Source organism: Polaromonas sp. YR568 (assembly GCF_900116715.1).
GTDB lineage: Bacteria > Pseudomonadota > Gammaproteobacteria > Burkholderiales > Burkholderiaceae_C > Polaromonas.
Genome location: NZ_FPBM01000006.1, coordinates 166148 through 221667 on the forward strand (window position 1 = coordinate 166148; position 55520 = coordinate 221667).

56 protein-coding genes (2 of these 56 running past the window's edge) are annotated in these 55520 nt (G+C 62.9%); 18 read left to right on the plus strand and 38 right to left on the minus strand.

The window, feature by feature from the left end; genetic code table 11:
- Positions 1-606: the 5' portion of a DNA-3-methyladenine glycosylase 2 family protein gene (locus tag BM408_RS14425; RefSeq protein ID WP_092130695.1), read on the minus strand. Its footprint begins 903 nt before the window's first position; the window shows 606 of its 1509 coding nt (coding positions 1-606); the start codon lies at positions 604-606; its stop codon lies off the left edge, out of view.
- Positions 607-836: 230 nt separating this feature from the next.
- On the opposite strand from BM408_RS14425, the gene BM408_RS14430 reads away from it, so the two are divergent.
- From BM408_RS14430 to BM408_RS14440, 3 genes are all read left to right on the plus strand, one after another.
- A complete protein-coding gene (locus tag BM408_RS14430) occupies positions 837-2222 on the plus strand; it encodes a phosphomannomutase/phosphoglucomutase (protein WP_092130558.1) in 1386 nt (461 codons plus the stop codon).
- Between the two features lie 79 nt (positions 2223-2301).
- Positions 2302-3336, plus strand: coding sequence for a lipopolysaccharide heptosyltransferase I (gene waaC, locus BM408_RS14435; RefSeq protein ID WP_092130559.1), 1035 nt, complete (start codon positions 2302-2304; stop codon positions 3334-3336).
- Positions 3333-4718 (plus strand): 3-deoxy-D-manno-octulosonic acid transferase, encoded by a 1386-nt coding sequence (locus tag BM408_RS14440; RefSeq protein ID WP_092130560.1) that lies wholly within the window; start codon positions 3333-3335, stop codon positions 4716-4718. The genes waaC and BM408_RS14440 overlap by 4 nt, the downstream gene beginning before the upstream one ends.
- 94 nt (positions 4719-4812) lie before the next feature.
- Here BM408_RS14440 and BM408_RS14445 read toward each other — a convergent pair whose 3' ends face one another.
- The 15 genes from BM408_RS14445 to BM408_RS14515 form a co-directional block, all read right to left on the minus strand.
- Positions 4813-5829, minus strand: coding sequence for a cupin-like domain-containing protein (locus tag BM408_RS14445; RefSeq protein ID WP_254774821.1), 1017 nt, complete (start codon positions 5827-5829; stop codon positions 4813-4815).
- A 55-nt stretch (positions 5830-5884) separates the two neighbouring features.
- Positions 5885-7243 carry a TolC family outer membrane protein gene (locus BM408_RS14450; protein WP_092130562.1) on the minus strand — a complete coding sequence of 453 codons (1359 nt, stop codon included), beginning with the start codon at positions 7241-7243 and terminating at the stop codon, positions 5885-5887.
- Between the two features lie 85 nt (positions 7244-7328).
- Complete coding sequence (locus tag BM408_RS14455) at positions 7329-7676, minus strand: rhodanese-like domain-containing protein (RefSeq protein ID WP_092130563.1); 348 nt, start codon at positions 7674-7676, stop codon at positions 7329-7331.
- Between the two features lie 47 nt (positions 7677-7723).
- Positions 7724-8413, minus strand: a complete 690-nt coding sequence (locus BM408_RS14460; protein WP_092130564.1) for a protein-L-isoaspartate O-methyltransferase family protein — start codon at positions 8411-8413, stop codon at positions 7724-7726.
- Positions 8414-8486: 73 nt separating this feature from the next.
- Positions 8487-11738, minus strand: a complete 3252-nt coding sequence (locus tag BM408_RS14465; RefSeq protein ID WP_092130565.1) for an efflux RND transporter permease subunit — start codon at positions 11736-11738, stop codon at positions 8487-8489.
- Positions 11739-11751: 13 nt separating this feature from the next.
- Positions 11752-12975: an efflux RND transporter periplasmic adaptor subunit gene (locus BM408_RS14470; RefSeq protein WP_092130566.1), complete on the minus strand. Its 1224-nt coding sequence runs from the start codon at positions 12973-12975 to the stop codon at positions 11752-11754.
- Positions 12972-13673, minus strand: coding sequence for a TetR/AcrR family transcriptional regulator (locus BM408_RS14475; protein ID WP_092130567.1), 702 nt, complete (start codon positions 13671-13673; stop codon positions 12972-12974). The genes BM408_RS14470 and BM408_RS14475 overlap by 4 nt, the downstream gene beginning before the upstream one ends.
- Positions 13674-13858: 185 nt before the next feature.
- Complete coding sequence (locus BM408_RS14480; RefSeq protein ID WP_092130568.1) at positions 13859-14182, minus strand: hypothetical protein; 324 nt, start codon at positions 14180-14182, stop codon at positions 13859-13861.
- A gap of 125 nt (positions 14183-14307) precedes the next feature.
- Positions 14308-14916: a cupredoxin domain-containing protein gene (locus tag BM408_RS14485; protein ID WP_254774822.1), complete on the minus strand. Its 609-nt coding sequence runs from the start codon at positions 14914-14916 to the stop codon at positions 14308-14310.
- A gap of 115 nt (positions 14917-15031) precedes the next feature.
- Positions 15032-15409, minus strand: a complete 378-nt coding sequence (locus BM408_RS14490; RefSeq protein WP_092130569.1) for a DUF6632 domain-containing protein — start codon at positions 15407-15409, stop codon at positions 15032-15034.
- A gap of 142 nt (positions 15410-15551) precedes the next feature.
- Positions 15552-16022 (minus strand): tetratricopeptide repeat protein, encoded by a 471-nt coding sequence (locus BM408_RS14495; RefSeq protein WP_092130570.1) that lies wholly within the window; start codon positions 16020-16022, stop codon positions 15552-15554.
- Positions 16023-16169: 147 nt separating this feature from the next.
- Positions 16170-16844 (minus strand): phytanoyl-CoA dioxygenase family protein, encoded by a 675-nt coding sequence (locus BM408_RS14500; RefSeq protein ID WP_092130571.1) that lies wholly within the window; start codon positions 16842-16844, stop codon positions 16170-16172.
- Between the two features lie 23 nt (positions 16845-16867).
- Entirely contained in the window at positions 16868-17641 is a 774-nt protein-coding gene (locus tag BM408_RS14505; protein ID WP_217649431.1) for an alpha/beta hydrolase, read from the minus strand.
- Positions 17638-18372, minus strand: a complete 735-nt coding sequence (locus BM408_RS14510; RefSeq protein WP_092130572.1) for an anti-sigma factor — start codon at positions 18370-18372, stop codon at positions 17638-17640. Before BM408_RS14510 ends, BM408_RS14505 begins: the two co-directional genes overlap by 4 nt.
- On the minus strand, positions 18369-18980 hold the full coding sequence (locus BM408_RS14515; protein ID WP_092130698.1) for an RNA polymerase sigma factor: 612 nt from the start codon (positions 18978-18980) through the stop codon (positions 18369-18371). Before BM408_RS14515 ends, BM408_RS14510 begins: the two co-directional genes overlap by 4 nt.
- A gap of 243 nt (positions 18981-19223) precedes the next feature.
- Here BM408_RS14515 and BM408_RS14520 point away from each other — a divergent pair, with 243 nt between their 5' ends.
- From BM408_RS14520 to BM408_RS14535, 4 genes are all read left to right on the plus strand, one after another.
- A complete protein-coding gene (locus tag BM408_RS14520; protein ID WP_092130573.1) occupies positions 19224-19790 on the plus strand; it encodes a DUF3455 domain-containing protein in 567 nt (188 codons plus the stop codon).
- Between the two features lie 16 nt (positions 19791-19806).
- Positions 19807-20397, plus strand: coding sequence for a hypothetical protein (locus tag BM408_RS14525; protein WP_092130574.1), 591 nt, complete (start codon positions 19807-19809; stop codon positions 20395-20397).
- A 363-nt stretch (positions 20398-20760) separates the two neighbouring features.
- Complete coding sequence (locus BM408_RS14530; protein ID WP_092130575.1) at positions 20761-21918, plus strand: ABC transporter substrate-binding protein; 1158 nt, start codon at positions 20761-20763, stop codon at positions 21916-21918.
- Between the two features lie 32 nt (positions 21919-21950).
- Entirely contained in the window at positions 21951-22229 is a 279-nt protein-coding gene (locus tag BM408_RS14535) for a hypothetical protein (protein WP_139237353.1), read from the plus strand.
- 4 nt (positions 22230-22233) lie between these two features.
- Here the strand turns inward: BM408_RS14535 and BM408_RS14540 are convergent, their stop codons facing one another.
- From BM408_RS14540 to BM408_RS14550, 3 genes are read right to left on the minus strand one after another with little or no spacing between them, the layout of a single operon-like run.
- Positions 22234-22902 carry a cupredoxin domain-containing protein gene (locus tag BM408_RS14540; RefSeq protein ID WP_092130577.1) on the minus strand — a complete coding sequence of 223 codons (669 nt, stop codon included), beginning with the start codon at positions 22900-22902 and terminating at the stop codon, positions 22234-22236.
- Positions 22899-23357 carry a group I truncated hemoglobin gene (locus BM408_RS14545; RefSeq protein ID WP_092130578.1) on the minus strand — a complete coding sequence of 153 codons (459 nt, stop codon included), beginning with the start codon at positions 23355-23357 and terminating at the stop codon, positions 22899-22901. Before BM408_RS14545 ends, BM408_RS14540 begins: the two co-directional genes overlap by 4 nt.
- A gap of 30 nt (positions 23358-23387) precedes the next feature.
- Positions 23388-24308 carry a DUF3034 family protein gene (locus BM408_RS14550; RefSeq protein WP_092130579.1) on the minus strand — a complete coding sequence of 307 codons (921 nt, stop codon included), beginning with the start codon at positions 24306-24308 and terminating at the stop codon, positions 23388-23390.
- Positions 24309-25101: 793 nt separating this feature from the next.
- Here BM408_RS14550 and BM408_RS23160 point away from each other — a divergent pair.
- Entirely contained in the window at positions 25102-25539 is a 438-nt protein-coding gene (locus tag BM408_RS23160; protein ID WP_254774823.1) for a c-type cytochrome, read from the plus strand.
- 26 nt (positions 25540-25565) lie between these two features.
- A complete protein-coding gene (locus BM408_RS14560; RefSeq protein WP_092130581.1) occupies positions 25566-26084 on the plus strand; it encodes a DUF1569 domain-containing protein in 519 nt (172 codons plus the stop codon).
- Positions 26085-26102: 18 nt separating this feature from the next.
- Here BM408_RS14560 and BM408_RS14565 read toward each other — a convergent pair whose 3' ends face one another.
- The gene (locus BM408_RS14565; protein WP_092130582.1) at positions 26103-27302 is read right to left on the minus strand and encodes a Y-family DNA polymerase; all 1200 of its coding nucleotides are present in this window, start codon (positions 27300-27302) and stop codon (positions 26103-26105) included.
- Positions 27303-27474: 172 nt separating this feature from the next.
- Here BM408_RS14565 and BM408_RS14570 point away from each other — a divergent pair, with 172 nt between their 5' ends.
- From BM408_RS14570 to BM408_RS14585, 4 genes are all read left to right on the plus strand, one after another.
- Positions 27475-27861, plus strand: a complete 387-nt coding sequence (locus BM408_RS14570) for a hypothetical protein (RefSeq protein ID WP_092130583.1) — start codon at positions 27475-27477, stop codon at positions 27859-27861.
- 186 nt (positions 27862-28047) lie between these two features.
- The gene (locus tag BM408_RS14575) at positions 28048-28947 is read left to right on the plus strand and encodes a c-type cytochrome (RefSeq protein ID WP_092130584.1); all 900 of its coding nucleotides are present in this window, start codon (positions 28048-28050) and stop codon (positions 28945-28947) included.
- Positions 28948-28977: 30 nt separating this feature from the next.
- Positions 28978-29400 carry a DUF7684 family protein gene (locus tag BM408_RS14580; RefSeq protein ID WP_092130585.1) on the plus strand — a complete coding sequence of 141 codons (423 nt, stop codon included), beginning with the start codon at positions 28978-28980 and terminating at the stop codon, positions 29398-29400.
- Between the two features lie 93 nt (positions 29401-29493).
- Entirely contained in the window at positions 29494-29895 is a 402-nt protein-coding gene (locus BM408_RS14585) for a DUF3224 domain-containing protein (RefSeq protein ID WP_092130699.1), read from the plus strand.
- 26 nt (positions 29896-29921) lie between these two features.
- Here the strand turns inward: BM408_RS14585 and BM408_RS14590 are convergent, their stop codons facing one another.
- Complete coding sequence (locus BM408_RS14590) at positions 29922-30533, minus strand: NAD(P)H-dependent oxidoreductase (protein ID WP_092130586.1); 612 nt, start codon at positions 30531-30533, stop codon at positions 29922-29924.
- A 91-nt stretch (positions 30534-30624) separates the two neighbouring features.
- On the opposite strand from BM408_RS14590, the gene BM408_RS14595 reads away from it, so the two are divergent.
- Positions 30625-31287: a TetR/AcrR family transcriptional regulator gene (locus BM408_RS14595; RefSeq protein WP_092130587.1), complete on the plus strand. Its 663-nt coding sequence runs from the start codon at positions 30625-30627 to the stop codon at positions 31285-31287.
- 68 nt (positions 31288-31355) lie between these two features.
- On the opposite strand, the gene BM408_RS14600 is transcribed toward BM408_RS14595, so the two are convergent.
- Positions 31356-31919: a DUF3455 domain-containing protein gene (locus BM408_RS14600; RefSeq protein ID WP_092130700.1), complete on the minus strand. Its 564-nt coding sequence runs from the start codon at positions 31917-31919 to the stop codon at positions 31356-31358.
- Positions 31920-31934: 15 nt separating this feature from the next.
- Positions 31935-32777 carry a class I SAM-dependent methyltransferase gene (locus BM408_RS14605; protein WP_092130588.1) on the minus strand — a complete coding sequence of 281 codons (843 nt, stop codon included), beginning with the start codon at positions 32775-32777 and terminating at the stop codon, positions 31935-31937.
- A 149-nt stretch (positions 32778-32926) separates the two neighbouring features.
- Here BM408_RS14605 and BM408_RS14610 point away from each other — a divergent pair, with 149 nt between their 5' ends.
- Both BM408_RS14610 and BM408_RS14615 read left to right on the plus strand, forming a co-directional pair.
- Positions 32927-33934, plus strand: coding sequence for an AraC family transcriptional regulator (locus BM408_RS14610; RefSeq protein WP_092130701.1), 1008 nt, complete (start codon positions 32927-32929; stop codon positions 33932-33934).
- Between the two features lie 66 nt (positions 33935-34000).
- On the plus strand, positions 34001-34240 hold the full coding sequence (locus BM408_RS14615) for a hypothetical protein (RefSeq protein ID WP_092130589.1): 240 nt from the start codon (positions 34001-34003) through the stop codon (positions 34238-34240).
- 113 nt (positions 34241-34353) lie between these two features.
- Here BM408_RS14615 and BM408_RS14620 read toward each other — a convergent pair whose 3' ends face one another.
- The 9 genes from BM408_RS14620 to BM408_RS14660 all read right to left on the minus strand — a co-directional run bounded on the left by BM408_RS14620 (position 34354) and on the right by BM408_RS14660 (position 41896).
- On the minus strand, positions 34354-34944 hold the full coding sequence (locus BM408_RS14620; protein ID WP_092130590.1) for a DUF308 domain-containing protein: 591 nt from the start codon (positions 34942-34944) through the stop codon (positions 34354-34356).
- A gap of 110 nt (positions 34945-35054) precedes the next feature.
- Complete coding sequence (locus BM408_RS14625; RefSeq protein WP_092130591.1) at positions 35055-35642, minus strand: TetR/AcrR family transcriptional regulator; 588 nt, start codon at positions 35640-35642, stop codon at positions 35055-35057.
- Between the two features lie 92 nt (positions 35643-35734).
- Positions 35735-36697, minus strand: coding sequence for a tripartite tricarboxylate transporter substrate binding protein (locus BM408_RS14630; RefSeq protein ID WP_092130592.1), 963 nt, complete (start codon positions 36695-36697; stop codon positions 35735-35737).
- Between the two features lie 17 nt (positions 36698-36714).
- Complete coding sequence (locus BM408_RS14635; RefSeq protein WP_092130593.1) at positions 36715-37707, minus strand: succinylglutamate desuccinylase/aspartoacylase family protein; 993 nt, start codon at positions 37705-37707, stop codon at positions 36715-36717.
- A gap of 55 nt (positions 37708-37762) precedes the next feature.
- Entirely contained in the window at positions 37763-38686 is a 924-nt protein-coding gene (locus tag BM408_RS14640; RefSeq protein WP_092130594.1) for an amino acid ABC transporter substrate-binding protein, read from the minus strand.
- A 48-nt stretch (positions 38687-38734) separates the two neighbouring features.
- Positions 38735-39964, minus strand: a complete 1230-nt coding sequence (locus tag BM408_RS14645) for a pyridoxal phosphate-dependent aminotransferase (RefSeq protein WP_254774825.1) — start codon at positions 39962-39964, stop codon at positions 38735-38737.
- Complete coding sequence (locus BM408_RS14650; protein ID WP_092130596.1) at positions 39952-40569, minus strand: RraA family protein; 618 nt, start codon at positions 40567-40569, stop codon at positions 39952-39954. The genes BM408_RS14645 and BM408_RS14650 overlap by 13 nt, the downstream gene beginning before the upstream one ends.
- Positions 40569-41231, minus strand: coding sequence for an RraA family protein (locus BM408_RS14655; RefSeq protein WP_092130597.1), 663 nt, complete (start codon positions 41229-41231; stop codon positions 40569-40571). Before BM408_RS14655 ends, BM408_RS14650 begins: the two co-directional genes overlap by 1 nt.
- On the minus strand, positions 41228-41896 hold the full coding sequence (locus BM408_RS14660) for an RraA family protein (protein ID WP_092130598.1): 669 nt from the start codon (positions 41894-41896) through the stop codon (positions 41228-41230). The genes BM408_RS14655 and BM408_RS14660 overlap by 4 nt, the downstream gene beginning before the upstream one ends.
- A 153-nt stretch (positions 41897-42049) precedes the next feature.
- Between BM408_RS14660 and BM408_RS14665 the strand changes: the two genes are divergently transcribed.
- Positions 42050-42946 (plus strand): LysR family transcriptional regulator, encoded by an 897-nt coding sequence (locus BM408_RS14665; RefSeq protein WP_092130599.1) that lies wholly within the window; start codon positions 42050-42052, stop codon positions 42944-42946.
- 49 nt (positions 42947-42995) lie between these two features.
- Here the strand turns inward: BM408_RS14665 and BM408_RS14670 are convergent, their stop codons facing one another.
- From BM408_RS14670 to BM408_RS14685, 4 genes are all read right to left on the minus strand, one after another.
- Positions 42996-44144, minus strand: a complete 1149-nt coding sequence (locus tag BM408_RS14670) for an alpha-hydroxy acid oxidase (protein WP_092130600.1) — start codon at positions 44142-44144, stop codon at positions 42996-42998.
- A gap of 77 nt (positions 44145-44221) precedes the next feature.
- A complete protein-coding gene (locus tag BM408_RS14675) occupies positions 44222-46531 on the minus strand; it encodes a transglycosylase domain-containing protein (RefSeq protein ID WP_254774826.1) in 2310 nt (769 codons plus the stop codon).
- A 97-nt stretch (positions 46532-46628) separates the two neighbouring features.
- A complete protein-coding gene (locus BM408_RS14680; protein ID WP_139237355.1) occupies positions 46629-47408 on the minus strand; it encodes a hypothetical protein in 780 nt (259 codons plus the stop codon).
- Between the two features lie 33 nt (positions 47409-47441).
- Complete coding sequence (locus tag BM408_RS14685) at positions 47442-53420, minus strand: alpha-2-macroglobulin family protein (protein WP_092130603.1); 5979 nt, start codon at positions 53418-53420, stop codon at positions 47442-47444.
- A gap of 201 nt (positions 53421-53621) precedes the next feature.
- Here BM408_RS14685 and BM408_RS14690 point away from each other — a divergent pair, with 201 nt between their 5' ends.
- The gene (locus BM408_RS14690; protein WP_139237356.1) at positions 53622-54455 is read left to right on the plus strand and encodes a hypothetical protein; all 834 of its coding nucleotides are present in this window, start codon (positions 53622-53624) and stop codon (positions 54453-54455) included.
- Here BM408_RS14690 and BM408_RS14695 read toward each other — a convergent pair.
- Positions 54452-55381 carry a patatin-like phospholipase family protein gene (locus BM408_RS14695; protein WP_092130605.1) on the minus strand — a complete coding sequence of 310 codons (930 nt, stop codon included), beginning with the start codon at positions 55379-55381 and terminating at the stop codon, positions 54452-54454. The two genes, BM408_RS14690 and BM408_RS14695, sit on opposite strands and share 4 nt — an antisense overlap.
- 14 nt (positions 55382-55395) lie before the next feature.
- Positions 55396-55520 carry the 3' end of an SDR family oxidoreductase gene (locus tag BM408_RS14700; RefSeq protein WP_092130606.1) on the minus strand. The gene runs 619 nt beyond the window's last position, so only the last 125 of its 744 coding nucleotides appear in the window; its start codon lies off the right edge, out of view — the gene reads right to left on this strand; its stop codon occupies positions 55396-55398.

Consider the following 55520-nt stretch of genomic DNA (forward strand, 5'->3'; position numbering starts at 1 on the left):
GCCGACGCGGGCCGGGCCCTGGCGCCGCAACTGCGTGGGGTTGAGTTTGTAGTGCTCTACAAAAGCCGCGTTAAAGCGCCGCACGCTGGCAAAGCCGCTGATCAGTGCCACCTGCGTGATCGGCAGGTTGGTGTCGGCCAGCAATTGTTTGGCGGTATGCAGCCGGTGCGTTTGCAAATACTGCATGGGCGAGACGCCAAACTGCGCCTCAAATATCCGGCGCACATGGCGGTCACTCACGCCCAGCTTGGCGGCCAGCTTTTCGACTGAAGGGGCTTCTTCGGCCCAGACCTCGGGTTCGTCCAGCAGGCGGGCCGCCTGGTGGGCCAGGATGTAAGAGGCATCCTGGATGGACCAGACGACAGAATGCGGCGCCAGCTCGGGCCGGCAGCGCAGGCAGGGGCGAAAGCCCGCATTCTCGGCCTGCGCGGCATGGTGAAAGAAGCGGCAGTTCTCGCGCTTGGGCGTTTTCACGCTGCAGACCGGGCGGCAGTAGATGCCGGTGGAGGTCACGCCGGTGAAAAAGCTGCCGTCAAAACGGGCGTCCCGCGCCTTCAGGGCGAGGTAGCAGTCGTTGTCGGCAAGAGGGGTGGTTTCGCGGTTCATGGAAGAAATGATACGCCGCAGGGCGGCTTTCACTAGCCGTTTTCGGACATGTCCCTGAGGGCCTGAAAACCTCCGTTTTGGGGCTGGTCCGGCTGGTTTGTGAGGGGCTGCAATAGTCTGAACGGACCTGCCCGAAACGGCTGTGGCCTACAGCCGATGCGGGGGACGGCCCCTACAATGAAATCAGGCTTCGGCCTCCCGCCATTCAAGACTCCCAGGAACCCGCCTCAATGCAAATCAACCCGTCCATCTTCAAGGCCTATGACATCCGCGGCGTGGTGCCGTCCACCATCCATGAAGACATGGCCGAGGCGTTGGGCAAGGCATTTGGCATGGCGGCGCTGGCCGAAGGTGAAAAGGCCGTCGCCGTGGGTCGTGACGGCCGGCTCAGCGGGCCTGCGCTCAGCGCGGCGCTGATGCGCGGCCTGGCCGCTACCGGCATCGACGTTATTGATGTGGGCATGGTGACCACGCCCATGCTGTACTTCGCGGCCAGCACGCTGGCGGGCTCGGGCATTCAGGTCACCGGCAGCCACAACCCCAAGGACTACAACGGCTTCAAGATGGTGCTGGCCGGCCGGGCGATCTACGGTGAAGAAATCCAGGGTTTGCGCCGTGTGATTGAGGGCGAAAAATGGGTGTTGCCGTCACAGGCCGGCACGATTCGTCAGGTCGATGTGGGCACGGCTTACCGCGACCGCATCGTCTCCGGCATCAAGCTGGAGCGCCCCATGAAAATCGTCATCGACTCCGGCAACGGCATTGCCGGCGCATCGGCCCCCGCCATCTTCCGCGCGCTGGGCTGCGAGGTGACTGAGCTGTTCAGCGAAGTGGACGGCAACTTTCCCAACCATCACCCCGACCCCAGCAAGCCCGAAAACCTGCAAGACCTCATCAAGGCCCTGCAAAGCGGCGACGCCGAGCTGGGCCTGGCCTTTGATGGCGATGGTGACCGCCTTGGCATCGTCACCAAAGACGGCCAGAACATCTACCCCGACCGGCAGATGATGCTGTTTGCCCGCGACGTGCTGTCACGTGTGCCGGGCGGCACGATTTTGTTTGACGTGAAGTGCTCGCAGCGCCTGGCGCCCGAGATCGAAGCCGCCGGCGGTACAGCGATGATGTACAAGACCGGCCACTCGCTGATAAAGGCCAGGATGAAAGAGGTCAACTCCCCGCTGGGCGGCGAGATGAGCGGCCACATCTTCTTCAAGGAACGCTGGTACGGCTTTGATGACGGCACCTATGCAGGCGCGCGCCTGCTGGAGATTTTGAGCCGCGTGCCCGACGCCGGCATCGTGCTCAATGCCTTGCCGACCAGCTTCAGCACGCCTGAGCTGAATGTGGCCTGCAAAGAGGGTGAGCCGCATACGGTGGTGGAGGCGCTGATCAAATCTGCGAAGTTTGCGGCGCCTGCCAAGATCTCGACGATTGATGGTGTGCGTGTGGACTGGCCGGACGGCTTTGGCCTGATTCGCGCGTCCAACACCACGCCGGTGCTGGTGTTGCGTTTTGAAGGCCACACCCAGCAGGCCCTGGAGCGCATTGAGGCCGACATGCTGGCCCTCCTGCGCAGCGTCAAACCTGACGCGAGCTTCGCGGCGGCAGCGCACTAAGAAACTGCCTTTTTTGAGGTTTCCCCGGCCCGGGGGCGTTCTGCGGTGAAAATCAGCGTTTTCCGCTTTCACGCTCTTCATGAAAATTCTCCTGGTCAAGCTGTCCTCGCTCGGTGACGTGGTGCATACCCTGCCGGTAGTGCAAGACATCCTTACCGCGTTGCCGGGGGCGCAGATTGACTGGTTGGTGGAAAAGGCCTTTGCGCCGCTGCTGGCGCGCGCAGGCGGCCTGCACCGGGTCATCCCATGCGAAATCCGCCGCTGGCGCAAATCCTTCTGGAAAGCTGAAACACGCCAGGCGTGGGGTGCGTTCAAGCGCGACCTGCAGCAGGAGGCCTACGACGCCGTGATCGATCTGCAGGGGCTGACCAAGTCCGCCGTGGTGGCGCGGCTGGCGGCCCTGGCGCCGGGCGGCAAGCGTTACGCCCTGGCCAACCAGACCGATGGCTCGGGCTACGAAGCACCCACGCGCTGGGTGGCTGATGTGGCGATTGCGGTCGAGCCGCACATTCATGCGGTGCGACGATCGCGTGAACTGGCCGCAAAGGCCCTGGGCTACACCCTGCAGGGTGCTCCAAAATTCAAACTGAAAGTGCCTGAAAACCAAGCGGGAAGGGCGCAAGCCGCTCCTGAAAAAATAGCAGATGGTCCAGGCGCCTCGTGCGTCGCATTTGTCCATGGCACCTCGCGGGCCGACAAAGAGTGGCCGCTAGCCCACTGGATCGCCCTGGGCCAGCGCCTGAACGCCGCCGGTTACCAAGTGGCGCTGGCGCATGGCAGCGCCGGTGAGCTGGCCACCAGCCAGGCGATTGCCGATGCGCTCAACCGTACCGCGCCAGCCATGGCGGTCGTATGGCCGCTGCTGCCGCTGGACGCCCTGACGGACGAACTCGCACAGTGCACCGGCGTGATCGGCGTGGACAGCGGCGTGAGCCACATCGCCGTGGCGCTCGACTTGCCGCATGTGCAGATCTACAACTTCGACACCGCCTGGCGCACCGGGCCCGAGGCCAGCGGCCCCGGCGCGCGGCAAGTGAGCGTGTTCGCTCAGCCCGAGCCCGGCGTCGACGCCGTCTGGCAAGCCTGGCTGGCCTGTAGCGGGGCGCCGGCATGAGCGATATCGCCTTCAAGCTCTATTCGCTGCTGATGTGGCTGGGCCAACCGCTGCTGCGCCGCAAGCTGGCGCGGCGCGGCAAGCAGGAGCCCGGTTACCTGCAGGCGGTAGAAGAGCGGTTTGGCCGCTACACGCAGCCGGCTGAAACTGCCTCTGAATTAATCTGGGTGCATGCCGTGTCGTTGGGCGAAACGCGCACGGCGGCTATTTTGCTCAAGGTCCTGCGCACGCAGCACCCGGGTCTGCGCATATTGCTGACGCACGGCACCGCCACCGGCCGCGCCGAAGGCGTGGCACTGCTGCAACCCGGCGATGTGCAGGTGTGGCAGCCCTGGGACAGCGCGGGTGCGGTGGCGCGCTTTTTTGACCATTTCAAGCCGCGGCTGGGCCTCTTGATGGAAACCGAGATCTGGCCCACCCTGGTGAGCACCGCGCAGCAGCGCGCTGTGCCGCTGGTGCTGGTCAACGGGCGGCTGTCTGAAAAGTCTCTCCAGCAGGCGCTGAAGATCTCGCCGCTCTCCATGCCCGCCTACGCCGCGCTGTCGGCCGTGTACGCCCAGACCGACGACGATGCGCAGCGCTTTCGCCGGGCCGGCGCCACGGTGGCCGGGGTGTTCGGTAACCTGAAATTCGATGCAGCGGCCGACGATGCCCAGCAGGAAAAAGGCAAGATCTGGCGCCGCACGCTGGCACTGCCGGTGCTGATGTTTGCCAGCTCGCGTGAGGGCGAGGAAGCGCTGTTCCTGAAAGAGATCAGTGCACAGGCCCAGTCGGAACGTGCGCAGGAGGCCGGCAACACCGCAGTCAGCGAATCCCAGCCCGGCGAGTTACCGGCCGGTGTGCAAGGCACGGGAAGCCGCTTCAAGGTGCTGCTGGTGCCGCGCCACCCGCAGCGTTTCAATGAGGTCGAGGCGCTGGTCCAGCAGCACGGCCTGCGCGTGTCGCGCCGCTCAGGCTGGGACGACGCGGCAGGTGGCCCGGCGGCCGGCGATGCGCAGGAGGCCGATGTCTGGCTGGGCGACTCGCTGGGCGAGATGGCCCTGTATTTTTCGATGAGCGACGTCGCCCTGCTGGGCGGCAGCTTCGCACCCCTGGGCGGGCAAAACCTGATTGAAGCCGCCGCGTGCGGCTGCCCGGTGGTCATGGGCCCCCACACCTTCAACTTCACCGAAGCCGCCGAACTGGCGGTGGAAGAAGGTGCAGCCCGGCGTGTGGTCGACATGGAGCAAGGCGTGCGCGCCGCCCGCAAGCTGATGGACAAACCCGAAGCCCGTGCCGCTGCCGTGGCTGCAGGCCTGGCTTTTGCGGACCGTAACCGTGGTGCTACAGCGAAGACTGTTAGCGCTCTAGAGGGTTTTTTGAGCGGACGCGGGGCTTCTTAAACCCAGCATGAGCGCCGGAACCGGCTTTGCCGGGCCTAAGGGCGGGCGGCCCCTCGGGGGGGCAGCGCATTACACGAAGTGAAAAGCGCGGGGTCTACTTCTTCTGATGGCAGGTGCAGTTGTTCCAGGCGTACAGGCGCAAGTGATGTGCCCAGTCCCGCAAGGTCGCCCAGGCGCCGCCGGTGGCGACTTCATACGGCGTAAGGCCGAACATGCCCAGGCTGATCGACGGCTCTACCGAGACTACCGAGTGCCAGGTGCGGCGCGGCACAAAGAGTGCGTCGCCGGCTTCCACGCGGGCATAGATGCCGTTGGCTTTTTCAAACGAGGCGAGTTCTTTGGCCTGTTCGGGCAGGCGCGACACATTGATGTCGCTGAGCGTGGCACCCCAGTCGTATTTTTTGGCGGGGCACATGTGCTGGCGCTGGTCGGGCGGAAACAGGATGAACTCCTTGGTGCCCTTGAGCTGGCAGAACCAGTTGTGCGGAAAGTCGTTGTGCAGGCCAGTCACGGTGTTGGCCGGGCCCATGAAGACATATTCCCAGGTCAGGCGCTGGCCGGGCCACAGGCTCTTGATCAGCAGGTCCTTGCGCAGTTCCGGGAAGGTTTCCAGGATGTCCCACTGCGCCAGGTAAAGCGTGGTGGGCTTGAAGGACTGCATGTGCGCCCAGTTCAGGTGAAAGCGTTCGCCGGGCTGCTGGCGCAGCTGCTCCAGCCGCGCCTTGGGCAGCAGGCCCGCCGCCGGGTCGGGCGTGGCGAGCGCCTGCTTGCCCAGCTCGCGCAGGTAGGGCGCCACCGGCAAAAAAGGCCGGCCCTTGGTCACGCCTTGCTCGACCAGGCCGTCGGTGAATTTCACGGGCGCTTCAGAGCCTTTGCTCTCGCAGACGCCTGCCAGGTGCTCGAACGACCACTTGCTGAAGGCCGGCCAGTGTTTGATACCGCCCTTGACGAGCACGGGCCGCTCAAACGGCAGCTGCCGGCCTGAGGCCTCCAGCGCCTCCCAGGTGGTTTCTTCAATTACCTGAAAGCTCGGGCCTGTGGGCACATTGCGGGGTGCGTCGGTCACTCGTTCGGCCTCAATCGGCAACGGCAGGGGATTGTGTGTGGGCATCAACATGGACTTTGTGGCCCGATGCGGGGCCTTTGTTGGAGTGGTTGGCCCGAGTTTACTTTGCCAGCAGCGCGTTGATTTTTTGCAGGTCTTCGGGGGTCAATGTGCCGTTGGCCTGGCGCAGCTTGAGGTCGCCCAGCAGCACGTCATAACGCGCCTTGGCCAGGTCGCGCTTGGTCTGGAACAGCTGGCTTTGCGAGTTGAGCACGTCGATGTTGATGCGCACGCCGACCTGGTAACCCAGCTTGTTGGCGTCCAGCGCGCTCTGGCTGGACAACTCGGCCGCTTCCAGCGCCTTGACCTGGCCCTGGCCCGACTGCACGCCGAAAAAGGCGGTGCGGGTGGCCTGCGCCACGTTGCGCCTTGCGCCTTCCAGGTCGCTTTGGGCCTTGTCGCGCAGCGAGAGGGTTTCGCGCACACGGTTTTGTGTGGCAAAGCCGGCGAAGATCGGCACATTGAGCACCACGCCGACGGTGGTGGTGTTGGTGCGGAAGGCAAAGGGCGGGATGGTCGTGGCCGTGCCCGAGGGGTTGCGCGTCACGTTGTAATTGGCCTGAAGGTCCAGCGTGGGTTTGTGGCCGGCCTCGGCCTTCTTGACCTCGAGCTCGGCGATCTCCAGCCCGCTTTGCGCCAGGCGGACGTTGGGGTGCACCACTTCGGATTGCTGAACCCAGGTGGTCACATCGGCGGGCTCTATGAGCGGCAGAGTGACCGGCACCAGCAGGGGCTTGGGCTGTGCTTCGGGTTTGCCGACCAGTGTGTCCAGCGCGAGCTTCTTGACGCGCAGGTCGTTCTCGGCAGCGATTTCCTGGGCGATCACCAGGTCATAGCGGGCCTGCGCTTCACGCGTGTCGGTGATGGTGGACGTGCCCACTTCAAAGTTGCGTTTGGCGGAAGCCAGTTGCTCGGCCACGGCGGCTTTTTGCGCGCGCACAAAAGTCAGCGTGTCTTGCGCGGCCAGCACGTCGAAGTAAGCCTGGCTGGTGCGAACGATCAAATCCTGGTTGGCGGTTTCCAGTTGCGCCTGGGACTGCTCGACCTGCTTGGCGGCCTGCTCATAAGTGGCCCAGTTGGCGGGCCGGTACAGCGGCTGGGTGAGGTTCAGCGCGGCATTTTGCGTATTAAAGCTGCGGTCGATTTGCGGCGCGGTGTTTTCAAAACCGGTGCGCGTGACACCCGCCGACACGCTGGCCGTGGGCAGGAGGCCGGCCTTGGCCTGGTCGGCTTTGGCAAGGTTGGCGTCGTATTGCAGCTTGGCCGACTGGTAAGCCGCGTCGTAGGCGCGTGCCGACTCATACAGGTCGACGAGACTCTGCGCGCGCGCGATGGGCGCGGCGGCCGCCAGCACCACGGCGATCGCAATCGACAGAGGCAACATCACCGGTCGGGCCGGCAGGTTCTTGGGCGTTGTCATAAGAGTCCTGAAGAAATGAAGGGTCGGCTGAAAATCAAAAACAAATCAAAAGCAAATCAAAACAAGGCAAATCAAAAACAGGGCATCAATAAAGCGGCACGGTGCGGTCCACCTGCTGCGACCAGGCGTCAATGCCGCCTTGCAGATTGACGACATCGGCAAACTCACCGCTCTGGATCAAATAGTTGGCCACCTGCAGGCTGCGCATGCCGTGATGGCACAGGCACACGATGGGCTGGCCGGCGCTGGCTTCCTGCAGCTCGGCGATGCGCGCCGGAATCTCGCGCATCGGGATATGGACCAGCTTGAACCCGTCTTCCTTCACCGAAGCGGTTTGCAGCTCCCAGGGCTCGCGCACATCCAGCACCACAGGCAAGGCGCCGGCGTTGTCGCGCCAGGCTGCGAAGTCGGCGGGGCTTAGTTGGGCAATCATGGTCGGCTTTCTTTGCAGGTTTTCTTCAGGTTGCTCGGGCAGGGCGCTTAGAAGCTGAAGGACGAGGGTTCAGGGAAATTCACAAGGCGCGGCGCCACGGTGTCCCAGGCCTGCGTGGTGCGCCAGGCGTCTTCGGCCACGCGGGTGATCAGCGTGGCGCGCATCACCGGGTCAAAGCCCACGATGGCGCTCAGGCGGCCGCCGACTTTCAGCATGGACAGCAGCGAAGCCGGCACTTCGGCGACCGAGCCGCTCAGCACGATCACATCGAAGGGGCCTTGCAGCGGGTCGCTGCCGGATGCCGCCTTGGCCAGGTTGGCCGCACCGTCGCCGGTGCGCACTTCGGCGTTGTAGAGGCCGGCTTTTTGCAGGTTGTCGCGGGCAGTCTGCGCGAGGGAGGGGTTGATTTCGAGCGTGATGACTTGCTGCGCGCGGTGCGCCAGCAGGGCGGCCATGTAGCCGGAGCCGGAGCCGATCTCCAGCACTTTCTCGTGCTTTTGCACGGCCAGCTCTTGCAGGATGCGGGCTTCCACCTTGGGCGCCAGCATGCACTGGCCGGGCTCGGACTGGGGCGGCAGCGGGATTTCCATGTCGACAAAGGCCAGCGCCTTGTGGGCCGGCGGCACGAAATCTTCGCGCTTGACCACCGCGAGCAGGGAGAGGACCTGGTTGTCCAGCACTTCCCAGGGGCGGATTTGCTGCTCAATCATGTTGAAACGGGCTTGTTCGTAGTTCATGGCGGACCTGTGGGTTGGCGAAATTAGGGGTGAATAAGAAGAAAGAACGCTGGACGCGGGTAAACCTTTGATTTTAACGGCCGTCCATGACAGGACGGGGGAGTTCGGCGGTGCTTTCGGCGGGGCCTGCGGGCGGGGTTTTCGGCCCGAATTTGCGCTTGAACCACTGGGCCAGATCGTCCATATAGCAATAAGTCACCGGCACCACCACCAGGGTCAGCAGCGACGAGGTGATAACGCCGCCGATCACGGCCTGGCCCATGGGGGCGCGCTGCTCGGAGCCCTCCGTCAGCGCAAAGGCCAGCGGCACCATGCCGAAAATCATCGCCAGCGTGGTCATCAAAATCGGGCGCAATCGGACTTTGGCGGCCTGCAGCAGGGCTTCACTGCGCTCCATGCCCGGCACGCGGTGGCCGTCCACATCCACCCGGTCGGCGCGCATGCGGATGGCGAAGTCGACCAGCAGGATGGCGTTTTTGGTGACCAGGCCCATCAGCATCACCACGCCGATGATGGAGAACATCGACAGCGTGGAGCGGAACAGCAGCAGCGCCAGCACCACGCCAATCAGCGTCAGCGGCAGCGAGGTCATCAGCGCCAGGGGCTGCAAAAAGCTCTTGAACTGGCTGGCCAGGATCATGTAGATGAACAAAATCGCCATCACCAGCGCCGACACTGCGTAGCCGAAGGACTCGGCCATGTTTTTGGTGGAGCCGCTGAACTGGTAGCGGTAGCCCGGCGGGAAGTTAAAGCCCTCCAGCGCGGCCTTGATGTCGTTGGAAACCTCGCCGGCCGAGCGGTTGTAGACATTGGCATTGATGGCCACTTCGCGGGCCAGGTCGCGCCGGTTGATCTGGTTGGGCCCGGTGGATTCCTTCACCGTGGCCACCTGGTTGAGTCGCACCACGCGCGCCGAGCCGTCGGCGTTGCTGCCCATGGTGCTGCTCATAAAGGGCAGGCGCTCCAGGTCTTGTGGTGCGTTGCGTGCGCCGGGGGCCAGGCGCACATTTACGTCGTAGGTCTGGTCGTCGGGGGCGCGCCAGTTGCCCACCGTCTGCCCCGCCACCAGCGTGCGCAAGGAGGCGGCAATCTGCGAGACCGAGAGGCCCAGGTCCGAGGCCGCGTCGCGCCGAACGTCGACCTCGATCACCGGCTTGTCGGCCTTGACGCTGGAGTCCAGGTCCACCAGGCCGGGGATGTTGCGGATCCTGTCGCTGATGGCGCGCGTGAGGCGCTCCAGTTCCTTGAGGTCCGGCCCCTGCAGCGAAAACTCTACCTGCTTGTTGCCGCCCACTGCGTCGAGCAAACCGACGTGTGTCACTGTGATGCCGGGCACCTGCTTGAGCCGGTCGCGCAGCACGCCCGACATCTCGTCGACGCTGCGTGCGCGCGCCTTGCGGTCCACCATGCGCACATAAATGCTGGCGTACATCTTGCCCTGGGCATTGCCGGTGTTGAGCGTGGCCAGCGTGAACTTCACTTCCGGAAACTCGCGGATGATGGCTTCGACCTGGCGGGCCTTGGCCTCTGTTGTCTCCAGCGACGAGCCCACCGGCGTGTAGAAGTTGAGCGAGGTTTCCGAGAAGTCGGCCTTGGGCACGAACTCGGTGCCCAGCAGCGGCACCATGAAGATACTGCTGATAAAGATCACCACCGCCAGCGCCAGCGTGGCCAGCTTGTGGCCCAGCGACCAGCGCAGGATGCCTTGATAACTGTCGCTCAGCGAATCGGTGGCATGGTCAAACCAGCCGGTGACGCGGCCAATCGTCTTGTCATAGAAGGTGACCGGCGCGCCGCGCTTGCCGTGAGCCTCAATGGCCGGGTCGTGCCAGATGCTGGAGAGCATGGGGTCCAGCGTGAAGCTCACAAACATCGAGATCAGCACCGCCGCCACGATGGTCACGCCAAACTCATGGAAGAACTTGCCGATGATGCCGCCCATAAAGCCGATGGGCAAAAACACCGCCACGATGGAGAAGGTGGTGGCCAGCACGGCCAGGCCGATTTCCTGAGTACCGTCCAGCGAGGCTTGGTACGGCCCCTTGCCCATCTGCACATGGCGCACGATGTTTTCGCGCACCACGATGGCGTCGTCGATCAACAGGCCCACGCACAGCGACAGCGCCATCAGCGTGATCATGTTGATGGTGAAGCCGAACAGATTCATGAAGAGGAAGGTGCCGATGATGGAGATCGGCAGCGTCAATCCGGTGATGACGGTGGAGCGCCACGAGTTGAGGAAGAGGAAAACGATGAGCACGGTCAGCAGCGCGCCTTCAATCAGCGTGCGGCGCACGTTCTCGACCGCCACGCGGATGGGCCGCGAGCCGTCGCCTATGAGCTCAAGCCGCGCGCCCGGCGGCAGCAGCGGCTGGATTTCTTTGATGGCCTGGTTCAGCCCGTCGACCACGGCGATGGTGTTTTCGTCTTGCGCTTTTTGCACCGTGAGCAGCAGCGTGCGCTGGCCGTTGTAAAGCGCCAGGCTGTCGATTTCCTGCGCGCCGTCGGCAATGCGCGCGACCTGGTCGACCGTCACCGCCGCAGCCGTGCCGGAGGCCGTACCCTTGCGCGCCACGATGATCTTGCCGAAGTCTTCGGGCCGCTTCATGCGAGCGTCGATCTTGACGACACGCTCCTGTTGCAGCGAGCGGATGGCGCCTACCGGCAGGTCCTGGTTTTCGTTCTTCACCGCATTGACCACCTGGTCGGCCGTGATGCCCAGCGACTCCATGGCCTGCGGATTGAGGTAGACGTTGATCTCGCGTTTGGTGCCACCCACCAGGGTGACGGAGCCGGCGCCGCGCACGTTTTCCAGGCGCTTTTTCAGCACCTGGTCGGCCCAGTTGGTGAGTTCAACCGCCGACAGCGCGCTGCCGCCCTTGCTGGTGTCTGGCATCACGGCGACCGACCAGATGGCGCGGCTGGCCGGATCGAAACGCAGTACGCGGGGTTCCTTTACCTCATCGCGAAAGTTCGGCCGGATGGAGGCGATCTTTTCGCGCACGTCTTCGGCAGCGCGGCGGCCGTCGATATAGAGCTGGAACTCCATGATGACGACGGACTGGCCTTCGTAGCTGCGCGAGGTCAGCGCGTTGATGCCGGCAATCGAGTTGACGCCTTCTTCAATTTTTTTGGTGACTTCGCTTTCAACGATCTCGGGCGAGGCGCCGGGGTATTCGGCGGTGATGACCACCACCGGGAAGTCGATGTTGGGGAACTGGTCGACCTGCATGCGCTGGTACGAGAACAGGCCCAGCACCACGATGGCCAGCATGACCATGGTGGCGAACACGGGATTCCTGAGGCTGACCTGCGTGAACCACATGCGCGACCGGCCTTCAGGGAGCGGGTTTGGCCGGCGCGCTGGCCGAGGGAGCGGCGGCAGAAGCCTGCTGCGTGAAGCGCACCTTGGTGCCTTCGCGCAATGCACCGATTTCGCCGCGGACCACCAAGGCGCCGTCGGCCAGGCCCTTGACGGCCACTACCGTGTCGCCGCCGGCGCTGCCGCGTGCGCCCAGCTCGACGGCCTTGTGCACCACCACGCCGTTTTCAACTGCCTGCACATAAGGCGCGGGCTTGTCGGTGCGCACGGCGCTCACGGGCACTGACAGCAAAGACGCGCGCGCCGTGCCCAGAGTGCCCTGGGCAAACAGGCCCTGGCGCAGGGGTGGGGCGCTGCTGTCGCCTGCTGTCCCGGTGGTGCCGGCGGTGCCGGTAGCGCCCGGGTTATCGATGCTGAGGTAGGCCAGCACGCTGCGGCTGCCGGCCTGCGCGCTGGGGTTGATGCGTGCCACTACCGCCGTCACGGGCTGGCGGCTGCCTTCAATCTGCAGCTGGGCGCTTTGGCCCACGCGCACGTCCATTGAGTCGGTGGCGCTCAGCGTGGCTTCCAGTTCAAGCCGGCTCAGGTCCACGATCTCGATGATCTTGGTGTCAATGCCCACGCGCTCGCCGGGCTGCGCCAGGCGCTGTGACACCTGGCCCGTGATGGGCGCTTTCAGCACCGTGTCGTCAACCGACTTGGCGGCGACTTCGGTGGCGGCCACTGCGGCTTTATAGGTGGATTGCGCGGCGTTGAGGTTGGCCAGCGAGGTGTCGAGCGCGGTCTTGGAGATAAAGCCCTGGTCGACCAGCGCCTTGTTGTTGTCGTACTGGCGCTGCACCACGTCGACCTGCGCCTTGGCGGACTCGGCCTGTTCTTTGGCCTGGCGCACGCGCGACTGGTATTCGGCCGCGTCGATGCGCGCAATCACCTGGCCGGCCTTGACCACGTCGCCTTCGCGCACGGCCAGCCCTTGCAGCTCACCGGCCACACGGGCCTTGATGACGGCGGAGTTGATGGCTTTTAAGGACCCGGAAACCGGCAGGCCCTGGACGACTTCACGCTGCTGAGCCTTGACCACATCGGTGGCCGCCAGCTCGACCTGACCCATGTCGGGCGCGGCGCTGCTGGCCGCCAGCGCCTGTTGCTGAGCCTTGCGCGCCGAGAGCGCGCGCATCACGCCGCCCGCGATCAGCAGCAACACGACCAGAACGACGGCCCACTTGATCCAGCGCTTCATGCGGCGGCTTTCCGGTTTGCTTGCGCGGCGCTGGCCGCCGGTGCGCCTATGCCGTTCAGGATGGTCTCTATCTGGAAGGCGATGTATTTTTTGGGGTCCAGTTCCATGTCGGTGCTCAGGCACACACCGGCGGTATGCCTGGACAAAATGAGGAAGATCATGGGCGCGACCACCACATAAACGGCGTAGTTCAGGTCCATGGGGCGGAACTCGCCGCGGTCCATGCCGCGCTGCAGGATGGCGCGAATCAGCGCGTGGCCGGGCATGATCACTTCCTGCTGGTAGAAGGCCGCGATGTCGGGGAAGTTCTTGGCCTCGCTCATCATCAGCTTGGTCAGGCCCGAGGCGCGCGTCAGGCCCACCCGTTCCCACCAGCTGTTCATGCAATACGCCAGCAATTCAGGGCTGCTGCCTTCAAAGGCGTCCAGCTCGGCACGCCATTCGGTAAAGCGGCCCGAGATGTTTTCACGCACCACGGCTTTGAACAGCTCTTCCTTGCTCTGGAAGTACAGAAAAAGTGTGCCTTTGGAGACGCCGGCGCGTGCCGCGACTTCTTCGGCGCGGGTGGCGGCAAAGCCTTTTTCAACGAAGAGGTCAAGCGCGGCGTCCAGCAACTCGCCGGGACGCGCTTCTTTGCGGCGTTCGCGTTTGGCAGAGACGCCGGGGGTGTTGTCGCAAAAGAGTTTGGAAAGTGACATAGTTACTGACTGACTGGTTAGTAATATATCTTCTAACTCCGCGACCGTCAACACAAAGCCCCGTAGGCTACACCGGGGCCCGCTAGGGTGCCCGGCTTACAAGGTAAACCGGCGGTAAAGCCCGGGAATGGCGCAGCTTTGGCGCCACAAGGCAGGCGTTGAATGCCTGCCAGTGAGACTGCCTCTCAGGCCACCAGTTCCAGCCAGTCACAGCGGAGATGCCCGGATACATGCGCCTTTGCTCGCATATAGACATATAGCCGCGGCGCCAGGATGCCCAGCACGCACAAGGGGTAAGCCCATACCGCCTCAAACGCATATGCCGGCAGCCAGCCCATCCAGCCCATCAGCCAGACCGTCAAAATCGCCTCCCAGATCTGGCACTCGACAGGGTGTGCCCCTCGCTGCGCCTCGCGCCAATCCTTGACGCGCTGCAGTTGCGCCAGCGTGATCGGGTGCCAGTGCGGCGACCGGCTGTGGGCGTGAGGGTGGTGGGGGTCAGGCGACATAAAGCCTCCGTGGGGAGGCTTCAATGTAAGTTTCGTGAAAGCTACTGTCAACGCCTCATCACACTCCAAGGTGGCTCAAAGCGTGAGAAAACCGTGACAAAAGAGCCGGAAAGGCGTCAAAACGTTCAGATCCGGCGGCGGCGCGGCACCACGCTGAGCTGAAGGGTCAGCTTGCCCGGCGAGGCCGTCACGGTATAGGCCTGCGGTGCAATGTCGATCAGCTGGTCGGCATGCCATACCTTGATCTGCGCGGCGCCTTCGGGCAGTTGCTCGATCTGCGCCACACCGTCTGCATTGGTCAGCACCGCCCAGGGCGACTCGCTCACATACACATGCCCGCGCATGGAGCCGTGGATGTGGCAGCCCAGCAGCACGGCGCCGGCCTTGCTGAAGGTGGCATCGGCTGTCTTGGCCGGTTTGCCTTCGGGCTTGCCGTCCAGGCGAAGTTCAAAGCCTTCACCCGCCGCCGCATTGAACTGCGCCACGCCGGCTGCCGAGCCGCGCACATGGTGTTCCCACGGGTCGTTGTTCACAAACTGGGCTTTGGCGCCCACGGCCACCACGCTCACGGCCGGCATAAAGCGCATCTTTTCCTGGTAGATCGTCACCTGGGTGGGCAGCGGGTTCCTGGGCGCGCCTGTCTTGTTGGCGGGCACGACCACCACCACCGCATCGGGCGCGGGCTTGCCTTCCTTGTCGAGCACCTGGATGGTGAGGTTCCCGGCTCTGGCCAAGGTAGTGATTGAGAAAGCAGCTGTCAAAAGAAGAGCAGCCGGCAGAAACCGCGAAGCAAAGTGTGTCAGGCTGGGCATGGCATTCTTTCGGTCTTGTGTATTGATGGTGAAAGGGTCAGGCGTTGCGCGGCGTCAGCCACGCCAGCACAGCCGCCACGGTGAACAGCGCCAGCACATCGCCCCAGAGGTGACCCATGTTGTGGTGGCCCTGAAACGACTGCACCGTCATCACCGCGCCATGCACGATGCTGGACCAGACCACAAACCAGATGAGGCTGAGGTGCGCCAGCGGGTCGCGTGCCGCCAGGATCAGGAAGACGCCCAGCGTCGCGTAAAGGGCGAGGATCATCTCCAGGTAGTACGAGCGCCCCTCCGCATGCCACGACCACCCGGAAGGCCAGAGGACGGTGAGTGGCCACAGGGCGAAAACGAAAATCAGTCCCGTCGCCATGAGGGCGATGCGCAGGTATTTGATGCGGCTGGGTTGAGTCATGGTTGTTGTCCTTGGGATCAGCAGTCGCGCATTTCAGGCAGCGGCTTTCCTGCGCGGGTGCAAGAGTGCTTCGCGGCCTGAGGGGCAATGGCAGTAAAAAACCATTGCAGCGCATGGCGCCGCAATGGAGCTGGATCGCGGTTTACTTGGCGGCTGGCTTGTAAGCAGCCACGGCCTTGGCCAGGTCGCGGGTTTCTTCGCAATTGGCGCAGATGGCCTGCAGCTTGGTCAACTGGGCGTCGGCTTTGGCTTTCTGGTTGGTCTTCAGGTAGGCGACACCCGAATACTCCAGCGCACCCTTGTGTTTGGGGTCCAGCGTCAGGGCTTTGTCATAAGCGGCAAAGGCTTCGTCGTACTTGCCCAGCCAGCGGTTGGAGTAACCGAGGTAGTTGTAGGCGTCGGCATTTTTCGGGTCCTTGGCAACCACCTTGTTAAAGCTGCTCACGGCTTCGGACCAGTTCTTGGCGTCAATGGCCTTCTTGCCGACCGCGAAGTCGTCGATCTGGGCGTTTTGCACCGGCGTGGTCTGGATATCGGCCGCCACAGCGGCGCCGGCCAGGGCCAGGGCGATCACGGGCAATGCGATGAAGTTGCGGATGGAAAAAGTGGTCATGTCGGGCTCCTTGAATGAATGATGGTTTGCTTGGTCAACGGGATGCGCTGCAAGTCAGCACCTTATACAAACGGCATGACAGCAAGATTGGATGCAGTGGAATTCGTATTTATTTGTAATACGAACCGGCGGGCTTGTGAAGCAGGCTCAGATCGCCTGCTGCCATTGCAGGCCGAAAGGCAGTATGCGCGGCCCGAACAAGAAATGCAGGACTCGCCGCATGCCGGCGCCCGTGGATCTGGAAGACGCGTGAAGCAGTAGCGGGCGCATGGCCATGGCGGCTCCGCGCTCTGCCGTACAGACCACTTCGGGTTGGGACCGGCGGGCAAGCGCCGCCGCTTCGGGGGCAATTTTGCCGAGAAGATGCGAGCCCGGCACCACCCGCAAAGGGCCGTCCCCGGCACCGCAGGCGTCTATGTGCACCCGCACCGCCACCAGTTGCTGCAGCAATTCGACCGGCGGCTGAACATAAAGGCTGCCTTCCTTCTCGGACCAGCCGCCCAGGCCGGCATGTTCCACGTGAGCGGCCACCGGAATGCTCAGATCCTGGTGCGCCGGCACCAGCCAGTTGCGGGACACTGACTTTTCGAAATAAGTGCATTGCACGGCGGCGAAATCGGCCGGAACCCATTGCGCCACCAAGGGGTTGCCGCGAACGGTGGCGGCAAGCGCCTGGCACCAGGCTTGTGACAGCAGGCCGCGTGTTCCCGCCGAGTCAGTGGAAATACCCGCAAGCCGTAAACCCGCCGATTCACATTCGTCGGCAGTCAACACCTGTGGAGCGAGCGTAAAGCCCTGGGTCGTGAATGCGTTGTGATTCATCTGGCTGGCGGACTGCCTGGGGCTTACAGCACGGATTGAATCAGCGGCAGGTACTGCGGATGCTGCGAGATCGAGTTGTGCGACGTCCCGGGCAGCATCTTCAGCACCGCCGTACCGGCTTTGAAATGCGTTCGCAGCTCTTCCGTGCTGGCCGCCGGAATGACCTCGTCATGTTCGGCCGCGATGAGCAGGGTGGGCGCGGTGACTTTGGCCGCGTACTTCCAGGACTCGAACTTGTCGGTGAGCAGCCACCGGATGGGAAAGTAGGGAAAGCGCTGCGCCGCCAGTTCCTGGATGCTGTTGTAGGGCGTGACCAGAATCAGGCGCGACACGGGCCGCTGGCTGGCCACCTGGACGGCCACGCCCGATCCCAGGCTCCTGCCCACCACCACCACGTTCGAATACGCCTTGCCGACATGGTCGAACAAGGCCAGCGCGTCGCTTTGCAGCGCTGCTTCCGTAGGGCTTCCGGTGCTTCCGCCATAGCCCCGGTAGTGCAGGAAGTAGAGGGCATGCGTTGGAAATGTTTCTGAAAAGGACGGCAGGTTGGCCGAAACGTCTTCGGCATTTCCCCCGAAGTAAATGATGGCCTTGGGCCCGGCTGCGTAGCGGGTGGTGACCACCAGATTGGCATCCTTGACCTTGAGATTCAGCGTGGTGGCCGGGCCGCCCCATGACTTCGGCTGGGGGAAATAGATCAGCGAGCGTTGATAGGCAAACAAGGCCCCACAGACGGCCAGGTAGGCCAGCAGCAGGACTGCCAGGAAGATCGTCACCGCGCGCGCCGGCCTGTTCACCACAACTTGGCGCAATTGCCGCTGAACACGACCGTCTCGCCGGGCTTGGCCGGGTTGGCCTCTGTCTCCAGCGTCACCACCAGTTTGCTGACTTTGGACAGCAGTTTTTCCGACGTGTCGGGCAGCATGGAAACCGCCGAGCCGCTGGTGGGCACCGCGCCCAATGAAAACGCCGGGCCGCTGGCCGGCACCGCCCACAGCACCAGGCGGCCGGTGGCCGGCGGCGTGATTGGGCCAATGACCTTGACCGTCATGGTCTTGCCATGGCGCAATGAGCTCACCAGCAGCTTGCCGTTGCCTTGCGCGTCGGTGAGCAGGCCGACATAACTTTGCGGCAGCCGTTCGCCCGAACGCATGGCGAGCTGGTCGCTGGACAAAAACAGCGTGGGCATGGCGATAAAGAACACGCTCGCGGCAATCACGCCGGCAGCCAGGCCGCCGAAGCCAAAGCCCGCAGGCTTGAGCCAACCCAGCCAGGAGGTTTTGGCTTGAAGGGGTTTGGCGGGTTGCGTACGAGCCGCAATCGCGGCCCATACCTTGGGCGAGGGTTTGTGCGCCGGCACCGACACGGCCAGCTGGCCCAGCCGCGCTTCCCATTGCGTGACGAGCGCGCGCACGTCGGCGCGGTCGCGCTGCAGGCGTTCAAAGCGGCGGCGCGCGCCGTGGCCCAGCGTGCCCAGCACGTAGCTGGATGCGAGGTGCTCAAGCAATTCAGGGCTGGTGTATCTCATGCCACCACCCCCTGCGCAGCCAGGCAGCCCTTGAGTTTTTCCAGCCCGCGCCGTATCCAGGCTTTCACCGAGCCCAGCGGCGCGCCCATCTGCGCGGCCACCTCGGTGTGCGACAGGCCCTGGTAATAGGCCAGCGCCAGGCTTTGCCGGTGGCTGCCTTCCAGGGCGTTCATGCAGCCTTCTATGTGCAGGGCTTGGGTAGCCTGCTCAAACAGCTGCGCGGCGCTGGGAGCGGGCGTGGCCGTGGTTTCGGTGTCTTCTTCGTCGACGTCGCCGGATTCTGGTAATTCGCTTTCCTTGCGGCGCGCACGTGAGCGGTAGGCGTCAAGCGCCTTGTTGCGGACGATGGCGATCAGCCACGTCATCGGTTGAATGGTTTGGCCGTCTACCTCGCTGCGGTAGCCGGCTGCGCTTTTCCAGATACTCACATACGCCTCTTGCAGCACATCTTCGGCCGCCTGTCCTTGTCCCAATATACGAACGGCAACGCCAAACAGATGCGTGTGGGTGCGCTCATAAATGCGGGCGAAGCTGGCGTGGTCGCCCTGCGCCGCGGCGGCGATCAGCGCCTGCAGGCTGCGGGTGTCGGCGTCAAGGTCCGGTTTCATGCGGCTGAGTATAGGGAGTTCCGCCTGTGCGGCGTGCGCCGGGGCGGAAGTGACATTTTTTTGAAAAACCTGCATCCGATTTGCGTCGGCCGGCGTTTGTCCCCGGTAGGCCGGTTCTGTACCGGCCCACATGCCTTCCGTCCGTCGGATTGAGGGTTTTTTACCGTCTTTTCTTCGTCTTTTTTACTTTTTTTTAACCCGGAGACCTGTCAGTATGAGCAGGACTCCTACCAGGAGATCGCCATGACATCGATTCAAACTGTCGCCCAACCTAAGCTCAATGCCGGCCTTCTGGCTGCCATGCTGTCCACGGGTTTGCTGGGCGCCTGCGCCACCGGCCCGGCCGCTGATGCTGGCAAGCCGGCGCCCGCCGCGCTCAAGCCTGCCGACAACGAACGCGCAGCCTTCACCTGGCATGCGGTGGGCTCGCAGATCTATGAGTGCCGCGCCAGCGACAAGGGCGGCTGGGCCTGGGTGTTTGTGGCGCCCGAAGCAGACCTCTTCAACCAGAAAGACGAAAAAGTCGGCACACACGGCGCCGGCCCGCACTGGACGGCGCTGGACGGCAGCAAGACCGTTGGCACCGTCAAGGCCCGCGCCGACGGCGAGCGCCCTGCCGATATTCCGCTGCTGCTGCTCTCGGCCAAATCTGCCGGCAACCCCGGCAAGATGGCCGCCGTCACCAGCGTGCAGCGCCTGAACACCGAGGGCGGCAATGCGCCGGCCAAAGGTTGTGCCACCCAAGCCGATGCGGGTAAACGCGTCAAGGAAGGCTATACCGCCGACTACGTGTTTTTTGCCGCCAAATAATTGAGCGAGTGCCGCCATGTCCGTCCTCAAGAACCTCTTCAGCGCCAGCAAAAGCCCTCCGCACTCACCCAGCGGGCCTGAAACCGGCCCGGTCAAGATGAACCTTGACGAGCGCATGGAGTTCCGGCGCGAGATGTTGTATGAGGCGATACGGGTGACCATGCAGGCGCACGGAATCCTGTCGGCGAGCTACAAGTTCCGCGTGGTGCGAAACGACAAGCGGGGCCACCAGTACCTGGTGCTGGTGGACCTTTCAACCGACTTCCTGCACAACCGCGAAGGCAGCCCCGAGCGGCTGGTAGCGCTGGGTGCGGCCATCCAGAAAAATGCCGCCACGCGTTACCACCTGCTGGTCAGCGGTGTGTACTGGCAGGTCAATGAGCAGATCCAGGGTTTCGAGGCCAGCCGGCCGGGCGCGCTGCGCGGCGGGCATGACCCGGCTGCGCCGCCGCAGTCGGTGCAGCGCCGCGAGCGGGCTACCGCGGAAGAGCTCGCCGCCTTCGAAGCCGCCTGGGAAAAGGGGCGGTCGCTGCAAATCGGCGACCGCGTCTATTCGTCCGACCTGATGCCGCTGGAGCCGGACTCGCACAAAGACGACAGCCGGTGATAAAGCGCCGTCAATGGCGCTTACTTTTTCCTCCGGTATCGACACGCCGAAAAAATAAAATTGCCGGCGCAAGCCCCGCACAAAGCCAGCGCCAGGTAAGCCCCGGGTAAGGCTTGTGCACGGGCCAGTAAGTCCCAGGTAAGCGCGTCGTAAGAACGAAGACAGAAAGAAAAATAAAGAAGAAAGCGCGCCAGAAAAAAGCGCCAACGAAAACATGCGCGCAAACGCACAAGCGTGCGCACACAAGCATCGTCTGCGCAGAACCTGTTTAATTTTTTCTTACCGTCAGACCACTGTCAGCGTGCTCAACCACAGTCCGGCTAGCCAAAAAGTAGTCATATCGTTTTGTGGGAGACAGCTGAAATGAGTGAGTCAAAAAAGCGCGGAAGCGGCCGTCGTGTGGCCGCATTCCTGCTGGCATCGTTGTGTGCCGTCGGTGGAAATTTGCATGCGCAATCTGGCCTCTTGCCTGACCAGATCGTGCTCGGCCATTCGGCCGACCTGAGCGGCCCGCTGGCCGATCTGGGCAAGGAAATCCTCAAGGGCGCGAAGCTGTATTTCGACAGCCTCAACAGCAGCGGCGGTGTGCATGGACGCAAGGTCAGGCTGATCGTCAAGGACGACGCCTATGACGTCACACGCAGCGTCGACAACATCAATGACTACCTGAAGAACGACGAAGTGTTCGCCCTCTTCGGCACTTTCGGCACGCCCAATAACGAGGCGCTGATTCCGCTGGCGCAAAAAGCCGGCCTGCCGGTGATTGCACCCTATACCGGCGCGATGTCGGTGCGCGGCCGCGACTCGCGCGGTGTGTTCAACATCCGCGCCAGCTATGCCGAAGAAACCGAAAAACTTGTCGAGCACCTGGTGACGCTGAACATGAACAAGCTGGCCGTCATCCACCAGGACAACGCCTTCGGCCGCGAGGTGCTCAACGCCGCCGTGGCGGCGCTGCAAAGGCGAGGGCTCAAGCCCGTTGTCGTCGCGTCCGTGCAGAACGACGCCACCGACGCCCCTGCCGCCAGCGCCAAAGTGGTGGCCGCCGCGCCTGAAGCGGTGCTGCTGGGCCTGGCAGGCAAGCCGACGATAGCCACCATACGCAGCCTGAGCCAGCGCCAGCGCGGCCTGGCGCTGTATGCGCCGTCGGTGCTGGCGGCGCCGGCCAACCTGCGCGCACTGGGCAACGACGCCGCCGGTGTTGCAGTCACGCAGATTGTTCCCTTCCCCTTGAACAGCACGGCGCCGGTGGTGCGCGAATACCAGAACGCCGCCACGGCCGCCGGTGAAAAAGAATTCACCCACCTGGGGCTGGAAGGTTTCATCAATGCCAAGGTGGCCGCCGAAGGCCTGCGCCGCGCGGGCCGCAACCTGACACGCGCCAACTATGTGGCCGCGATGGACAACCTGCGCAAATACGACGTGGGCGGCATGGAGATCAGCTTCGGCCAGGGCGCGGCCAGCGGCGCGCGCTTTGTGGACCTCACCATGATCAATGCACAAGGCAAGTTGATTCATTAACCATGGGCCTCACCCACCAGCCGGAGAGCCGCATGCCTTACACCATCACTTCCAAAGGCCGTGCAGTGCTGCGCAGCGCCACGTTCTGGGGTTTGTCCAGCCACTTGCAGGCCTTGCTGGCGTTTTGCGATCCACGCGTGAGCCTGGAAGACCTGCGCCAGTTCATGCCGCCGGTGTCGCTGCAAAACGCCTTGTTCGCGCTGCAGGAGCTGGAGCTGATCGACGGCCCGCCCACGCCCGTGCCCGCTGCCCTGGCGCCATACCGCAGTTGCCTGGTGGAGGCCGGGGTCATGCACACGGTCCCGGCCTGAATACTTAAGATCTCCGCCGCCGCGGCACCACAGTGAGCTGCATCACGTTTTTGGCCAGCACCGCGCCCACTGTCACCTGTTGCGGCGCAATGTCGATCAACTGGTCGGCCTGCCACACCTTGATCTGGGCCGCGCCCTCGGGCAGGTCCTCAAAGGTTGCAACGCCTTCCGAACTGGTTTTGGCCGCCCAGGGGGATTCGCTCGCATAGATATAGCCACGCATCGAACCGTGGATAAAGCAGCCCAGCAAAGTGGCGCCGACCACACCGGCTTTGTTCAGCGTGATTTCGGTGGACTTGCCGGGTTTGCCCTCGGTCTTGCCTTCGAGCCGCAACTCAAACCCGGCATTCGACGCGCTGAACTGGCCCATGCCGGCCGGCGAACTGCGCACATGGTGGTCCCACGGGTCGTTGTTGACGAAATTCACCTTCGCGCCCACGGGCACCACCGTGACTGCCGGGATGAACTGCATCTTTTCCTGGTTGATGGTCGCCTGCGCCGCCAGCGGCGTTTTCGGTACGGCGTTTTTGTTGGCGGGCGTCACGATCACCACGGCGTCCTGCACGGGCTTGCCGTCCTTGTCGATCACCGACACCACAAGGTTGCCCGCGTGGGCCGCTGCACCCAACAGCAGCAGCGCTGAAATTGTTGTGAGTTGCGTCAGTGCTTTCATGGCTTGGCTGCCGTTTCAGGCGGCGTGATGATGTCGCGGTTCATGGGTGCCAGCAGCGCCAGCATTTCGTTTTGGCGGCGAAACGGAATGCCCTTGGCGTCCATGCTTTGCTGCAGCACTTCCACCAGCGCATGGAAATCGGACTTTTTGATCTCCAGGTTGGCGTGCGAACTTTTCATGTCGGCGCCCTTGTATACGCAGGGGCCGCCGCTCAGTGAGCAAAGCTGGTCAACGAGCTGTTCCTTCACGCGCTGCTGGTTGGCGGGCTTGAAGTGCGGGCCGGTGCGCGGGTCGGCCAGCAGGCGCTCCATGAAGTCGTCCATCAGCGCGACCAGGCCGGCTTTTTCACCAAAGGCTTTGTAGAGCTGGTCGTTCTGCGGGGCTGTCTGGGCAAATGCAGATCCGGCCATCAGCAGGCCTGCGGCGAGGACTAAAGAAACAAAAGGGTTTTTCATGACGGTTCCTTGAAAAATGAGTGAAGGTTTTTAGAAGGCGACCTGGGCCGACACGTAGTAACCGGTCTGCTTGCGGTTGACGGTGGTGGCCGGAACGATCACGCCCAGGTCCACATAGGCCAGCGTGAGCGAGAAGTTTTTCGACGGCGCCCAGGCAATGAAGATGTCCTTCCAGTCCTCCGAGCGCAGGCCGTTGCCCAGGCCGGCGGCGCGGCCCGCGCCCTCGAGCTTGTTGCGCATGAAGCGGTATTCAGCGCCTATGGCAATGTTCTTGCTCAGCAGGTAGGCGATGGAGAACTCGGGCTGCAGCGTGTACTTGTCTTCGTTGCCGCCCAGCGTGGCGCCGTAGCCCAGCAGGCCGTTCTGGTTGGCCTTGGTGGCGCGCAATGTGCCGTTGAGCAGCAGGCTCTGGCTCAGGAAGAGTTTGGTTGCGCTGACATACACATCCACGCCGTGGCGTTTGGCGCCCAGTGCATCGAGCGTAGGGTTCAGCCCGGTGGAGCCCAGCGTTTTGTATTGAACACCCACCGCCACTTGCGGCATCAAGGTATCGCTGTCCAGAATCGCATCGCCCAGCACGCGCACCTTGGCGCCCACGATGGTCTGCTTCAGGTGCAAGCCCGGCAGGCCCAACGCCACGCCGGTGCCGCGGGTGTTGAAGTCCTGCTGTGCGATTGAGAGCTCATAGCGGTCGTGGATGCCAACCGCCGCGCCGTAAATATTCAGGCCGTAGTCGTTGGTGCCCACATGGGTGACATAGGCCGAGCCACCGATTTCGTCCGCCGTGGCGTTGCTGCCGATCACCGCCCAGGGCGTCAGGCCCCCGCCGGCCGAGCCTTCAATGGTGCTGACGCCGCCTGTCAGGAGCAGTTTGCCGGTGTCGGCCTGGGCGCCGGCGGCCAGGAAGAGACTGGCCATCAGGGCGAGGGGGTAGGGGAGTAGTTTGTGCATGGTTGGGGGTGGGGTTGTTGTTGGAAATGGGACGGATTGGGGTGGGAATGTAAATAAATGTGTACTTATCAGTTTGGAATACGGGGGGGAGGGGGGAGTGGATTCAACTTTTTTGGGAATTTGCTGGCTGTGGTGGTTGTTCTGGTTTTGTGCTTCTTGCTAAGGGCGGTGAGGCTGGTCTTGCTCCGGCCTCTCGCGCTCTTTGCTGAGGGCGGCTGGCCGGGGGTGGCCCGGCGGCCAGTAACTTTCTTTTGCTTCGCCAAAAGAAAGTCACCAAAGAAAAGGCGACCCGCAGTCTGGGTCCCTACGCTTCGCTTCGGGCAACCTGCGGTGCTCGAGCCAAGCGGGGTCAAAAAATCGGGAACGGGGGACAAATACCAACAAGGACTCGCCGTGGCGAGTCCTTGTTTCTTCTGGTATTCGGGTTTCTGTCTTCGGCTGTTTGGTATTCGGTATTGGTATTCCTTCCCCCACCCCCTTCTGTATGCGCCGAGGAGCGGAGGGCCAGACGGATAAGGGCAAAAACTTGTTTGAGCCGAAGGCGAGTTGTTTTTGACCCCGGCTGGACCGAGCACCGCAGGCTGCCCGTAGCGAAGCGGAGGGACGCAGACAGTAGGGTCGCCTTTCTTTTGCTTACTTTTCTTTGGCGAAGCAAAGAAAAGTGAGTTGCCGCCGGGCAACCCCCGGCCAGCAGCCTCAGCAAAAAGCACAAACAAAAAATCAGAAACAACCTGCATCCACATGCCGCTCGCCCGCGTATCTCCCACAACACCTTCAACAACGAGATGGATGAATGCCCGTTTTCTCTCCACCCAAGGCCCCAAGCCTGTTAACCAAAATCCTCTACACAACATTTCTATTGGCCGCTGGCAGCGCTGCCGCTCCGCTAAACGCCCAACCAGCCCCCGCCCGCGAATGGACCAGCCCGCCACCGGGCGACACCGTGCGAGGTATGGCGCTCTACCAGGAGCGCTGCACCGCCTGCCACGCCATCGACAGCAACAAGATAGGCCCAGCCCATCGCGGTGTGATGGGCCGGCGTGTGGGCGGCCTGCCGGGCTACAAATATTCGGATGAGCTGGCGCGCTCACGCCTGCGCTGGACGCCGCAAACCCTCAACACCTGGCTGCAGGATCCAGAAGAGCTGGTGCCCGGGCAGCGCATGGGTTTTCAGGTGGAAAGTGCCCAGGAGCGGGCCGACCTGATCGCCTACCTGGCGACGCTGAAATAAGTGAGGCGGCTGCTACCATCGCAGCCATGAAACGACGCGACTTTCTTGCCACGACAACATTGGCTTTGACGGGAGGGTTTGCCATGGCCGACCTGCCCAAAGTCCAGTCGCTGGATGAGGCCTTGCGCTGGCTGGACAAGGTCGACCATGCGGCCAGCGTCAAAACCACCGGCCAATGGCCGCTGGTGGCCATGCTGGAGCACATGGCGCAAAGTGTGGAGATGAGCCTGGATGGTTTTCCGCAACCGAAGAGTGCGGTTTTCCAGAACACGGCTGGCGCCGCGGCATTTGCCTTCTTTAAATGGCGCGGGCAGATGACGCACAGCCTGAGTGAGCCGATTCCGGGCGCTGCGGTGCTCAGCCGCGAAGGCGACTGGCGGCCCGCGTCGGCCCGCCTGCGTGCGGCCATCGCGCGCTTCACTGCGTACCAGGGGCCGCTGAAGCCGCACTTTGCCTACGGCGCGCTCAGCAAGGCTGATTTTTCACTGGCGCACACGTTTCATATCGCCAATCATCAGGATGAAATCGTTCTGGTGGCGCGCTAACAGCGCGGTGATATTGAGTTAGAACAACTGGTCGGTTGTCATCTCTTCAGACACTGCGTGCCCATATTCAGCCGGGTCTGCAGGCGATTTTTGATCCGCACCCTCTTCGCCGGCTTTAACCAGGGTTGAGGCCCGCACCCCCAGCAGGCGCAGCTTTTTCTCCAGCGGCACACGCTTGAGGCACAGCCCCGCAATCCTGCGGATCGTCGGGCCGTCGGAGGTATAGGTCTGCGCCGTCTGGTCGCGTGTGGCGATCTTGAAATCGTCATAACGCAGCTTGATACCAATCGTTTTGGCCACATAACCTTTGCGCTGCAGGTCCTCGCCCAGGCGCAGGCACAGGTCGGTGAAGATGGCGCCCAGCTCGGCCTTGTTGCGCACCGCGTGCAGGTCGCGGTCAAACGTGGTTTCGCGGCTCATGCTCACCGGCTCGCTCTCGGTCACGACCGGGCGGTCGTCGCGGCCCCAGGCGGCCTCGTGCATCCAGGCGCCTGTGGCCTTGCCGAAGTTGTCGACCAGCCAGCCCGGGTCTTGCGCGGCCAGCTCGCCGATGGTGTGCACATGCAACTTGGCCAGCTTCTCGCCGGCCTTGGGGCCTATGCCGTTGATTTTTCGCACATGCAGCGGCCAGATTTTTTCCTGCAGGTCCGACTCGTAAATGACGGAAATGCCGTTGGGCTTGTTGAACTCGCTCGCCATCTTGGCCAGCAGTTTGTTGGGCGCCACGCCGACCGAGCAGGTCAGGCCCGTCTTTTCAAAAATCGCTTTCTGGATCAGCCGCGCCAGCACGCGCCCGCCTTCGCGCTGGCCGCCGGGCACATCGGTGAAGTCGATGTAGACCTCGTCCACACCGCGGTCCTGCATCAGCGGCGCGATGTCGGTGATGGTGCTTTTGAAGAGCTGCGAGTACTTGCGGATCTCGGCAAAATCCACCGGCAACACGATGGCCTGCGGGCACAGCTTGGCCGCCTTCATCATGCCCATGGCCGAGCCCACACCGAACTGCCGCGCCGCATAGGTGGCCGTAGTGATGACGCCGCGGCCCACATAATCTTTAAGCAGCGGAAAGCTTTCGACCGGGATAAAACGCAGCGGCCGCTCGCCCTGCGCGGCGCGCAGTTCTTCATCCACCTTGCGCCAGCCACCGCCTATGACCACCGGCAAGCCCTTCAGTTGCGGATAGCGCAGCAGCTCAACGGACGCAAAAAAAGCGTCCATGTCGAGATGGGCAATACGGCGGATGTGGGGCGGGGTGGAAGGGGGCAGGTCGCTCACCCGGCAAGCATAGCAATTGCTTGCACCTTCCGCGCGCAAGCGACGGTATAGTCCCGGCACCTGGCCCTGCCCACCCGACACGATTTGGCCCTATTTGCTTTGAAAGGAACTGACCATGCGCTTCAAAGGACATCTGCGTTTTGCCATCACCGCCTTGTTTCTCGCTGGCAGTGCCGGCGCCTTTGCGCAAGACAAAGCCTGCCTGATGGAAGGCAGCTTCAGCATTGCCGGGCAAAAAACCGAGATCAAGGACTGCCTGCAAAACGGCGGTGTGCCCACGGCGCAGTTCAAGGAAACCTGCACCGGCCTGGCACAGACAGCCGCCGCCATGGGCGGGCCGCCTGCCAAGGTGACTTATATGGGCGCCTGCCCGGCACAGGCGCAGGGTTCGTGCGAAGGTTTCTTCGGCAAACCCATGACCAGCTATTACTACAAGCGCGAGCCGCAAACGCTGGGGCAAGTCAAAAGCAGCTGCATTGCGCAAGGCGGCAAATGGAAGTGATGCGGGCTGCTTTCGCCGGCTGATTTGCGCGGCCTCGCCACGCGCGCCGCAGGCAAATATTTACCCTGCTATTTCCTTAGAGGGCTTCTAAAATCTCGCCTTGCCTAAAAAGAGCACAAGCGTGCGAATGTGATGCGGGGCTCAGCCCGTAAGCCCGTACTCCATAACAACACAAGGAAAGACACGATGAAGCGATGGATGAAATGGACCGCCGGCCTGGTGGGCCTGGCGGTGGTGCTGGTGGCCGGCGTAGCCGTGGTCGGCAGCCAGATGGCCGATAGCAAAAGCCAGCGGCAGATCAAGGTAAGCGTGCAGCCGGTGGCCATCCCCACCGCGGCCCAGGCGCTGGAGCGCGGCGCTTATCTGTACAGCTCGCGCGGTTGCGCCGACTGCCATGGCGCAGCCGGCGGCGGCCGCGAATTCGTGAACGACGGCAAGATGCGCCTGGCCGGCCCCAACATCACGCCCGGCGAAGGCAATGTGGTGGCGCGCTACACACCGGAAGACTGGGTGCGCACCGTGCGCCACGGCGTCAAGCCCGACGGCCGTCCCGTCTTCATCATGCCCAGCGAAGACTACAACCGCTTCACCGACGACGACCTGGGCGCACTGGTGGCCTACGTGAAAAGCCTGCCACCCAAGATTGGCGGCGCGGCCGTCATGGACTTGCCCTTGCCGGTGCGCGTGCTCTACGCTTTTGACGCCATCAAAGACGCCGCCCAGAAAATCGACCACACGCTGCCACCCGCCAAGCCGATTGCCGAAGGCGTGACGGCGGCTCACGGCGCCTATGTGGCCAATATGTGCATAGGCTGCCACGGCGCGACCCTGGCCGGCGGCAAGATCCCCGGCGGCCCGCCCAACTGGGCGCCCGCCGCCAACCTGACACCCGGCGAGGGCAGCATCATGCCGCGCTACAAAGACGCCGAGGCCTTTGTTGCCATGCTGCGCAGCGGCAAGCGCCCGGACGGCTCGGTGATCACGGTGATGCCGTTTGAATCGCTGCGTGCGCTGAATGATGTGGATGCGCAGGCGCTGTATGCGTACTTGAAGACGGTGCCGGCCAAGCCGTTTGGGCAGAGATAGGCCAGAGTGGCAGCGGCGATACTGACTTCCATGCCAAATCCCGCCGAGTACCTGCACTTGAGGCCCGAAAGCCCTTTACCGCCCGTGACGGCACAAGCGCCGTATCGGGCGGTCGCGGTGATTGATGCTGAGGTTTCGTGGTCTTGGCAAGTCGAACTGAGCAACTGGCTTGTCCGCTCCGGCTGCCTGTACATGATGGCCTGGGGCCTCAACTGCAGCTCATGGGACGACTCGGTGGACGTCGCCAACATAGAGCAGTTCGAGCCCGCAAACATTCCTGAGGACAAGTTCGTAATGACCACCTGGCATGCCGATAAACCTCTTTCCGAAGCGTTCTGGTTCTCCAAGAACTGCGCGAGTCATCCGGTGGTCAAGCTGGACCGGATCGTGGTCATTCACATCGCTGCCGAAGCACGGGAAAAAGAACTCCTCACGGCTTATCGCGAGGCTTGATGGTTCTGCGCGATGGCTGGCAGCCCTGCATTGATCGCAGCCGCCGGTTCGGGCATCATCGGCGGCGCTTCCTCAATCTTGAAAGCCAACACCATGCCATTCCACGCCGCCGGAACCTTTGAAGTCAATCTTGTGCCGCAAACGCTGGCGAATGCGGACGCCGGGCCGTTGATGGGGCGGCTCTCCATCAACAAGACTTTCAGCGGCGACCTGCAGGCCACCAGCAAAGGCGAAATGCTGAGCGCCGGCACTGTCGTCAAAGGCTCGGCCGGCTATGTGGCGATGGAATGTGTGACGGGCACGCTGCACGGCAAAAGCGGCAGCTTCGTCTTGCAGCACAGCGGCACCATGAACCGTGGTGAGCCACAGTTGACGGTGCATGTCGTGCCTGATTCCGGCACCGGCGAGCTGGCAGGCCTCTCGGGCACGCTCGGCATCCGCATCGCCGACGGCAAGCATTTTTATACGATGGACTACGAGATTTCGCCTCGCTGAGCCGAAGCGGTTTGCGCAGCCACCCCCTAAGCCGTCACCTCAAGCTCGCGCGACTCGAAAAGACCCTTGCCCACGTTCCGCGCTGCTTCCAGGTCCGCCGCGCGCTCCGCATCGTCCAGGCCGATGAGGAGGGTTGATGTCAGCACCTTGGCGCCGCAGTAGTCGAATATCCCTTCGTCGATCTGCTTCTTCATCGCATCCTGGTAGCCGTACTTTTGGTAGGTTTTCATGTCGGCTGCGCCGTGGGCGACCAGGTGAACAGACAGGCGGCGCAGTTTTTTTACCACCCTGAGGTCTGAGCCATAGTCATAGGCCCAGCCGTTGGTGAGCACGCGGTCTATCCACCCCTTCAAAAGCCCGGGCATGGACCACCAGTAAACCGGGTAGACCAGCACCAGGGCATCCGCGCGGTCAACCCTTTTTTGCTCGGCAATGACATCATCGGCAGGCGGGGCTTCCTTGTTGCTCACGTCGACATCGTTGTGGGTAAAGCGCGGGTCAAATCCTTCCGCGGCGAGATCCGCGATCTCGGACGTGTGGCCGCCGCCATTGCCAGTCACGCCTTGCGCGACCTGCGCGGCAATACCGTGACTGAAAGACTGGGGATTGGGATGTGAGAGGACAATCAGCGCATGCATACAAAAAGCTCCTTGGCTAAGACTGGTGAAATGAAAGTGTTTAGACGATGAATCCGGGAACCCTTTCTTTATATACCTTTAGTACATAACCATGTCGCCCAGCAGGAAATCAGATTCAGGCGCCGATTCAGGACCCGATGCGGTGAACGCGGCCGCGCCGCAGCGCCGCCGCCTTCTGCGCGACGACCGCTACCGCCAGCTGATCGACGTGGCCTGGCAGGTCGTGCGGGAGGAGGGCACGGACGCGCTGACGCTGGGCCGCCTGGCCGAAAGCGCCGGCGTCACCAAACCGGTGGTGTATGACCACTTCGCAACGCGCAACGGCCTGCTGGCCGCGCTCTACCGCGAGTTCGACGACCGCCAGACCGCGCTTATCGATGCCGCCCTTGAGGCGGGCGAAAAGACCTTGGCGGCGCGGGCGATGGTGATTGCCGAGTCTTATGTGAACTGTGTCGTCGCGCAGGGCCGGGAGCTGCCCGGCGTGATCTCGGCGCTGGCCAGTTCGCCGGAGCTTCAGCTGGTCAAAAGTGAATGCGAGGCGGCCTTTATGGAAAAGTGCCGCCTGGTGCTGGCGCCTTTCGCCGGGCAGGGCAATGTCAACTTCGCCGGACTCAGGGCCATGCTGGGCGCGGCGGAGGCGCTGTCTTTTTCAGCAACGGCCAATGAGATCAGTGCGGCCGAGGCCAAGAGCGAGCTGTCTCAGACCATCATGGATATGGTGTTGCGGTCCAGGGACGGACGCATCCGCTCCTGATCAGAGGCTGGCCTGACGCTGGGCCAGCCCCCCGAATACACGCCGCACACGGGTGCGGCGCAACCTCGTCAGGAACGCGCAGTGTGCAGCACGTAGTCCGCACGGTAGGCGATGTGTACGCGCTTGCCCAATGCCGCCGCGTCGCAGCCCTCGGCCGGCGCTTGCCCACCAACGGTCTCCAGCCGCTGTACGCTGCTCACGCGTGCAAACGCGCCGGCAGGCCCATCGTTTTTGGCCGCCAGCAGCAGCCAGGGGATGGCCCCGGGCCGCGGCGAATCCATGCGGCCGCGCACGGTGCCGGTAAAGCGGCTGCCGTCCTCATGCTGCCAGAACGGGCCGGCGCCGTGCTTGCCGATGCGGCGGCCATTGCCGTCGAACAGGTCGGCCTCAGGTGCGACAAAGGCCCACGCAGGGGCTGCGCCCTGGGCGGCGCGGCACTCGTAGATCTGCACGCCGTGGGCGGCCACTGTCATCAGCGGCACCTCGTCGCCAGAGGGCTGCACAGCCGGGCTGGCGCAGCCGGTGACCGCCGCGGCCAGGGCCGCGGCGATGAGCGCGACCAGCGCGCGTGGTGAAAACTGCGCAAGACGACCGAAGCGCCTGCTGCGGGAGACAGTCGGAATTTTTCTCATCATTCGCTTCACCCATCAGCCCACGGTGATCACGATTTCGGCGTATTCGCTGGGCACCACCAGGCCACGGCCCTTGCCGACATCCAGCTCGTTGACGAGTGCCAGGATGTCGCGCTCCAGCGCTGCCTGCCCGCCTGCATCCAGCGCTCCAAAGGCCTTGTGCGTCGGGCCGTAAAAGTCGCGGAACACCTGGACAAAGTGCGCAGCCGAACGGTAGCGGAAGTTGAACAGCTTGCGCGTCACCTGAATGTCGCTGGCGCGCGGGCCGAAGAGCGCAACCATATGCGCTTCGGTACCCCAGAGCGCGGGCGAGCGCACACCTGCGGGCGGCGCGACGTGCGTGCCGATGATCTTGAAGAGGCGGCCGATAAAACCCTCGGGCGTCCAGTTGGCCATGCCGATGCGCCCGCCGGGGCGCACCACGCGGATCAGCTCGCGCGCGGCGCTGGCGTGGTCAGGCGCAAACATCACGCCGAAGGTCGACAGGGCCACGTCAAAGCTGCCGCCCTCATAGGGCAGCGCCTCGGCGTCGGCCACTTCAAAGTGCACGTCCAGGCCTTCGGCCTTGGCGCGGCCGCGGCCTTTGTCCAGCAGGGCCAGCACATAGTCGGTCGAGGTCACGTCGGCAAAGCGGCGTGCCGCGGCCAGCGTGGCGTTGCCGTTGCCGGCGGCCACGTCGAGCACGCGCTCGCCCGAGCGCACGTCGACGGCTTCAGCGAGCGTTTCGCCCACGATTTGCAGCGTGGTGCCGACGATGGTGTAATCGCCGCTGGCCCAGGTGGCCTGCTGGCGCTGCTTGATCGCGGTGTAGTCCGGCACAGTGGCTGGTTTTTCGGGGGTGGCAGTGATGGATGTCATGTTGGATACCTTTGGGTTTAGCTTTGGATTGGATGGAACCCGGCTTGTCGTTCGCCGGTATGCCAATGATCCGGACCGGCGCCTTTTGGCGCTTCACCCGTTGTCGCCGCGACTTGACCGAAAGTCCGCCGCCGGGCGGTATTAATGCCATGAACGAGCTCGACCCCCTTTCCGACGTGCTGCGCAGCGTGCGGCTGCGCGGCTCGGTCTTCTTTCACGTCAGCTGCCGTGACCAGTGGGCCGCGCAAGCACCGCATTCGAGCGAACTGGCGCCGGCCGTGATGCCGGGCGCCGAGCATGTCATCGAGTACCACCTGTTCCTGAAAGGCGAAGGCTGGGTGGCCGTTGACGGCGAGCCGCCGCTGCGGCTGAAAGAGGGCGACATCGTCATGCTGCCCCACGGCGATGCCCATGTGGTCTCCAGCGCGCCCGGCCTGCAGCCGGCTGATGAAAGCGGCGACTGGTTGTTCCGCATGCGCGACGACCCCAAGCCGATACCCATCACCTACCGCGGCGGCATGTTCGAGGCGGGCGTGGGCTTGCCGCCCGAGGACGCCAGCGCAGTCATCCTGTGCGGCTTCATCGCCTGCGACCTGAAGCCTTTCAACCCGTTGATCAACGCGCTGCCCAGGCTGCTGCACCTGCCGGCAGACGGCGTCGGCCCTTGGGTGGCCCCCATGCTCGAACAGGCGGCGTCCGAATCCGGCGAGCGGCGCGCTGGCGGTGCGGCGCTGCTGCAGCGGGTCAGCGAGATGGTGTTTGTTGATGGCGCACGGCGCTACCTGGACTCATTGCCCGAACAGGCGCAAGGCTGGCTGGGCGCCCTGCGCGACCGCCAGATAGGCCGTGCCATCACCCTGATGCACGCCGACCCGGCCGAGCCCTGGACGCTGGAGGAGCTTGGCAGCCGCGTGGGCCTTTCCCGCTCCGCCCTGCACGAACGCTTCGTCACCCTGACCGGCCTGGCGCCCATGCAGTACCTGACCAACTGGCGCATGCAATGCGGCGCCCGCCTGCTGCGCGAAGGCCACCTCAGCGTCGCGGCCGTCGCGCTGGAGGTCGGCTACGACTCGGAGGCGTCGTTCTCACGTGCCTTTAAGCGCGCGACGGATTTGCCGCCGGGAGCCTGGCGGCGCGGGCAGTTACAGCCAGGGTAAGCCTCCTGACCGAAATATGTATCCAAAACGGGGTGCCATGGTTAAGATGACTTTTTCAAAGCTTACATGCCCAGCCCTAAAACTCCCGCCCAACAAGTCATCAAGCAAACAGCCGAAGAAGTTTTGAATGATGAGGCGTATCACCTGTACATCAAGCTGATCGACAAGATCACGCAATTTCAATTGGGCAGAGGAGAGGGCCCCACCGATGACGACGTCGCGATGTGGCGGGCCGTCCAGGCCAAGCGGATCGCCACGAGCGCAGGGCCGCTTGACACCTTCTTTTACCGGCCCGACCGGCAGTAAGCCTGCTCAAACAGCGCTGAGCCCTTTATCCAGAAACTTATACCTCCGGGCTGCAAAAACCGCCAAAGCCGCATAAAGAGCGCGTGGGCGGTAGCCTGGAGATGGCCAGCGGATCAGGTCTGAACGGCTGCAGCTTTCCGGCGCCGCATGTCAGATACCGTAAGCCAAAGGGCAGAGAGTAAAAAATAGAAGGCGCCGAACGCTGCGTATGGCGCGACGACGGTAATGCTGGGTACCGCAGCCGCGTATGCCTGCTTGACGAAGAAGGCGCCAGCGAGCGCCGACTGCGCCCCGCTGAGGATCATCGCCCACTGCGCGCCAGCGTATTTCCAGCGCCGCACGCCTGTGGCGAGCTGGAAGAGGCCCGACAGGACGGCCCACACCCCGAATACGCCGAGCACCGCGTTCATGCTGATCCCAAGCGCGATCGCGACTGCTACGGCCGTCACTGCGCTGGCAATCATGTTGAGCGACTGGGGAAAATTTCGTTGCAATCCTCCATGGCGCCGCGCGTCGACGAAATTGGCCGCGGCGTCCCAGGCTGGATAGACAAGAAGCAGTGCGGCGGCGACCCCGGGCATGCTTTGACCGACCGTGAAGGCGGTCAGGACCCAGACGGCTGAAAACGCCGCGCGGGAAAAATAATAGGGCTTGAGCCAGGCATTTCCCTGCGCAGGGATGGGCTGTGCGCTTGTACTGGTCATGAAGTTCTCCTGTGAAAATTTGGCATTAAAAAATTGACTATCTACCAGTAGGTAGATTGCCGGGGTTAAAAAAAAGACACTGATCGGTCTTGCGTACGGTCTACCGCAATTCAGGCGGCGCGAGTTAATCGCCCCACGCTCGCGCCCACGATCGTGGCGAAGAGGTCCGGATCGCCGAGGGCACGGGCCGACAGCATGGCTCCGTGGACTGTCGCCATCAGAGTCATGGCTTCCGATTCCGGATCAGCGCGCAGCTGAAAGACTCCCTTTGCCGCGCCGCTTTCCAAAACGGACGCAAGCCACGCGGCCAGGTCGCAAAAATGCCCGCGGACCTCATCTGCAACCTGCTCCGGGATCGCCGGCAATTCAGCCGCAAGCATCGCGCAGATGCAGAAAGACGACGACCCGTCGCGGATACACGCTTCCCAATAGCCTGTGTAGGCCTCAAGTTGCGCAAGCGGATCGCCGATGTTGCTCTGGATCGCAGCCAGGCCTTTTTGCGCTTCATCGCGGTACCGCCTGACAACGGTCTGCACAAGTTCGGCCTTGCTGGGGAAATGATGATGGATGCTCGCCTTGCTGATTTGCACAGACCCCGAGATATCAGCATAGCTGAAGCCGTTATAGCCACCAGCGACCAGGAGCGGTCGGGCGCAGGCGATGATTTCGGCGGCTCTGGGGGAGAGTTCTGATTCCATGTAAGTAGTCTACCATGGTCTACCAACTAGTAGGATGATGTCAAGAGGCTTGATTTCAGGCTACTTGTGACCAGGCGCTGGAACTGTAGAGATCAGTCCAGCGAAGCGCCAGAGTCCTTGACGATTTTTCTCCAGACAGGAACCTCACTGTTCACAAAGGCTGCGAACTTTGTACGGGGCTGGGGCGTAGCGGTGAGGCCCTGCTTTTCAAAAGCTTCCACCACGGACGGATCTGTGAGCGCCGAGTTGACGGCTTCGTGAAGGACGTTGACGACGGCATCCGGCGTGCCGGCCGGCGCAAACAGGCCGTACCAGGGCGTAACCGAGTACCCGGCCACCGTTTCCTTGATGGTGGGCACCTGGGGCAGGGATTTCAGCCGTGCTTCGTTGGTGGCCGCAAGCACCTTCAACTTCCCGCTCTGGATAAATGGCAGGCTGGAAGCCAGCGCGGAAAAGGTGAAAGGGATCTGGCCGCCCACCACGTCGGCCACAGATACCGGCGCGCCTTTGTACGGAACATGCTGGAATGAAACATTCGCCGCCTGCTCAAACATCACCGTGGCCAGGTGGTTGAGAGTTCCGTTGCCAGGTGTCGAATAAAAAATCTTCCCGGGTGAGGCCTTGGCTTGCGCCAGCAGTTCAGCCACATTTTTGGCCGGAAAACCCGGGTTGGTGACCAGAAGAAGGGTGCCTTCGGCAATCAGCGAAACGGGAACAAAGTCTTTGACGGGGTCGAAGTTGGCATTTTTGTAGAGCGCGGGATTGATGACATGGCTGTTGCCGTTCATCAGCAAGGTGTAGCCGTCAGGTTTCGATTTCGCCACAAAGCTGGCGCCTATGCTTCCGCCGGCGCCTATGCGGTTGTCGATGACGACGGACTGCTTCATGGTGAGCGACATCTTCTGCGCCAGGATTCGCATCATCACGTCGCTGGCGCTGCCTGCCTGCTGCGGAACAACAATCGTGATGGGCCGGTTTGGAAAAGCTTCTTGTGCGTTTGCCGCTGCGGCAATCACCGCGACGAGGCACATCAATGCTTTGGGTAAATACTTCATGGAAGACCTCGGGATGATCAGCCTGGAATGGCCAGATGAAAGAGACAGTCGCCTGTCTCGCAGTGGGACAAGGGTCGCTCGCAGACGACGATGCCGTCGGTGCGAAACCGTACCGGCTCGGGCTCGAGAAGAGGCCTGCTGGGGAAATGCATCAAGCCCGCAAGAGAACCTGCCGAGACCACATCACCGAGCGTTGCATTTGCCTCAAAGATGCCGTCAGACGCCGCGTAGACGTAGCAGTCTTTGGTGACCGTGAGGAACTGGGTGGCTTGCGGCGGTGTTGGGCGCCAGCCCTTTAGAACACCTTCTTGCGCCAGGATGCGCTTCACACCGGTTTCGCAGGTTTCCCTGAATTCCTGGCTGAGCCAACCCCGCCCGCCCATCTCGCACCCGATGCGCAGGATGTTGTTTCTTGCCGCGGCGTCGGAGCTGGTGCCTATCCCGGCCATGCCATAAAAATTCAGGGCATAGGGCGCGCCAAAGGTCTCCATATAAGCCTGAAGCCTGGCGTGGGACTCCGTGCCGGGCACAGAAAGCGCTGTTGTGGAGGGAAGGTAGTTGAGAGAGCTTCCGCCGCTGTGCAGGTCAAAGACCAGGTCGGCCTGGGACATCAACTCCGTCTCGATGAAATGTGCAATGACCTGGGTGACCGAGCCGAGCGGATCACCGGGGAAGCTTCGCGCCAAGTTGCCGTTGTCGATGGGGGAGACCCGGTTGCCTGCTTTGGCTGCAGGGTAATTCGCCATGGGCAGGATGATGAGCTGGCCTTCGATGTCATCCGCCGTCAGTTGGCGGGCCAGGTTTGACAGCGCAATTTGCCCTTCGTACTCATCGCCATGAACCCCTGCCATGAGCAGCATGGTCTTTCCCGGCCCATTCCTGATGCTGACGACGGGAATGGGTATCCACCCGTTTGCCGAGCGATGAACGGAGTGCGGCAGGCGGGCAAACCCAAACTGCTTGCCGTCTTTTTTCAGATCGATATCAAGGGAAACTTTGCTCTTTTGCATGTCGGGTGAGCCGGAGGATGGCCGATGCGAAGGGTTGGCGGGGACGTACCGGCAGTCAGGGCTTTGCGGCGACCGGTGCGGCCTGGTAGTCTTCCATCGGCTTGTCATTGGGCTTTGCCCAGGCGGCCTTGATCGATTCGGGTGTCTGCAGGCCGATGGCCACGCCCTTGGGTGGAATGGGCTTGAGATACCACTTCGTCCACAGATCACGCAGCGCGCCCGAAGCGGCCATGGACTTGATGGTTTCGTCCGCGATCTTTTTGAGTTCCGTGTCGTCCTTTCGCATCATGATCGCGATGGGCTCCACATTCAGGACCTCGCCCACGACAGCAAAATTCTTCGGCGTCTTGGAGGTGGCAATCAGGCTGGCCAGCATGGCGCCGTCAATCACGTACGCGTCGGCACGGCCGGTCTCCAAAAGCAGGAAGCTGTCCTGATGGTCCTTGCCCTGGATTTCCTTGAAGTCCAGGCCTGCTGCCCTTTTGTGTTTGCGCAAATGCTGCACGGAAGTCGTTCCGGTTGTCGTGACAACTGTTTTCCCGTTGAGCTGGCTGATGGAGGTGATGCCTGAGTCGGCTCTCACAGCCATCCGGACTTCCTCGATGTAAGTCGTCACCGCAAATGCGACATCTTTTTGCCGCGCCACGTTGTTGGTCGTGGAGCCGCACTCCAGGTCGACCGTGCCGTTTTGCACCAGCGGAATGCGGTTTTGGGAAGAGACCAGCTGGTAGCCCACTTCAACCATGCCCAGGTTGAGTTTTCGCCGGGCGGCATTGATGATCTGCTGGCAGATATCAATATGAAACCCCACGTACTTGCCATCGCCGAGCGTGTAAGACAGCGGAACCGAGCCATCCCGCACGCCCATCGTCAGTTTGCCGGTGGTGCGCATTTTTTCAAGCGTGCTCACCTGCGCAAGTGCAGGCATGGCGAACAAGGCTGCTGTGACCAGGACGGCCGTTAGTTTCAGTGGTTTCATGAGAGCTCCGGTTGGCGGGTAAAGCTTGAAAGATGGAAAGCTGGGAAGTCAGGTAAGGGACGAACAGAAAGTCTTGATGCGTTGGCAGGCTTGCGTCAGCAGCTCGGTATCCGCGGCGAAAGCCACACGGATGTGCGGCCCCAGGCCGAAGGCGCTGCCGTGTACCGCGGCGACACCGGTTTGCTGCAGTAGCTCGTTCGCAAAAACCTCGTCGTCTGCGATGCGTATGCCGCCGGGTGTCTTCTTGCCGATAAGGCCTGCGCAAGAGGGGTAGGCGTAAAACGCACCTTCCGGCTTGATGCAGGTGAATCCGGGAACCGCATTGAGCATAGACACGACCAGGTCTCTTCTTTGCTCATAGGACTTCCTGGCCAGCGAAATGAAGTCTTGCGTACCGGTGAGGGCCTCAAGGGCCGCGTACTGCGAGATCGAACTGGCGCCGGATGTCTGCTGGCCCTGGATTTTTTCCATTGCGCCAAGAAGCCACTCTGGACCGGCGCCGTAGCCAATCCGCCAGCCGGTCATGGCGTAGGCTTTCGACACGCCGTTGACCATCAGGGTCCGGCGCTGGATGTCTTCACCCAGCTGCGCAATGGTGTGGAATTGCTGCTGGTCAAAGACCAGGTGTTCATAGATGTCGTCGGACATGACCAGCACGTGGGGATGGTCCCGCAGCACGTTCACGATGACCTGCAGGTCCTGCCGGCTGTAGACCGCGCCGGAAGGATTCGAGGGGGAGTTCAGGATCAGCCATTTGGTCCGGGGCGTGAAGGCGGCGCGCAAGTCCTGCTCTGTCAGCTTGAAGCCGTTTTCCATCCGCGTAGGGACGATCACCGGTTGGCCGCCGCAGAGCAGCGCCATTTCAGGGTAGCTCACCCAGTAAGGCGCCGGAATGACCACCTCGTCGCCCGGATTGAGCGTTGCCATCAGGGCATTGAAGATAACTTGCTTTCCGCCGCTGGACACCATGGTTTCGCTGACGTCATAGCGCAAGCCGTTCTCACGCTCGAACTTCGAAACGATGGCCGCGCGCAGTTGGGGAATCCCAGCCACCGGCGGGTAGCGCGTGTGGCCTGCATGGATGGCCGCGACGGCAGCTTCCCTGATGTTGGCGGGCGTGTCGAAGTCCGGCTCTCCCGCGCTGAGGGAAATCACATCGCGGCCGGACTTCTTCAGCGCAGCGGCCCGCGCCAGCATGCCGTAGGTGGCAGACGGCTGGACTGCCGTCAGGCGCGAGCTCAGCGCGCTGCTGCCGGCCATGGTGCTTACTGGCGCCATTTTTGCAAACCCAGGAGTTCAATGGTTGTGGCGCCAGCGCCGAGCTTGTCCATCATCAAGGCCTCTTTGTCGGCGCGTGCCTTGCCGGCCTGGACAACCCGTTCGATATGCGCCTTGGGGATGATGACCACGCCGTCGTCATCGGCGACGACCAGGTCCCCTTGGGAAATGCCGCAGTCCGATATCTGGATGGTTTCCCCTACGGAATTAAACCTCTGCTTGACGGTCCCTTGAACCGAGATTCCCCGTGTGAAAACGGGAAAGTTCCGCTTGTTCATGGCCGCAATATCGCGCACGCCTCCGTCCATGACCAGACCCGCGATGTTCCTAGCCTGAGCGGCGACCGTCAGCACTTCTCCCCAGTAACCGGCCACAAAACCGCTGGCATCGACGACCAGGACGCTGTTGGCAGGTGCTTTTTCCAGGGCAATGTGGATGGCCAGGTTGTCGCCGGGTGCGCACGACAGCGGGTAGGCCTCTCCCACCAGCAGCAGGCCGGGGCAGATGGGGCGAATGTTCCGGTCCAGCGCGCATCGCAGGCCCGACGCCTCAAAAAGCGTTGAAGAGCCGAGCTCACCCGCGGTGGCAAATAGCTTGGCGCTCATCAGGCCTTCCTCTGCAGGGTGTGGTAACCCAGGGCCGCCCGTGCTTCTTTCAGCGTCTTGCCTTTGGAGATCTCGTCCCGGACCTGCCGCTCAACGGCTTCGATCTTCTGCGCGGCTTCAGCAACTTCCCTGGCCCTTTCACGCGGCACCACAACCACGCCGTTCGCATCCGCCACGACGATGTCGCGAGGCCTGACCCTGGCGCTGCCTATGGAGACGGGGACATTGGCCTCCAGGAATTCGACCCGGTCTTTGCCTGTGCGCATATAGCGGCCCCTGGTAAACATGGGGTAGCCGTCGGAGATCGCTTTCATCACGTCCCTGCATACACCGTCGATGACGGTGCCCGCGAATTTTTGCGTGCCGGCCACCTGGGTCATGATGTCGCCCCAGACGGTGCAGTCCGTGCGGCCGCCGTTGTCGATGACGACAAAATCGCCTTCAGCCACGTCGTCAATAAAGTCGCCGGCCGTTCCGGGCGGATTGCTGGTTGGAACGTAGCGGACCGTGAAGGCAGGACCGACCACGGTTTTGGCGTAGTTGGCCAAAGGGGCGATGCCCAGGCACTGGCCCGGAAGCCCGAGTTTGTCCATGGCATCCGACACACCCGGTGTATCCAGGCCTTCGAAGAGCGCTACGAGGTCTTTGTCTTCCGTGTTCATTTTTGTTTCTCCACTGCAATGGCTGCAAACTCTTTGTCGTGCATGACTTCAGAGACGGAGCGGCCGGCGCGAATCGCCTTGACCATGCCGTCCTGCCGTGCGGCGATCTTTTCGCCCAGGGTGATGACTTCTTCGATACGGCCGGCAGGAACGAACACGGTTCCGCAGCGGTCGGCGATCACATAGTCGTTGTGGTTCACCGTGACGCCCTGCACCTGGATGGGCTCGCACGATGAAATCTGGGCGACCCGGTTTCTGGCGCTGATCATCGTCACACCGCGCCCGTAGACGGGGTAGCCGATGGACTCGCTGCCTTCGATGTCGCGCGACACGCCGTCGAGGATCGTTCCCTTGATGCCCTTGAGCTGGGAAGCATTGGCCACCAGGTCGCCCCAGGAGGAGATGCCTTCCAGGCCGCCGGTAATGACCAGAATGCGATTGGCTGAATTCGTCTCGGCGATCACGGGCGTGATCGGGTGCAGCGTGGCCCGGGGATCTGTTTTCGGCCCAAGCTGGATCGTGGTGGCGATCCCCACGATCTTGGGGCAGTCCCAGAGCGGGCGCAGGCCGAAGGTGGCGCCTTTGAGTTCGAGGAAATCAAGGGCGTCAGAGACGGTGTTCGTGTCGAGCTGATAGAGCCGCTGGAGAAGTTTTTCTTCGGTCATGCTTTAAGTTGAAGTTGGATGTCTGCGCTGTATCGGGTACATTTTTCTTGCAACGGATCAAATCGATTCCTTTGCAAGACGCCAGTTTCTCGCTCTTAAACGAGGGTGTCTATTGCCTTCGGCATATCGAATCGATACATAAAAGGAATCGAAATGATCAACTTCAGAATCCTGCGGCACCTGTGGCTGTTTTTGGCGGTCGCGGAAGAGCGGCACTTCGGCAAGGCGGCCAAACGCCTGGGAATGTCCCAGCCGCCTCTGACCAAGCAGATACAGGTTCTGGAACATGCCCTGAAGGTCAGGCTGTTTGAGCGCTCACAAAGCGGCGTCACGCTGACGCCGGCCGGGCTGGCGATTCTTCCGGCGGTGCAGAAATTTGCCGACCAGGTTCAGCGTCTTGAGCTGTCCGTGAGAGAGGCAACCAGTGGCCACACGGCGGTGCTGACGGTGGGCACCATCACCTCAGCGATGTTTGATGTGCTTCCCGGGATCATTGAGCTCGTCAAAAAGGATCACCCGGGCATCACCGTCTCGCTCAAGGAAGCGGACACGGCCAGCGCCATTGCGGCGCTGGAGAGCGGTGATATGGATGTCGCGTTTGTCCGGCTGAACGGGAACTATGGGGCCGTGACGGCGGTGCCTTTGATCAAAGACCGGCTCGCAGTCGCCTTGCCGCCCGGCCACAGACTGGCGGGGCACAAGTCGATCAGGCTGGCGGATGTCTCGGAAGAAAACTTTGTGCTTTTCCCCCGATCCATCAGCCCGGCCTACTTCGACGATGTGGTGACCGCATGCAGGGGCGCCGGCTTTTCCCCGCGCATTCTTCACGAGGCCATGTCAGTGGCCTCGCAGCTGGCCTTTGTGGCGTGCGGGCAGGGCGTGGCAGTGGTGCCCTCTGCGCTCGAGAACATGAACACGACAGGGGTGAGCATCAAACCACTTCGGGATGTGGTCGACGTTGTGACCATTGCGGTGGCCTGGAACAGGAACAGGCCGAACCCGTCAGTCGAGGCGCTCGTGAAGATCGCCCAAAGCTGGGCGAAGCGCTAGATAACAAAGGTCTGCCGGGCGCAGATGCCCGACAGGGGCCGTTTGATGGTCAGTAGGTGCCAGGCACAAAGATGCTGCTGTCCACCGCCTTGATGTCGGTGCGCCCGCAGAAGGCCATGGTCAGGTCCAGCTCTTTGTGGATGATTTCCAGCGCCTTGGTCACACCTTCTTCGCCCATGGCGCCCAGGCCGTAGAGGAAGGCGCGGCCTATGTAGGTGCCTTTGGCGCCCAGGGCGATGGCTTTGAGTGCGTCCTGGCCGGAGCGGATGCCGCCGTCCATGTGCACTTCGATCTGCTTGCCGACGGCGGCGACGATTTCGGGCAGGCACGAGATGGACGACATCGCCCCGTCGAGTTGGCGGCCGCCGTGGTTGGAGACGACCAGTGCATCTGCGCCTGAGTTAACGGCGAGCTTGGCGTCTTCAACGTCCTGGATGCCCTTGAGGATCAGCTTGCCGCCCCAGCGTTTCTTGATCCATTCCACATCGCCCCAGTTGAGGGCCGGGTCGAACTGCTTGGCTGTCCATTCCGAGAGCGAGCCCATGTTCTCGACGCCTTTGACGTGGCCCACGATGTTGCCGAAGCCGTGGCGTTTGGTGCCCAGCATGCCCAGGCCCCAGCGCGGTTTGGTCATCAGGTTGAGTATGGTGGCGAGCGTGGGCTTGGGCGGTGCGCTCAGGCCGTTCTTCAAGTCCTTGTGGCGCTGGCCGAGGATCTGCAAGTCCAGCGTGAGCACCAGCGCCGAGCAATTGGCCGCCTTGGCGCGGTCGATCAGGCTTTCGATAAAGGCGCGGTCCTTCATCACATAGAGCTGGAACCAGAAGGGGTGGCGGTCGGTGCCGGCGGCCACGTCTTCGAGTGAGCAGATGCTCATGGTCGACAACGTGAAGGGAATGCCGAATTTTTTGGCGGCGCGGGCGCCCAGGATTTCGCCGTCGGCATGCTGCATGCCCGTCAGGCCCGTGGGCGCAATCGCCACCGGCATGGCCACGGGCTGGCCGATCATGGTGGTGGCCGTGCTGCGGTTTTCCATGTTGACGGCCACGCGCTGGCGCAGCTTGATCTTCTGGAAGTCGCTTTCGTTGGCGCGGTAGGTGCTTTCCGTCCACGAGCCGGAGTCGGCGTAGTCGTAGAACATGCGGGGCACCCGCTTTTTGGCCAGAACGCGCAGGTCTTCGATATTGGTGATCACGGGCACGGTGCTTGTCTCCTCAGTGGCCCAATGCTAAAGGTTTGGGCTGCCCGGCGATTGAATTAATTTTGGCGGGCTTCAAATTATTTCAATACGGGTGCTTTGGCGCCGGTCACGGCTTTGGCCTCGCGCACACCGGCACCGCGCACTTCGAGCCTGATCTCGTCGGCCACCTTGCCACCGGCATCGAGCAGCTGCACCACGTGCCGGCCCGGCCAGGGCATCCACTGCGCCTGGGGGCCGCGCGCAAACTCCTTGCCGTCCATCAGCCAGCGTGTGCCGCGGCCTTCGGCGCTGAAGCTGACGCGCTGGTGTTTGGGTGGGATGTCCGGGTCCAGCGCAATGATGGTGCCTGAGGCGGGGGCGGTGATGCGGGGCGGGGCGTCGGGTTCTGACGGGGGTTTTGTGCCATTTCGGGTTGCAGCCCTTTCAGGACGGGCGTAATCCGCTCCCGAATTCATAGCGAATACGGTTTGCTCTGTACCCTGCAGAAACCACTCGCTGCGCGTAGCCTCCAGCGGCCGGCCGCCTTCGTTGCCGAATTGCGTGCGGCTTTGCACCAGGCCTGCGGGCGGCACGGGCGCGCGGCTGGGCTCGGTTTTGTGCAGGTAATTCATCAAGGCCGCCCAGATGGGCGCGGCGCCACTGGTGCCGCTCACGTCCCACATGGGCGCACCGCTGGCGTTGCCCACCCACACGCCGACGGTGTAGCGCTGCGAAAACCCCATGGCCCAGTTGTCACGCATGTCCTTGCTGGTGCCGGTTTTCACCGCCGTCCAGAAGCGGGTGGCCAGAATGCTGTCGGTGCCGAAGGTGCGGGCACGCGCCATCGGGTCGGCCATGATGTCGGTGGCGATAAAGGCAGCGCGTGCGTCCAGTGCGGGTTTAAACACCGGCTTGGGGTTCTTCGCCAGCGAAGGCGCGCTGTAGCGCCCGCCATTGGCCAGCGTGCGGTAGGCATTGGTCAGCGACAGCAAAGACACCTCGCTGCTGCCCAGCGCCAGGCTGTAGCCGTAGTAGTCGCCCGACTCCTTCAGCGGCAGGCCGACGGCCCTGAGCTGGCGGTGAAAGGCGTCGGGTGACACCATCACCAGCGTGCGCACGGCGGGCACGTTGAGCGAGGCGCCCAGCGCGGTGCGCGCGGAGACCAGGCCCTTGAACTGCCGGTCGTAGTTTTGCGGAATGTAGAGTCCGCCAGCCGTCTGAATCTGTGACGAAGAGTCTTCAAGCAAAGAGGCAGCGGTGATGCGCTTTTCGGCAATCGCCTGCGCGTACAAAAAGGGTTTGAGTGTGGAGCCCGGCTGGCGCAGCGCCATCACACCGTCAACCTCGGCCGCGCCGCTGAGCTCGCCCGACGAGCCGACCCAGGCCAGCACTTCGCCGGTGGCGTTGTCCAGCACCACGACGGCGCCGTCTTCGACATGGCGGCCGCGCAGTTCGCGCAGTTGTTGGGTCAGGGTTTGCACGGCAAAGCGCTGCAGGGGTGCGCGGGCGGTGGATCGGATGGATTGGCTGCCGGAGTCCGGGGAGCCCTCACCCCTGCCCTCTCCCAGGGGGAGAGGGAGCAAGACCGAGTCACTGCGCTCGGGGCTGTTACTCCCTCGCCCTTTGGGAGAGGGTTGGGGTGAGGGCGCGCGAAGCGCCAGCAACCTGCGCGCCAAATGCGGTGCCACTCCTTCACTTGCATCAAAAGCCCTGCGCTGCAGCGCCGCTGCCGCATACAAATCCAGCCCTTCGCAATCCACCTTCGCCGGGGCCTGCATGGTTTTAAGCACACCGCAAGCCCGCTGCGAGACTTGTGCCGCTTTCGCGTTGGGCGCGCGCACCAGCGCGGCCGCAATCGCCGCCTCGCGCTCGTCCAGCCCGTGCGCGGCCTTGCCAAACAGCGTGCGGCTTAGCGCGTCAATGCCCACCATCTCACCGCGAAACGGCACGAGATTGAGGTATGCCTCCAGAATCTGGTCCTTGCGCCAGCGCGTCTCCAGCACCTGGGCCGACACGGTCTGGCCGACCTTCTGCACAAGGCTGCGGCCGCCCGCGCCGGCGCGCCAGTCTTCATCAAGCAAACCCGCCAGCTGCATGCTGAGGGTGGAGGCGCCGCGTGTCTTGGTGTTCCACAAATTGCCCCAGGCCGCAGCCGACACGGCTCGCCAGTCCACGCCGCTGTGCTCGTAAAAGCGTTTGTCTTCGCTCAGCACCAGCGCCGTACGCAGGGCAGGCGATACATCAGGCAGCGCCACCCACTGGCCGCGCCGCACGGCGTTGTCGGTGCGTACGCGCTGGATGACTTCGCCGCTGCGGTCGAGGATGAGCGTGTCTGAGGGGCGGAATTCGCGTTTGACTTCGTCGAAGGTGGCGACGGCCCAGGCGCACTGGCTGCTTGCAGCGAGCAAGGCTGCCGCAAAAACCGAATTTACGCGGCGACGCGTGCGTCCGGATGGCGCAGGCCCTGGGTTGTCAAATAACGCGCGGTGTTTCACGGTGCAAGCATCAATAGCTGGACAAATCCACTTTGGACATGGGAATGGCGCTCTCCATCACGACCTGCAGGGCCAGGTCCGGCTTGATCGCCGTTTTGGAAAGATCCATGACTTCCTGGATGGCAAAACCAAAGAGGATGGGCCATTCCACGGATTCCTTGCAGAACGGATGGATGACGTTCAACATCACGGGCCACAGGGACTTGAGGTAGTTGATGGGCAAATCCCCGGGTTTATGGCCGTCGGGAAGACGAGGTATGCCGAAGCTTTCGCCGCCCACGGTGCCTGTCACGTACCCGAAAATTTCCGCCACATCGGGAAGCTTGGTACAGCCATTGTGCTGGGCGGCTCCTGCGGCCAGACTCCAGATCGAAAGTTGCGATTCGGCCAATGCCTTGTTGAGGTGATCCCCGAAGAAGAAATTCTTCCCGTCTTTTGTGCCGACCACCATCAGCAGCGACGTTTCAGCCATGCCCTGCTTTTTGGCCTGCTGCCGCAGGTCGGCCTGGCAGGCATAGCCGGCCAGCGAGCCCAGCGCGCACAGCAGCGATTCGATATGCACGCCCCGCTCGGTTTTCATGCCGCTGAGAAGACGTTGAACGACTTCCTTGCTGCCGATCTTGGCGCCGATCAGGGAATCGGTTTTCCGTTTCTCCTCAATGGCACGCAGCAAGGCTTCCTCTTGCGGGCGCATCGGAGGGGTGCGCGGAGCTTCTTTCCTTCCCTCCGCCTTTTTTACCGGGGAGGGAGCTGGCGCCCCTGTGATTTTTGACATCAAGGCTTTGAACATGGACAGGTCTTTCTTGTTTTTGGCAATCGGGGTTTAGCGGGCCGCCTCGACCTTCACCCGCGCATTCGGCGACTCGCCAAACATCTCGGGCGCATACATGGCCTCGACCCGGCTAGGCGGGAGCGCGAAGTCGCCGACGTTGTTCAGGCGCACGGTGTATTCCATCTTCACCACGCCTTTGGGCAGGTATTCGTAATAGCTGCGGAAGGCCTCGAAGCTGCGTTCTTCAAACGCTGGCCAGCCCACGCCGGTTTTCTTTTCACCGCTGGTGGCGATTTCAGAGTCACGGCCCAGGCCGCCGCCCAGGATGGTCGCGCCGCCGGGCACAGGGTCGCTAATGACGACCCAAGTCATGTCGGCGCTGGCGTTGACTTCCAGCGAGATGCGGATCACATCGCCACGGGTGTAGACGCCTTTGACGGCTTGCTCTACAGGCGTGATGGTTTTCTTGATCTGGTAGCCGGCGTTGAAGGGCGCTTTCAGCTGCACCGCCGCAATCGATTGCAGTGTGAGCCACGGTTTGCCCGGGCCCTGGTGCGTCACCGTCAGCGTGTCTTTGGGCGCCGTACCCCAAGGCAGGAACATGCTGTTGTTGCGCAGGTTGCCGGGCGAGGCGGGCGCGCCGAAGAAGGTGGTCTGGTTGGGTGCGCCGGCTGCGTCGGTGGTTTTGACGCGGTCGACCTTGGCCCAGTCCACGCTCGCCACACTGGCTGCCGCCGCTGCCAGAGTCGCCTTGGTTACGCCTGCCACCGGCGTGGCTTCAAATTTGGCCGAGAACTTGTCCAGCGCCAGGCCACCCCACAGGTTGGCGGTGGTGGTGTGCCATGCGCCTTTTTGCTGGCGTGCGATAAAGCCGTTGGCCAGGCGGCCCATGTCGTCCTTCCAGGCGGGGTCGTCCATCACGGCCAGCATCAGGCGCGCGGTGTTGACGTCGCCGTTGGTCATCAGCCACCACCAGTAGTCGTCCTTCTCGGTGCTGAAGACCAGCTTGGTGCCCTGGAAGGACAGGCGTGAACGCAGCACCTGGTTGGCCTCGGCGATGCGCTGCTCGCGCTGCGGCACGTCGGCCACACGCTTGAGGATGTTGAGCCAGTCGATCACCGCATGCGTGGGCCACTGGTTGGGCGCAATCGTGATGCTGCCCAGCATGCGGCCCTGCGCCTTGCCGTAACGCGAGAGCGCCTCCAGTGCGGCCAGCTTGCGCACGTCCAGGTCTTTGCGCGGGCTCCAGAACTCGCGCTGGATGCGGCCTTCCACAAAGGCGATCAGGCCGCGCTCCATGGGTGCGCGGGCATCGTCGGGCAGGGCAAAGGCCGGGTTGATGCCGGAGGCCTCATGCGTGGCGGCCAGCAAGTAGGCCGTCAGTGCATCGCTGCCGCGGCTGGCTTCGCCGTCGCGTGGCGGGAAGTAATTGGCCAGCCCGTCGCTGTCGAGGTAGCTGGGCAGCTGCGCCAGCACGTTTTGCCACAACTTGCCATCGCGCAGGCCGACCGACTTACTGGTTTTTTGCTCCAGGCAGATGAAGGGGTAGTTGGCAAACCAGTCACGCACGCCGTCCATGCCTTCGGCCAGCTTGGGCTGTAGTGACATCTTCAGGCCGCCCCTAATTTGTCCATTAGCGGGCAGGGCGTCAGCCGGCGGATTCACGTCAAGCGTGAAGGTGCCGTCAACCTGCATCAGCGTGGCCTGCTGCACCGTGAGTGGCACCGCCGGGATGATGCGCTGACGGGCCTTGAGGCCGTCGCGTGCACCGCTGATCGTGTCTTTGGCTTCGATCTCCCAGAGGATGGCCTCGGCGCGTGTGAGGGCGAGCTGCGCGGGCGCGGTGACCATCCAGGCCACTTCACGCGCTTCACCGGCGGGGATGTCTACCGTTTGCGGTTTCAAGTCCAGCAGCGTGGCGCGCGGGCTCACTTCCACTTTCATCGCGGCCTTGGTGGTGTTGCGCACCGTGAGCTGCGCGCGGAACTGGTCGTCTTCGCGCACCAGCGGCGGCAGGCCACTGATGATTTGCAGGTCTTGTGTCGCCTTGATGCTGGTCTGACCGGTGCCGAAGAGGTTGGCGCCGCTGTCGGCCACCGCCACGATCTTGAAGGTGGTCAGTGCGTCGTTGAGCGGCACGGTGACCACGGCCTGGCCGTTGGCGTCCAGCACGATGTTGGGGTTCCACAGCAGCAGGGTCTCGAGCAGCTCACGCGTGTTGCTGCGCCCGCCGCCGCCGCCGGCCGCCACGGCCTTGCGGCCATAGTGCCTGCGGCCGATGATTTCCATTTGTGCGGTTGAGGTCTCTACGCCCCATGAGCGACGCCGCAGCATGGCGTTCAGCACATCCCAGCTGTCGTTGGGCATCAGCTCCAGCAGGGCCTGGTCGACCGCTGCCAGCGCCACTTCGGCATTGGCGGCAGGCTGGCCGTTGGGCAGCTTGACGGTGATGGTGACCTTGGCCTGGCCGCGCACTGCGTAGCTTTCTTTGTCGGCCTTCACGTTCACGTCGAGTTGGTGCGCCTTGGTGCCCACGCGGATTTCGGCCAGGCCCAGGCGGAAAGCGGGCTTGCTCAAATCGACCAGCGCGGTCGGAGCCACATATTCGCGGCCTTCGTACCAGAAGGACGTCCACCATTCACGCGGCGCCTTGTAGCCCCAGGTGAAGAAGCTGTACCACGGCACCTCGCGCAAGCGGCCGCGCAGGGCCAGCACGCTCACATACACATTCGGGCCCCAGCCTTCCTTGATCTGCAGGTTGATGGTGGGGTCTTGCCCATTGAGCTGCACCACCTTGGTTTCGATGATGCCTTCGCGTTCAATCGCCACCAGGGCAGTGGCAAAGCGGAAGGGCATGCGCACCTGGAACTTGGCGGTCTCGCCGGGCTGGTAGCTTTTCTTCTCGGGCAGCACGTCCATGCGGTCATGGTCTTCGCCGCCAAACCAGAGCTCGCCCTGGCGCGTGACATACACATTGCCGGCGGCCTGGATGGTGTTGCCGTCTTTGTCTTTGGCCGTCACGATGAGTTCAACCTCGCCCGGCTCGCCGAGCTTGGTCTCGCACAGCAGCAGGCCGCGCGAATCGCTCTTGCCGCTGCAGACGCTGCCGAGGTCTTTGGTCTCGGTTTTGTTGTCGTAGGTGTAGAAGCCGCCCACCATGCGCTTGCGGCTGGTGGTGGTGATACGCGCTACGGCTTTCACATCCAGCGACACATCCGGAGCGATCTTGCCCGTCAGGTCGAGCGCCAGCGCCTGGAACTTGATCTTCTGGCTGCTGGAGACCCAGCCTTCGGTTTTGATGCCGGCCACCACAGCGGCGGGCCATACAGTCGACACGCTGCGAATCGTCTGCACCTCGCCGTTCGGGTCGGCGTAGGTGGCTTCCATCAGCAGCTCCTGCGGCTGCCTTTGCGTGGGGACGTCGTTGATGGTGAGTTTGCCCGCGCCGTTGCGGTCCAGCGTCAGCGGCAGTTTGTCGGCAATCACGCGCTGGTCTTGCGAGGCCGTGCTTTCTTCGTCGGCGTTGGCGGCCTGGTCGCGGTTGATGCGTGGCGGGTTGAAGTTGAATTCTTCATAGTCGCTGTAGCTCAGGCTCTTGGTGCGCACCAGGGCCGACACGCGCACCGGCAGATTGACGGCGCCGCCGCCCGAGACGTAATTGATCTGCACGTCGGTGGGCACGGCCTTCACATTGACCAGTGCTTTTTTCTCGGAAGGGCTGATGCGGCCTTCCAGCACCGGCAGGCGGAATTCTTCGACGCGGAACTGCCCGCTGACGAAGCTGCGGTTGCGGCTATTTCCACTATTGCCGCTGTCACCGCCGCCCTTGAGCTGTACTTCATACACGCCCAGCTTGGCAGCCGGCGGAATGGCAAAGGTGTTCTCGGCGCTTTGCCCGCCGGTAGCGGTCTTGCGCCAGGCAATGGGCTGGGTGTATTGCTGCCCGCTGCCTACATGGGTGACGACGAGGGTGGCAGGTGCGACGTCTGCCAGGCCAAAGCCCTTGCTGGTTTCGGTGCGCAGCAAATGTTTCATCGACACGGTTTCACCGGCGCGGAACAGCGTGCGGTCAAAAATCGTGTGGGCCACTGCATCGGGCAGCGGGTCGCGGCTGGTCGGCACATTAAAGCGCCAGGGCTCAATGCCCTTGTGCCAGTCGCTCCAGGAGAAAGCCAGGTCTTCCACGCCGGCCACGGTGCTGCGTGCGCTGACAAAGTAGGCATTGCGGTAGTCCTCGCCCGAGCAGCGCGGCGGCTCTGACGAGAGCCCGGCGAAGTTGGCGATACCCTGTGCATTGGTCACGACCTTGGCCACTTCGGCGCCGCTGCAGCTGGAGACACGCACCGTAGCGCCGGCCACCGGTGCGCCCTTGTCGAGCGTGGTGACCCAGGCCAGCGAGTTCTCGCGGCCCAGCTTGAAGTGCACGCCGATGTTGGTCACCAGCGCCGAGGTGCGCACATACATGGTCCGGCTGTTGCCGTGGCGTTCATCGAGCAGCGAGCTGCCGAGCTTTTGCGAGGCGATCTCGACCACGTGAAAGCCGGGCGTCAGCGGAATGCCGACGACCTCAAACGGGCGCGGGTCGTTGTTGACGGGTTTGGGCAAGTCCAGCGTCTTCACGCCGGGCTGGCCGCCCAGCAGCGACACCATGCGCGACTGCACATAGTCCTTGTCCTGGGCTTCCAGCGCTTTGGGCAATGGGCCTTTGACGTCTGCCGCGGCCGCCCTGCGCGAGACCTGGTACTCGTCATAGCGCTGCACCTTGCGGAACCAGGCAATGATGTCTGCGTCGGTGCGCGGCTGCAGGTCGCTGACCTTGCCTGCCGGGGCTGCGCCGGGCGTGAGTCCTTTGACGGGCAGCAGCGCTTCCACATTGCGCAGCGTGACCGGCAGCAGGGCCGGGTCACCCGGCTTGGTGTTGGGTTCGGCATAGCGCTCGACGATGCCGAAGGGCGAGGCGGCAAACTTGGCCAGTGGCGGCATCGCGCCCGTGGCCACCTTCAGCGGAAAGTTCTCGGCGTTGCGCAGCGTGCGGCCCGAGGCGTCCTTGAAGTCTTTGGGCAGCTCGAGCGTGAACTGGGCCTGTTCGGGGAAGACGGGCTTGAAGGTCACGCCGGTGACCACGTTGTCGCCGTCGGTGTTGCCTTCTTCAAATGTGGGCTTGAGCGTGTCCTTCTCGCCCTTCAGGCGGATCGCCTCGGCCAGCTTGCGCGGCACGGGCGCATTGAAGTTCAGGCTCATGGGCCGTATCGGCAGGCAGGCAGCCTGGGCGTTCTCGCGCTCGCAATTGAAGCTGGCGGAGAAGGGCTCGCGCACCTGGAAGTTGTAGCGCTTCTCGACCGAATTGGGCACACCGCTGGGTGTGGCCACACCTTTGCCATACACCAGTTGCACTTTGGCAGCGGGCGTCAGGCGGCGGTTGCAGGTCAGCGTCACATAACGCAGAGGCTCTTTGGCCGCGGCCGTGCTCAGATTTTGTGACTTGAGCAGTTCCTCGCGCTCTTTACCTTCAATCAGCTTGACGGGTACACGCTCACCCAGGCCTTCAACATTGCACCAGACGTTGTCGCGCACGCTCTGCACCGTGGCCGGGCCGTTGAGTTGCAGCAGGAAGTACTGCTCTTCGTCAATGCGCTGGTAGGTGCCGGGGCGCAGGTTCTGGATGAAGGGGCCGCCGGTGTTGAACTTGTAGCTGGCCTTGCCGCTGATGGGCTGGGTTTTCGGCGACTGGAAGGTGCTGACCACATTGACCGTGCAGCTCACGCCGGGCGGCAGGTCGTTTTCAAACTCGAAAGCCCATTCACGCTCGCTGATCCAGCGGCCCGAACCCTTGGTGGCCTGCGCATCGCTACAGCTCAGCGACAGCGGTGCCGGCGCCTTGGGGTCGCCGAAATTAACGGCGCCTTCGTCAAACTTGGCCACCAGCTGCCGCACACGGGCGATTTCGCCTTGGGGCGAAAGGCTGACGATTTGCAGGGCATGGGCATGCAGCGAGACAGCCGCGATCAGTGCCAGAGCGGCTTTTTTCATGTTTTGGCTCACGTTTCCTTCTCCTTCGGAAGGCCAAGGGTAGCCGATTTGTATGTAACAAAATAGCTGGACCGCGGGGAAAAATCTCCCAAACGGGGGCCTTGGGCGCGGGTTGACGTGCCGGTCACGAGAGCGCGCTCGCATGGGTGGGCTGCTCAGCCGCAGGCTATAGTGGCCACAAATACAACACGGGAGGTCTCGGTGCGGACACGTTCACAGATTGCAGCGCGCTGGGTGGCCGCCGGGATGGCGGCATGCGCATTTCTCGCCGTGCCGGCCCGCAGCCAGATCAGGCAGACGGGTCCTGAGGCTCAGCTTGCCTGTAAGGTGTTTGACCAGGCCGATGGAATGCGGCCGGTACTCGTATCTGCGCTGGCTGGGGATGCCGAGGCCTTTCCGAAGCTTGAGCAGCACATGCTTGCGCTGAGAACGCTGGTGGATGGCAAATTGCCCCCGTCCATTGAACGCCTGGAGCCTGTTGTACGCGGCATGGAGTATTCGGCAAAGATTCTTCTTCAGAAACCCCATGTCGTGCCGACGGTGCAAAACGGCCTGCACGACGTGATACGGGAGTCGCTGTTCCTGGTCAGCCAGGCCCAGGAGGTAGCGGCGAATGAACGCAAAGGCCGCCAGGTGCCCACCCGCGTCGCGGCGGCGCAGCAACTGCCGCTATTGCTCGACAGCCTCTCGAAGAATGCAGGAAAGTTTGCCGCCGCAGACATGTCCCACGATGCCGTTTTCGATTTCGGGCGCAACCTCAATGACATCAGGACATTGACGCGTGCGCTGACTATTGGTGACGCGGAGCTCAAGATACCCGCGGTCAGCAACGCGCAACAGCGCGCCCGGCTGCTGAAGCTGACGGAGGAGTTCGATCTGATCTGGGCAAGTGCCGGTAAGGCGCTGGTCAACTTGCAGGCGTACGTCACGGCTCACCACGCCATCAGCCACCTCCAGAAGGCGTCGTCCGAACTGGTATCCGGTGCGCTGCGCGTTTGCTATGCACCGGGAATTCGTGTGGAGCCACGCAGCTAGCTTTTTTCGTGCGGCCGCCACTTCTTCAGCGCCGCGCGTGCAGCCTCATACCCGGCCTGGATTACCGCTTCCTGCGACTGCCGGGTTGACATGCTGGGGACACTGACTTTCGGCGCGATGAGCACATCCGCCTCCGCCATTTCTGCGGCAGCAACCAGGCAACTCTGGGTTTGCATGACCCGGCTGAGCACCGTGGGCACGCCCAGCCCTTCGGCGCGCGGGCCGTGGCAATAGATATCGACGGCGATCACCACGTCGGCGCCCATGGCCCGGGCAAAGCGCACCGGGACCAGGCTGGTAATGCCGCCGTCGATCAAATGACCGGCTTTGTAGGCGATGGGCACGTTCACCCCCGGCACCGCAGATGAAGCCTGGATGGCGCGCCCGGCGCTTCCCTGGTCGATCAGAACCGCCTGCCCGCTTTGCAAATCGGTCGCTACCGCGGCGAAGCGGGTAGGGAATTTCTCGATCGGTACCTCCCCAGTCATGGTGTTGACCCAACTTGCCAGCTTGTTGCCACGCATGATGCCGCTGGAGCTCAAGGTGAAGTCCATGAGTGACGACACCTTCACGTTCATGGCGGCGGACTTGATTTGCTCAATATCCATGCCGCTGGCGTAAGCTGCGCCGACGACGGAGCCGGCAGAGGTGCCGACCACGATGTCAGGTTTGATGCCGGCTTCCTCGAGTGCGCGCAACGCGCCCACATGCGCGAATCCGCGCAAACCGCCCCCGCCCAGCACCAGCGCCACGGTGGGACGGGCCGGGTTGGTTGATAGGGCTGTCGTGTGGCGGATCTCGGCGAGTTGCCGGGGCGCCAGGTCCGGCAGGGCGGCCTGGTTGTTTTGTCCGGTCAGGGCGCATCCGGCTGTCATGGCCGCAGCCAGGGCGGCAGCGCAGCAGAGGTATTTGTTCAGGGTTTTCATGGCGTGCGGTGCATTCAGGTGTTACGCGAAAGCGCGATCGCATCCGCACCCGCCGGATAGTGAAGCTGGCCGGTCGCATCTTTTGCTGCGCGCCAGACGGCTTCAGCCACATCTTCCGCGGTGGTCACGGCCGTCATAT

Coding starts and splice junctions, on each gene's coding strand:
- BM408_RS14600 (WP_092130700.1), bottom strand. CDS start 31,919: ATGAGAAAAATTCCGACTGTCTCCCGCAGCAGGCGCTTCGGTCGTCTT.
- BM408_RS14565 (WP_092130582.1), bottom strand. CDS start 27,302: ATGGACGCTTTTTTTGCGTCCGTTGAGCTGCTGCGCTATCCGCAACTG.
- BM408_RS14510 (WP_092130572.1), bottom strand. CDS start 18,372: ATGAGATACACCAGCCCTGAATTGCTTGAGCACCTCGCATCCAGCTAC.
- BM408_RS14540 (WP_092130577.1), bottom strand. CDS start 22,902: ATGAAAGCACTGACGCAACTCACAACAATTTCAGCGCTGCTGCTGTTG.
- BM408_RS14665 (WP_092130599.1), top strand. CDS start 42,050: ATGATCAACTTCAGAATCCTGCGGCACCTGTGGCTGTTTTTGGCGGTC.
- BM408_RS14545 (WP_092130578.1), bottom strand. CDS start 23,357: ATGAAAAACCCTTTTGTTTCTTTAGTCCTCGCCGCAGGCCTGCTGATG.
- BM408_RS14630 (WP_092130592.1), bottom strand. CDS start 36,697: ATGAAGTATTTACCCAAAGCATTGATGTGCCTCGTCGCGGTGATTGCC.
- BM408_RS14570 (WP_092130583.1), top strand. CDS start 27,475: ATGCGCTTCAAAGGACATCTGCGTTTTGCCATCACCGCCTTGTTTCTC.
- BM408_RS14515 (WP_092130698.1), bottom strand. CDS start 18,980: ATGAAACCGGACCTTGACGCCGACACCCGCAGCCTGCAGGCGCTGATC.
- BM408_RS14625 (WP_092130591.1), bottom strand. CDS start 35,642: ATGGAATCAGAACTCTCCCCCAGAGCCGCCGAAATCATCGCCTGCGCC.
- BM408_RS14490 (WP_092130569.1), bottom strand. CDS start 15,409: ATGACTCAACCCAGCCGCATCAAATACCTGCGCATCGCCCTCATGGCG.
- BM408_RS14465 (WP_092130565.1), bottom strand. CDS start 11,738: ATGTGGTTCACGCAGGTCAGCCTCAGGAATCCCGTGTTCGCCACCATG.
- BM408_RS14585 (WP_092130699.1), top strand. CDS start 29,494: ATGCCATTCCACGCCGCCGGAACCTTTGAAGTCAATCTTGTGCCGCAA.
- BM408_RS14430 (WP_092130558.1), top strand. CDS start 837: ATGCAAATCAACCCGTCCATCTTCAAGGCCTATGACATCCGCGGCGTG.
- BM408_RS14520 (WP_092130573.1), top strand. CDS start 19,224: ATGACATCGATTCAAACTGTCGCCCAACCTAAGCTCAATGCCGGCCTT.
- BM408_RS14460 (WP_092130564.1), bottom strand. CDS start 8,413: ATGAACTACGAACAAGCCCGTTTCAACATGATTGAGCAGCAAATCCGC.
- BM408_RS14645 (WP_254774825.1), bottom strand. CDS start 39,964: ATGGCGCCAGTAAGCACCATGGCCGGCAGCAGCGCGCTGAGCTCGCGC.
- BM408_RS14560 (WP_092130581.1), top strand. CDS start 25,566: ATGAAACGACGCGACTTTCTTGCCACGACAACATTGGCTTTGACGGGA.
- BM408_RS14660 (WP_092130598.1), bottom strand. CDS start 41,896: ATGACCGAAGAAAAACTTCTCCAGCGGCTCTATCAGCTCGACACGAAC.
- BM408_RS14610 (WP_092130701.1), top strand. CDS start 32,927: ATGAACGAGCTCGACCCCCTTTCCGACGTGCTGCGCAGCGTGCGGCTG.
- BM408_RS14640 (WP_092130594.1), bottom strand. CDS start 38,686: ATGAAACCACTGAAACTAACGGCCGTCCTGGTCACAGCAGCCTTGTTC.
- BM408_RS14455 (WP_092130563.1), bottom strand. CDS start 7,676: ATGATTGCCCAACTAAGCCCCGCCGACTTCGCAGCCTGGCGCGACAAC.
- BM408_RS14525 (WP_092130574.1), top strand. CDS start 19,807: ATGTCCGTCCTCAAGAACCTCTTCAGCGCCAGCAAAAGCCCTCCGCAC.
- BM408_RS14615 (WP_092130589.1), top strand. CDS start 34,001: ATGCCCAGCCCTAAAACTCCCGCCCAACAAGTCATCAAGCAAACAGCC.
- BM408_RS14475 (WP_092130567.1), bottom strand. CDS start 13,673: ATGTCACTTTCCAAACTCTTTTGCGACAACACCCCCGGCGTCTCTGCC.
- BM408_RS14605 (WP_092130588.1), bottom strand. CDS start 32,777: ATGACATCCATCACTGCCACCCCCGAAAAACCAGCCACTGTGCCGGAC.
- BM408_RS14655 (WP_092130597.1), bottom strand. CDS start 41,231: ATGAACACGGAAGACAAAGACCTCGTAGCGCTCTTCGAAGGCCTGGAT.
- BM408_RS14480 (WP_092130568.1), bottom strand. CDS start 14,182: ATGTCGCCTGACCCCCACCACCCTCACGCCCACAGCCGGTCGCCGCAC.
- waaC (WP_092130559.1), top strand. CDS start 2,302: ATGAAAATTCTCCTGGTCAAGCTGTCCTCGCTCGGTGACGTGGTGCAT.
- BM408_RS14495 (WP_092130570.1), bottom strand. CDS start 16,022: ATGACCACTTTTTCCATCCGCAACTTCATCGCATTGCCCGTGATCGCC.
- BM408_RS14590 (WP_092130586.1), bottom strand. CDS start 30,533: ATGCATGCGCTGATTGTCCTCTCACATCCCAATCCCCAGTCTTTCAGT.
- BM408_RS14635 (WP_092130593.1), bottom strand. CDS start 37,707: ATGCAAAAGAGCAAAGTTTCCCTTGATATCGATCTGAAAAAAGACGGC.
- BM408_RS14680 (WP_139237355.1), bottom strand. CDS start 47,408: ATGTTCAAAGCCTTGATGTCAAAAATCACAGGGGCGCCAGCTCCCTCC.
- BM408_RS14530 (WP_092130575.1), top strand. CDS start 20,761: ATGAGTGAGTCAAAAAAGCGCGGAAGCGGCCGTCGTGTGGCCGCATTC.
- BM408_RS14685 (WP_092130603.1), bottom strand. CDS start 53,420: ATGAAAAAAGCCGCTCTGGCACTGATCGCGGCTGTCTCGCTGCATGCC.
- BM408_RS14650 (WP_092130596.1), bottom strand. CDS start 40,569: ATGAGCGCCAAGCTATTTGCCACCGCGGGTGAGCTCGGCTCTTCAACG.
- BM408_RS14500 (WP_092130571.1), bottom strand. CDS start 16,844: ATGAATCACAACGCATTCACGACCCAGGGCTTTACGCTCGCTCCACAG.
- BM408_RS14620 (WP_092130590.1), bottom strand. CDS start 34,944: ATGACCAGTACAAGCGCACAGCCCATCCCTGCGCAGGGAAATGCCTGG.
- BM408_RS14450 (WP_092130562.1), bottom strand. CDS start 7,243: ATGACAACGCCCAAGAACCTGCCGGCCCGACCGGTGATGTTGCCTCTG.
- BM408_RS14470 (WP_092130566.1), bottom strand. CDS start 12,975: ATGAAGCGCTGGATCAAGTGGGCCGTCGTTCTGGTCGTGTTGCTGCTG.
- BM408_RS14445 (WP_254774821.1), bottom strand. CDS start 5,829: ATGCCCACACACAATCCCCTGCCGTTGCCGATTGAGGCCGAACGAGTG.
- BM408_RS14550 (WP_092130579.1), bottom strand. CDS start 24,308: ATGCACAAACTACTCCCCTACCCCCTCGCCCTGATGGCCAGTCTCTTC.
- BM408_RS14535 (WP_139237353.1), top strand. CDS start 21,951: ATGCCTTACACCATCACTTCCAAAGGCCGTGCAGTGCTGCGCAGCGCC.
- BM408_RS14575 (WP_092130584.1), top strand. CDS start 28,048: ATGAAGCGATGGATGAAATGGACCGCCGGCCTGGTGGGCCTGGCGGTG.
- BM408_RS14580 (WP_092130585.1), top strand. CDS start 28,978: ATGCCAAATCCCGCCGAGTACCTGCACTTGAGGCCCGAAAGCCCTTTA.
- BM408_RS14440 (WP_092130560.1), top strand. CDS start 3,333: ATGAGCGATATCGCCTTCAAGCTCTATTCGCTGCTGATGTGGCTGGGC.
- BM408_RS14595 (WP_092130587.1), top strand. CDS start 30,625: ATGTCGCCCAGCAGGAAATCAGATTCAGGCGCCGATTCAGGACCCGAT.
- BM408_RS23160 (WP_254774823.1), top strand. CDS start 25,102: ATGCCCGTTTTCTCTCCACCCAAGGCCCCAAGCCTGTTAACCAAAATC.
- BM408_RS14695 (WP_092130605.1), bottom strand. CDS start 55,381: ATGAAAACCCTGAACAAATACCTCTGCTGCGCTGCCGCCCTGGCTGCG.